This window comes from Streptomyces sp. NPDC087270, assembly GCF_044744625.1.
In the GTDB taxonomy this organism is placed as follows: Bacteria; Actinomycetota; Actinomycetes; order Streptomycetales; family Streptomycetaceae; genus Actinacidiphila.
Map to the genome: position 1 here is coordinate 110,969 of NZ_JBIUYR010000014.1, position 44,144 is coordinate 155,112.

The 44,144-nt window shown below is 74.2% G+C and carries 45 protein-coding genes and 1 pseudogene (1 of these 46 cut by a window edge); 26 read left to right on the top strand and 20 right to left on the bottom strand.

The genetic code is table 11. The features are described 5' to 3' along the window. Window positions 1-75: the final stretch of a DUF2797 domain-containing protein gene (locus ACIPAE_RS26435; protein ID WP_402448377.1), read on the top strand. The gene continues 837 nt to the left of window position 1, outside the view; only the last 75 of its 912 coding nucleotides appear in the window; its start codon lies beyond the left edge, outside the window; its stop codon occupies window positions 73-75. A gap of 78 nt (window positions 76-153) precedes the next feature. Here ACIPAE_RS26435 and ACIPAE_RS26440 read toward each other — a convergent pair whose 3' ends face one another. Next, window positions 154-1,638: an MFS transporter gene (locus ACIPAE_RS26440; RefSeq protein WP_402448380.1), complete on the bottom strand. Its 1,485-nt coding sequence runs from the start codon at window positions 1,636-1,638 to the stop codon at window positions 154-156. A gap of 126 nt (window positions 1,639-1,764) precedes the next feature. On the opposite strand from ACIPAE_RS26440, the gene ACIPAE_RS26445 reads away from it, so the two are divergent. Then, complete coding sequence (locus tag ACIPAE_RS26445; protein WP_366410682.1) at window positions 1,765-2,298, top strand: helix-turn-helix domain-containing protein; 534 nt, start codon at window positions 1,765-1,767, stop codon at window positions 2,296-2,298. A gap of 65 nt (window positions 2,299-2,363) precedes the next feature. After that, on the top strand, window positions 2,364-3,398 hold the full coding sequence (locus ACIPAE_RS26450) for an NUDIX hydrolase (RefSeq protein ID WP_329362385.1): 1,035 nt from the start codon (window positions 2,364-2,366) through the stop codon (window positions 3,396-3,398). A 224-nt stretch (window positions 3,399-3,622) separates the two neighbouring features. On the opposite strand, the gene ACIPAE_RS26455 is transcribed toward ACIPAE_RS26450, so the two are convergent. After that, window positions 3,623-4,996, bottom strand: a complete 1,374-nt coding sequence (locus ACIPAE_RS26455; protein ID WP_329362387.1) for a dipeptidase — start codon at window positions 4,994-4,996, stop codon at window positions 3,623-3,625. A gap of 214 nt (window positions 4,997-5,210) precedes the next feature. Between ACIPAE_RS26455 and ACIPAE_RS26460 the strand changes: the two genes are divergently transcribed. From ACIPAE_RS26460 to ACIPAE_RS26470, 3 genes are all read left to right on the top strand, one after another. Further along, on the top strand, window positions 5,211-6,461 hold the full coding sequence (locus ACIPAE_RS26460) for a geranylgeranyl reductase family protein (RefSeq protein ID WP_328472285.1): 1,251 nt from the start codon (window positions 5,211-5,213) through the stop codon (window positions 6,459-6,461). A 126-nt stretch (window positions 6,462-6,587) separates the two neighbouring features. Beyond that, window positions 6,588-8,006: a sensor histidine kinase gene (locus tag ACIPAE_RS26465; protein WP_402448385.1), complete on the top strand. Its 1,419-nt coding sequence runs from the start codon at window positions 6,588-6,590 to the stop codon at window positions 8,004-8,006. Then, complete coding sequence (locus tag ACIPAE_RS26470) at window positions 8,003-8,668, top strand: response regulator transcription factor (RefSeq protein ID WP_329362392.1); 666 nt, start codon at window positions 8,003-8,005, stop codon at window positions 8,666-8,668. The genes ACIPAE_RS26465 and ACIPAE_RS26470 overlap by 4 nt, the downstream gene beginning before the upstream one ends. An 89-nt stretch (window positions 8,669-8,757) precedes the next feature. Here ACIPAE_RS26470 and ACIPAE_RS26475 read toward each other — a convergent pair whose 3' ends face one another. Further along, entirely contained in the window at window positions 8,758-9,282 is a 525-nt protein-coding gene (locus ACIPAE_RS26475; RefSeq protein WP_402448387.1) for a DUF6332 family protein, read from the bottom strand. 235 nt (window positions 9,283-9,517) lie between these two features. Next, window positions 9,518-11,074 (bottom strand): MFS transporter, encoded by a 1,557-nt coding sequence (locus tag ACIPAE_RS26480; protein ID WP_402448389.1) that lies wholly within the window; start codon window positions 11,072-11,074, stop codon window positions 9,518-9,520. Window positions 11,075-11,159: 85 nt separating this feature from the next. Between ACIPAE_RS26480 and ACIPAE_RS26485 the strand changes: the two genes are divergently transcribed. Together ACIPAE_RS26485 and ACIPAE_RS26490 are read left to right on the top strand one after the other, a co-directional pair. Then, the gene (locus tag ACIPAE_RS26485; RefSeq protein WP_329362398.1) at window positions 11,160-11,552 is read left to right on the top strand and encodes a MarR family transcriptional regulator; all 393 of its coding nucleotides are present in this window, start codon (window positions 11,160-11,162) and stop codon (window positions 11,550-11,552) included. A gap of 383 nt (window positions 11,553-11,935) precedes the next feature. Then, complete coding sequence (locus ACIPAE_RS26490; protein ID WP_402448392.1) at window positions 11,936-12,391, top strand: DUF5946 family protein; 456 nt, start codon at window positions 11,936-11,938, stop codon at window positions 12,389-12,391. Window positions 12,392-12,754: 363 nt separating this feature from the next. On the opposite strand, the gene ACIPAE_RS26495 is transcribed toward ACIPAE_RS26490, so the two are convergent. The 3 genes from ACIPAE_RS26495 to ACIPAE_RS26505 all read right to left on the bottom strand — a co-directional run bounded on the left by ACIPAE_RS26495 (window position 12,755) and on the right by ACIPAE_RS26505 (window position 15,514). Then, window positions 12,755-13,528: a maleylpyruvate isomerase family mycothiol-dependent enzyme gene (locus ACIPAE_RS26495; protein ID WP_402448394.1), complete on the bottom strand. Its 774-nt coding sequence runs from the start codon at window positions 13,526-13,528 to the stop codon at window positions 12,755-12,757. Window positions 13,529-13,558: 30 nt separating this feature from the next. Beyond that, a complete protein-coding gene (locus ACIPAE_RS26500) occupies window positions 13,559-13,969 on the bottom strand; it encodes an SCO4225 family membrane protein (protein ID WP_402448396.1) in 411 nt (136 codons plus the stop codon). A 153-nt stretch (window positions 13,970-14,122) separates the two neighbouring features. Next, window positions 14,123-15,514, bottom strand: coding sequence for an MFS transporter (locus ACIPAE_RS26505; RefSeq protein WP_402448398.1), 1,392 nt, complete (start codon window positions 15,512-15,514; stop codon window positions 14,123-14,125). Between the two features lie 17 nt (window positions 15,515-15,531). Here ACIPAE_RS26505 and ACIPAE_RS26510 point away from each other — a divergent pair, with 17 nt between their 5' ends. The 3 genes from ACIPAE_RS26510 (at window position 15,532) to ACIPAE_RS26520 (ending at window position 17,951) form a co-directional block, all read left to right on the top strand. After that, window positions 15,532-16,755 (top strand): ROK family protein, encoded by a 1,224-nt coding sequence (locus ACIPAE_RS26510; protein WP_402448399.1) that lies wholly within the window; start codon window positions 15,532-15,534, stop codon window positions 16,753-16,755. A 163-nt stretch (window positions 16,756-16,918) separates the two neighbouring features. Further along, window positions 16,919-17,572: a Type 1 glutamine amidotransferase-like domain-containing protein gene (locus ACIPAE_RS26515; protein ID WP_402448401.1), complete on the top strand. Its 654-nt coding sequence runs from the start codon at window positions 16,919-16,921 to the stop codon at window positions 17,570-17,572. A 238-nt stretch (window positions 17,573-17,810) separates the two neighbouring features. Next, window positions 17,811-17,951, top strand: a complete 141-nt coding sequence (locus tag ACIPAE_RS26520; protein ID WP_402448403.1) for a hypothetical protein — start codon at window positions 17,811-17,813, stop codon at window positions 17,949-17,951. 66 nt (window positions 17,952-18,017) lie between these two features. Here the strand turns inward: ACIPAE_RS26520 and ACIPAE_RS26525 are convergent, their stop codons facing one another. From ACIPAE_RS26525 to ACIPAE_RS26535, 3 genes are all read right to left on the bottom strand, one after another. After that, on the bottom strand, window positions 18,018-18,251 hold the full coding sequence (locus ACIPAE_RS26525; RefSeq protein WP_402448405.1) for a LuxR C-terminal-related transcriptional regulator: 234 nt from the start codon (window positions 18,249-18,251) through the stop codon (window positions 18,018-18,020). A gap of 986 nt (window positions 18,252-19,237) precedes the next feature. Further along, a complete protein-coding gene (locus ACIPAE_RS26530) occupies window positions 19,238-19,639 on the bottom strand; it encodes an NUDIX domain-containing protein (RefSeq protein WP_329362419.1) in 402 nt (133 codons plus the stop codon). A 96-nt stretch (window positions 19,640-19,735) separates the two neighbouring features. Beyond that, window positions 19,736-20,701, bottom strand: a complete 966-nt coding sequence (locus ACIPAE_RS26535) for an ROK family protein (protein ID WP_366410673.1) — start codon at window positions 20,699-20,701, stop codon at window positions 19,736-19,738. A 395-nt stretch (window positions 20,702-21,096) separates the two neighbouring features. Here ACIPAE_RS26535 and ACIPAE_RS26540 point away from each other — a divergent pair, with 395 nt between their 5' ends. Both ACIPAE_RS26540 and ACIPAE_RS26545 read left to right on the top strand, forming a co-directional pair. Beyond that, window positions 21,097-22,086 (top strand): LacI family DNA-binding transcriptional regulator, encoded by a 990-nt coding sequence (locus tag ACIPAE_RS26540; RefSeq protein WP_329362423.1) that lies wholly within the window; start codon window positions 21,097-21,099, stop codon window positions 22,084-22,086. Window positions 22,087-22,167: 81 nt separating this feature from the next. Further along, a pseudogene (locus ACIPAE_RS26545) lies at window positions 22,168-22,362 on the top strand (helix-turn-helix domain-containing protein); the annotation flags it as partial. A gap of 144 nt (window positions 22,363-22,506) precedes the next feature. Here ACIPAE_RS26545 and ACIPAE_RS26550 read toward each other — a convergent pair. From ACIPAE_RS26550 to ACIPAE_RS26570, 5 genes are all read right to left on the bottom strand, one after another. Next, complete coding sequence (locus ACIPAE_RS26550) at window positions 22,507-23,778, bottom strand: DUF6986 family protein (protein WP_402448409.1); 1,272 nt, start codon at window positions 23,776-23,778, stop codon at window positions 22,507-22,509. Window positions 23,779-24,000: 222 nt separating this feature from the next. Beyond that, a complete protein-coding gene (locus tag ACIPAE_RS26555; RefSeq protein ID WP_329362427.1) occupies window positions 24,001-24,963 on the bottom strand; it encodes an electron transfer flavoprotein subunit alpha/FixB family protein in 963 nt (320 codons plus the stop codon). A gap of 67 nt (window positions 24,964-25,030) precedes the next feature. Beyond that, window positions 25,031-25,816 (bottom strand): electron transfer flavoprotein subunit beta/FixA family protein, encoded by a 786-nt coding sequence (locus ACIPAE_RS26560; RefSeq protein WP_329362429.1) that lies wholly within the window; start codon window positions 25,814-25,816, stop codon window positions 25,031-25,033. 189 nt (window positions 25,817-26,005) lie between these two features. Further along, on the bottom strand, window positions 26,006-26,527 hold the full coding sequence (locus ACIPAE_RS26565; RefSeq protein ID WP_329362431.1) for a flavin reductase family protein: 522 nt from the start codon (window positions 26,525-26,527) through the stop codon (window positions 26,006-26,008). Between the two features lie 445 nt (window positions 26,528-26,972). Next, window positions 26,973-27,386: a thioredoxin family protein gene (locus ACIPAE_RS26570; RefSeq protein WP_328472240.1), complete on the bottom strand. Its 414-nt coding sequence runs from the start codon at window positions 27,384-27,386 to the stop codon at window positions 26,973-26,975. Between the two features lie 182 nt (window positions 27,387-27,568). Between ACIPAE_RS26570 and ACIPAE_RS26575 the strand changes: the two genes are divergently transcribed. After that, window positions 27,569-27,979: a DUF4395 domain-containing protein gene (locus ACIPAE_RS26575; RefSeq protein ID WP_329362435.1), complete on the top strand. Its 411-nt coding sequence runs from the start codon at window positions 27,569-27,571 to the stop codon at window positions 27,977-27,979. Window positions 27,980-28,012: 33 nt separating this feature from the next. On the opposite strand, the gene ACIPAE_RS26580 is transcribed toward ACIPAE_RS26575, so the two are convergent. The 4 genes from ACIPAE_RS26580 to ACIPAE_RS26595 all read right to left on the bottom strand — a co-directional run bounded on the left by ACIPAE_RS26580 (window position 28,013) and on the right by ACIPAE_RS26595 (window position 31,954). Then, window positions 28,013-28,612 carry a transglutaminase family protein gene (locus ACIPAE_RS26580; protein ID WP_402448415.1) on the bottom strand — a complete coding sequence of 200 codons (600 nt, stop codon included), beginning with the start codon at window positions 28,610-28,612 and terminating at the stop codon, window positions 28,013-28,015. 68 nt (window positions 28,613-28,680) lie between these two features. Continuing rightward, window positions 28,681-29,799 carry a low specificity L-threonine aldolase gene (locus tag ACIPAE_RS26585; protein ID WP_366410669.1) on the bottom strand — a complete coding sequence of 373 codons (1,119 nt, stop codon included), beginning with the start codon at window positions 29,797-29,799 and terminating at the stop codon, window positions 28,681-28,683. After that, complete coding sequence (locus ACIPAE_RS26590) at window positions 29,778-30,533, bottom strand: SDR family oxidoreductase (protein WP_328472232.1); 756 nt, start codon at window positions 30,531-30,533, stop codon at window positions 29,778-29,780. The genes ACIPAE_RS26585 and ACIPAE_RS26590 overlap by 22 nt, the downstream gene beginning before the upstream one ends. 23 nt (window positions 30,534-30,556) lie before the next feature. Further along, on the bottom strand, window positions 30,557-31,954 hold the full coding sequence (locus ACIPAE_RS26595) for a DUF6421 family protein (protein WP_402448418.1): 1,398 nt from the start codon (window positions 31,952-31,954) through the stop codon (window positions 30,557-30,559). Between the two features lie 339 nt (window positions 31,955-32,293). Between ACIPAE_RS26595 and ACIPAE_RS26600 the strand changes: the two genes are divergently transcribed. The 4 genes from ACIPAE_RS26600 to ACIPAE_RS26615 all read left to right on the top strand — a co-directional run bounded on the left by ACIPAE_RS26600 (window position 32,294) and on the right by ACIPAE_RS26615 (window position 35,988). Continuing rightward, window positions 32,294-32,995: a glycerophosphodiester phosphodiesterase gene (locus tag ACIPAE_RS26600; protein ID WP_402448422.1), complete on the top strand. Its 702-nt coding sequence runs from the start codon at window positions 32,294-32,296 to the stop codon at window positions 32,993-32,995. A 181-nt stretch (window positions 32,996-33,176) separates the two neighbouring features. Further along, window positions 33,177-34,082, top strand: a complete 906-nt coding sequence (locus ACIPAE_RS26605) for an ABC transporter substrate-binding protein (RefSeq protein ID WP_366410666.1) — start codon at window positions 33,177-33,179, stop codon at window positions 34,080-34,082. 125 nt (window positions 34,083-34,207) lie between these two features. After that, a complete protein-coding gene (locus ACIPAE_RS26610; RefSeq protein ID WP_402448507.1) occupies window positions 34,208-35,029 on the top strand; it encodes an amino acid ABC transporter permease in 822 nt (273 codons plus the stop codon). A gap of 206 nt (window positions 35,030-35,235) precedes the next feature. Then, window positions 35,236-35,988, top strand: coding sequence for an amino acid ABC transporter ATP-binding protein (locus ACIPAE_RS26615; protein ID WP_329373688.1), 753 nt, complete (start codon window positions 35,236-35,238; stop codon window positions 35,986-35,988). Between the two features lie 40 nt (window positions 35,989-36,028). Here the strand turns inward: ACIPAE_RS26615 and ACIPAE_RS26620 are convergent, their stop codons facing one another. Beyond that, window positions 36,029-36,562: a GNAT family N-acetyltransferase gene (locus ACIPAE_RS26620; protein ID WP_329362452.1), complete on the bottom strand. Its 534-nt coding sequence runs from the start codon at window positions 36,560-36,562 to the stop codon at window positions 36,029-36,031. A gap of 287 nt (window positions 36,563-36,849) precedes the next feature. Between ACIPAE_RS26620 and ACIPAE_RS26625 the strand changes: the two genes are divergently transcribed. From ACIPAE_RS26625 to ACIPAE_RS26660, 8 genes are all read left to right on the top strand, one after another. Continuing rightward, window positions 36,850-37,494 carry a DUF5134 domain-containing protein gene (locus ACIPAE_RS26625; protein ID WP_402448425.1) on the top strand — a complete coding sequence of 215 codons (645 nt, stop codon included), beginning with the start codon at window positions 36,850-36,852 and terminating at the stop codon, window positions 37,492-37,494. 108 nt (window positions 37,495-37,602) lie between these two features. Beyond that, window positions 37,603-38,541 carry a M56 family metallopeptidase gene (locus ACIPAE_RS26630; RefSeq protein ID WP_329362456.1) on the top strand — a complete coding sequence of 313 codons (939 nt, stop codon included), beginning with the start codon at window positions 37,603-37,605 and terminating at the stop codon, window positions 38,539-38,541. A gap of 84 nt (window positions 38,542-38,625) precedes the next feature. Then, complete coding sequence (locus ACIPAE_RS26635; protein ID WP_402448428.1) at window positions 38,626-39,459, top strand: HAD family hydrolase; 834 nt, start codon at window positions 38,626-38,628, stop codon at window positions 39,457-39,459. Between the two features lie 139 nt (window positions 39,460-39,598). Next, a complete protein-coding gene (locus ACIPAE_RS26640; protein WP_366410663.1) occupies window positions 39,599-40,252 on the top strand; it encodes a helix-turn-helix domain-containing protein in 654 nt (217 codons plus the stop codon). Window positions 40,253-40,348: 96 nt separating this feature from the next. Beyond that, a complete protein-coding gene (locus ACIPAE_RS26645; protein ID WP_328472212.1) occupies window positions 40,349-41,026 on the top strand; it encodes a uracil-DNA glycosylase in 678 nt (225 codons plus the stop codon). Between the two features lie 26 nt (window positions 41,027-41,052). Then, window positions 41,053-41,904 carry a phospholipid scramblase-related protein gene (locus ACIPAE_RS26650; RefSeq protein WP_329362463.1) on the top strand — a complete coding sequence of 284 codons (852 nt, stop codon included), beginning with the start codon at window positions 41,053-41,055 and terminating at the stop codon, window positions 41,902-41,904. Between the two features lie 3 nt (window positions 41,905-41,907). Further along, window positions 41,908-42,966, top strand: a complete 1,059-nt coding sequence (locus tag ACIPAE_RS26655) for an N-acetylglucosamine kinase (protein WP_402448433.1) — start codon at window positions 41,908-41,910, stop codon at window positions 42,964-42,966. Window positions 42,967-43,102: 136 nt separating this feature from the next. After that, window positions 43,103-43,996, top strand: a complete 894-nt coding sequence (locus ACIPAE_RS26660; protein WP_328472206.1) for a hypothetical protein — start codon at window positions 43,103-43,105, stop codon at window positions 43,994-43,996. The last annotated feature ends 148 nt before the right edge of the window (window positions 43,997-44,144 follow it).

A 44,144-nucleotide genomic window follows, 5' to 3' on the forward strand; every position in this document is an offset into this window, starting at 1 on the left:
GACCTCTCCGCCGCCCGCCCCGCCCCGACCGCGCCCCTGCGCCCTCGACAACCGGAGCCGGAGCCGCTGTTCTGAGCGCCCGGCGGCGAGCGGCGGTCCCCTGGTCGGCCGGTCGCCGGCAGGGCCCGTCGCGCGGCCGACCCGCCTCCGGCGTCACCGCCCGGGCCGCTCCCGCCCGGCCAGCAGGACCACCGCGGCCCCGGCGGCGCAGATCGCCGCGCTGACCAGGAACCCGCGGTTCGCGCCGGCGGCCAGTGCGGCCGCCGGGGTGCGCCCGTGCGCGGCGCTCGCCACCGACACCGTCAGGGCCAGCCCCAGCGCGGAACCGACGTACCGCGCGGTGTTGTTCGCACCGGAGCCCATGGCGCTGCGGTCGGCCGGAACGCTGGAGACGGCGAGCCGGGCCAGTGCCGCGTTGAGGACGCCGCCGCCGATTCCGGCGACCGCGAGGCCCGGCACGAGGTGGCCGTAGGAGCCGCCGGCCCGCAGGCCGTACAGCGCGGCCTGGCCGGCCCCGGACAGCAGCAGGCCGAGCGCGACCTGGGCGGCGGCGCCGATCCGGCCGGCCAGGTGGCGGGCGAAGAGCGCGGTGACCGCGGACACCCCGGCCCAGACGATGAACAGCAGGCTCGCGGCGAGCGGGCTCATGCCGAGGACGAGTTCGAGTTCGGTCGGCAGGTAGCTGAACAGTCCCACGACGGCCAGCCCGGTGCTGAACGCGCCGGCGCCCGCGGCCAGGAAGGCGCGGCTGCGCCACAGCGCGGGATCGAGCATCGGCTCGCCCACCCGCCGCTCGACGGCGCCGAAGAGCGCGAGAAGCGCCGACCCGGCGGCGAGCGGCACCAGGACCGCGGCCCGCGTCCAGCCGCCGCGGCCCTCGCCGAACGCCGCGACCAGGCAGGCGATCCCGGCGCCGAGCACGAGCGCGCCGCTCAGGTCGAGGCCGCGGGCCCGCTCGGCCCGCGACTCCGGCACGGAGCGGGTCGCCACGGCGGTGACCGCGGCGAGCACGGCCAGGCCCCAGTACAGCGAGCGCCAACCCCAGACCTGCGTGAGCAGCGCGGCGTAGGCCGGGCCGAGCGCGATGCCGGCGCCGAGGGTGGCGCCGAAGAAGCCGAGCGCGCGCACCCGGTGCGGCCCGGCGGGGTGGGTCTGGGCGATCAGGCCGAGACCGGACGCGAGCACGGCGGCACTGGCGGCGCCCTGGAGTATCCGGCCGGTCAGGAACAGCGCCGTGTCGGGAGCGGCGGCCGACAGCACGCTGGCCAGGACCAGCAGGACGGCGCCCGCGCCGAACACCCGCCGCCGGCCGCGGGCGTCGGCGGCCGACCCGGCGGTGAGCAGCAGCGCGGCGAGCCCGACCGGGGTCCCGGTGAACATCCAGGTCTGGGCGACCGGCCCGGCGTGCAGGCCGCCGGCGGTGGCGGCGAGCGTGCTGGCCGGCGCGGTGAAGGCCATCAGCGTCACCAGGGTGCCGAGCCCGACGGTCAGCAGCGTGGCGACGGCCCCTGGCGCGCGCTCCGCCCCGGCCGCGTCCGTACCGGCCCTTTCCGCGCCGCTCGCCGCGGTGTCCTCCACCCCCGCTCCCGCACCCGGCACGGGTGGCACCTCGGCGCTGTGTGCGGCCTGAACGTCCATACGGGGCTCCTCCGTCGAGGGCTGCCGACCCACCCGAACAGGTAGGTCTGGTGAATGAACTCACGAGCGGGACGGCAGCCTAGCAGCCTGAGTCTGTTCACCGAACCGAGCAGTACCCTGTCCCCCATGGCCCTCGGCACCGACTACGCCCAGCAGGACTGCTCCCTCGCCCGCGCCCTGGAGGTCGTCGGCGAGCGCTGGAGCCTGCTGATCCTCCGGGACGCCTTCTACGGCGTGCGCCGGTTCAACGACTTCCTGGTCCACCTCGACATCCCGCGCGCCGTGCTCACCACCCGGCTCGCCGCCCTCACCGAGGCGGGCGTCCTGAGCCGGGTCGCCTACCAGCAGTCCCCGCGGCGCCACGACTACGTGCTGACCGACGCCGGCCTCGAACTGTGGCCCGTCGTGCACGGCCTGGCGCTGTGGGGCGGACGGCACGCCACCCCGGGCGGCCCGTCGCGCACCTTCCACCACGCGCGGTGCGGCACCCGGCTCGACGCCGGCGGCGGCTGCCCGCCGTGCGCGGTGCAGCCGGTGCCGCCGCAGGACGTGGAGATGCGCTCGCACTTCGGTCCGGAGGGCCCCGGCCGGGACGACCCGGTCTCCGCGGTGCTCGCCGGCCGGTGGCGGCTGCTGCGGCCGGTACGTGCCACCACGTGACCGGGTGCGTTTGCCGGTGCCGATGATCCGGGCAATTCGTAGGGGTCAACGGAGAAGGGGGCACCGTGATCATCTGGGTGAACGGGGCGTTCGGCGCCGGCAAGTCCAGCGCGGCACGCGAGATGCTGGACCTGGTACCGGAGAGCACCCTGTACGACCCCGAGGCGCTCGGCGGCTGCCTGCGCCAGCTACTGCCGGAGAAGCGGCTCCAGGAGGTCACCGACTACCAGGAACTGGCGATCTGGCGGCGGCTGGTGGTGGAGACCGCCGCCGCCCTGCTCGCCGAGGTCGGCGGTGTGCTCGTCACACCGATGACGCTGCTGCGCCAGGAGCACCGGGACGAGATATTCGGCGGGCTGGCGGCCCGGGGCATCGAGGTGAAACATGTGCTGCTCGACCCGGGAGAAACGATCCTGCGCGCGCGGATCGCCGCCCGGGCCGACGCTCCCGACGACCCCGGGGCCGACGACGCCGCCCGGCGCTGGGCACTGGACCGTATCGCCGACTACACCGCGGCCCTGCCGTGGCTCACCGGCGACGCGCACGTGGTCGGCACCGGCGGGCTCGACCCGCGGCAGACGGCGGTGGCGGTCACCGAGGCGGTCGGCCGCGGCCAGGGCGTCTGCGGGATCATCCAGACGCCCGAGCCGCGCGCGGAGACGGTGGCCGCCGGGGTGCTGCTCTTCGACGACGCCGACCGGGTGCTGCTGGTCGACCCGACCTACAAGCCGGGTTGGGAGTTCCCCGGCGGCATCGTGGAGCGCGGCGAGTCGCCGGCCCGGGCCGGCTACCGCGAGGTCGCCGAGGAGTTGGGCATCGAACTGACCGGCGGGCTCGAACTGCTCGTCGTGGACTGGGAACCGCCGCACCCGCCGGGTCACGGCGGTCTGCGGCTGCTCTTCGACGGCGGCCGGATGCCCTCCGCGGACATCGGCCGGCTGCTGCTGCCCGACGCCGAACTGCGCGGCTGGCGCTTCGTCACCGAGGACGAGGCAGCCGGGCTGCTGCCCCCGGTCCGGCTGGACCGGCTGCGCTGGGCGCTGCGGGCGCGGGAGCAGGGCCGCGCCCTCAACCTGGAGGCCGGGCACCCCGCGCCGTGACCCGTCCGCGGACCCGTCCAGCGGGGCGTCGGACGCGCGCCGGCCGACGCCCCCGCCCGTTCCCCCGGCCTCGGCCCGGACCACTCCTCCGGCCGGGCCGCTCCCAGTCCGGGCCGCTCCCAGTCCGGGCCGCTCCCAGTCCGGGGCCGACATCCCGGCCCCGGACGGTTCCCCGACCCCGGACGGCTTCCCGGCCCCGGATTACTCCCCGGACTGCTCCCCGGTCAGACTCCCTGGCCGGCCGAGTGCGCCGCCGCGTACCGGCGCAGGAACAGCGCCTCGGTCAGCGCCATCCGCTCCAACTCCTCCGGCGAGACGCTCTCGTTGACCGCGTGGATCTGCGCCTCGGGCTCGCTCAGCCCGATCAGCAGGATCTCGGCGCTCGGGTACAGGGTGGCGAGGGTGTTGCACAGCGGGATCGAGCCGCCCTGCCCCACCACCGCCATCTCCTGGCCGTACGCCTCCCGCATCGCCTCGGCCATCGAGGCGTACGCCGGGCTGCCGGTGTCCGCGGCGAACGGCTGGCCGCTGCCGCGCCGGGTCACCTCGACCTTCGCGCCCCACGGCGCGGCCGCCCGCAGGTGGGCCTCCAGCACCTCGGCGGCCTTGGCCGCGTCGACGCCCGGCGGCACCCGGACGCTCACCAGGGCGCCCGCCTCGGCCTGCACCGACGGGGTGGCGCCGACCACGGGCGGCGCGTCGATGCCCAGCACGGTCACCGCCGGCCGGGCCCACAGCCGGTCCGCGACGGCGCCGCCGCCGACCAGTTCCACCCCGTCGAGCACCTTGGCGTCGCGGCGGAAGTCGGCCTCCTCGTACGCCAGTCCCGACCACTCGCCGGAGCTGTCCAGGCCGTCGACGGTGGTGGCGCCGGACGCGTCGCGCAGCGTGGCGAGCATCTGGATCAGCGCGGCCAGCGCGTCGGGGGCGGCGCCGCCGAACTGCCCGGAGTGCAGGTTCCCCGCGAGGGTCGCCACCCGGACCTCGGTCAGCACCATGCCGCGCAGCGAGGAGGTGACCGTCGGCAGGCCGACCCGGAAGTTGCCGGTGTCGCCGATCACGATGGCGTCGGCGGTCAGCAGGTCGGGGTGGGCTTCGGCGTACCGCTCCAGGCCGCCGGTGCCCTGCTCCTCGGAACCCTCCACGATCACCTTGACGTTCAGCGGCACGCCGCCGTGCTCGCGCAGCGCCCGCAGCGCGGTCAGGTGCATCACCAGGCCGCCCTTGCAGTCGGCCGCGCCGCGCCCGTACCACCGGCCGTCCCGTTCGGTCAGCTCGAACGGCGGGGAGAGCCAGGCCGATTCGTCCAGCGGCGGCTGGACGTCGTAGTGCGCGTAGAGCAGCACCGTCGGCGCGGCGGCCGGGCCGGGCAGCACTCCGTAGACCGACTGGGTGCCGTCGGGCGTGTCGAGCAGCGCCACTTCCTCGAAGCCCTCCTCCCGCAGCGCCGCCACGATCCAGGCCGCCGCTTTCTGCGACTCGCCGCGGGGGAACTGCCGCTCGTCGGCCACCGACGCGAACGACACCAGCTCGGCCAGTTCGGTCCTGGCGCGGGGGATCAGCGACGCGACGGTCTCGGACAGCGGGACTGACGACATGAATGCTCCTGGTAGGGACGGACGAGGCCGACACGACGGCGACGAAAGCCGACAAAGGATGACAGGCACCGGCAGACCGGCGCCCCCGCCGGGGGCCGGCGGGCCGTTGCCGATGGTGCCACAGCGAGCCCTTGGCCACGGGCGCAATAGGATGCTTGTGAACAGCGCTGAACAGCGAGGACAGCCGAGCGTGGCGAGCGGGAGCGAAAACGACGTGAGCGGTGAGCAGGCGGCCCAGGGCAGCGGTGCGGAGAACGACGGGACCGAGCCGGTCTGGGACGTCGTGGTGATCGGCGCGGGTCCGGCAGGCGCGTCTGCCGCCCACGCGGCAGCCGTGACCGGTCGGCGGGTCCTGCTGCTGGAGAAGTCCGAACTGCCGCGCTACAAGACCTGCGGCGGCGGCATCATCGGGCCGTCCCGGGATTCGCTGCCCCCAGGCTACGAGCTCCCGCTGCGCGACCGCGTGCACGCGGTCACCTTCAGTCTCAACGGCCGGCTGACCCGCACCAAGCGATCCCGGCAGATGCTCTTCGGCCTCATCAACCGGCCCGAGTTCGACAACGGGCTGGTCGAAGCCGCCCGCGAGGCCGGCGCCGAAGTGCGTACCGGGGTGACGGTCTGCCGGGTCGAGCAGCACGGACCGGGCGTGCCCGACCGCAGGACCGTCGCGGTCGTGGTGACCGGCGGCGCCGGGGGCAAGCGCGGCGAGGAGGAGACCCTCTACGCCCGCGCGGTGGTGGGCGCCGACGGCAGCGCCAGCCGGATAGGAGCACACGTCGGGGTCAAGCTCGACCAGGTCGACCTCGGCCTGGAGTCCGAGATCCCGGTGCCCGCCTCGGTCGCCGAGGACTGGGCCGGCCGGGTGCACATCGACTGGGGCCCGCTGCCCGGCAGTTACGGCTGGGTCTTCCCCAAGGGCGACTCCCTCACCGTCGGCGTGATCTCCGCGCGCGGCGACGGCGGCGCCACCAAGCGCTACCTGGACGACTTCATCGCCCGGCTCGGGCTGGCCGGTTTCGAGCCGAGCGTCTCCTCCGGGCACCTGACCCGCTGCCGCGCCGACGACTCCCCGCTCTCCCGCGGCCGCGTCCTGGTCTGCGGCGACGCGGCCGGACTGCTGGAGCCCTGGACCCGCGAGGGCATCTCCTACGCGCTGCGCTCCGGCCGGCTGGCCGGCGAGTGGGCGGTGCGCATCGCCGAGGCGCACGACGCGGTGGACGCCCGCCGGCAGGCCCTCAACTACGCGTTCGCGGTCAAGGCCGGGCTCGGCGTCGAGATGGGCGTCGGACGGCGGATGCTGGCGCTGTTCGAGCGGCGCCCCGGTCTGCTGCACGCGGCGCTGACCACCTTCCCGCCGGCCTGGCGCGCGTTCGCCGGTATCACCCGGGGGAAGCGCTCGCTCGCCGAGCTGGTCCGCACCCACTCGATCGCCCGCCGCGCGCTGGACGCGTACGACCGCACCTGACCGAGGACGGCCCGGCACCCCCGGTATCCGGTGCCGGCGCCGACCCGGGGTACTTCGTACGGAGTACCCGCGCCGCCGACCGCCGGTGGACGCCGGGCCGTCGGGTGGCGGTCTAGCGTGGGACGCATGACGTACGAGGACCGGCCGGAACCGCGGCGGCGCGGGCTGCTCGGCACCCGGCGCGTCTGGGTGCCGGTGATCGTGCTGGCGTTCGTCCAGCTGGTCGGGTCCAGCGTCGCCGGGCGGCACCAGCCGAGCCGCACCGAGCTCGACGCGCTGGGGTACACCCTGCTGCTGGCCGGGCCGGTCATGCTCCTGTTCCGGCGGCAGCGGCCGGTCGCCGTGGCCGCCGGCACCGCCGCGGTCACGCTGCTCTACGTCATGCTCGGCTACCCGTTCGGGCCGGTGTTCGCCTCGATGGTGGTGGCGTTCTTCAGCGCGGTGGCCGCGGGCCACCGCAGAGCCGTGCTGGTCATCGCGGCGGCGGCCTACGCCGCGCACATCCTGGTCGGCGCCTGGCTCTACCAGTGGCTGCCGTCGTCCGGCAGCCAGCGGCTGACGTGGGCGGAGGCGTCGGGGGTCGGCGCGTGGCTGCTGGCGGTGCTCGCCGGCGCCGAGCTGTACCGGGTCAGACGGGAGCAGGTCACCCGGGACCGGCGGGAGCGCGCGGAGGCGGAGCGCCGCCGGGCGGACGAGGAGCGGCTGCGGATCGCCCGCGAGCTGCACGACGTGCTCGCCCACAGCATCTCGGTGATCAACGTACAGGCGGGCGTCGCCCTCGCCCTGATGGACGAGCGGCCCGAGCAGGCGCGGACCGCGCTGACCACGATCAAGGCGGCGAGCAAGGAGGCGCTGGGCGAGGTGCGCCAGGTGCTCGGCACGCTGCGCGCGCCCGGCGAGGCGCCGCGCTCCCCCGCGCCCGGCCTGGACCGGCTGCCCGAGCTCGTGGAGCAGGCGACCGCCGCGGGCCTGGCCGCCGAGGTCGCGGTCGAGGGCACCCGTGTGCGGCTGCCGCCGGGCGCGGACCTGGCCGCCTTCCGGATCGTCCAGGAGTCGCTGACGAACATCGTGCGGCACTCCGGTTCCCGCACCGCCCGGGTCCGCCTGACCTACCGGCCGGGCGCCGTCGAGGTGCTGGTCGACGACGACGGCCCAGCGGTCACGGGCGGCGAGACCGGCGGCGGCAACGGCCTGGTCGGCATGCGGGAACGGGTGGGCGCGCTGGGCGGTGAGCTACGGGCCGGGACGCGGGAGGACGGCGGCTTCCGGGTTCGCGCGGTGCTGCCGCTGGGTGGGGAGAAGCGGGACGGCGCGGACCCTCCGCCCGGCGCGGACTCTCCGTGTGACCCGGACTCTCTGCCCGGCCCGGACTCTCCGTGCGACCGGGGGCGTCCGTCCGACGAGAGGCGTCCGTCCGACCCGGGCCACTTGTCCGACCAGGGGCACCCCTCCCCCTCAGGGCGCCCCTCTGCCGCTGACCGTCCCTCCGGCTCGTCCGATCCCTCCGGCCCCAGCGGCCTGACCTCCGCCGAGGAGCGCACATGATCCGCGTACTGCTCGCCGACGACCAGCTTCTGGTCCGGGCCGGCTTCCGGGCGCTGCTGGACGCGCAGCACGACATCGAGGTGGTCGGCGAGGCGGCCGACGGCGGGCAGGCGGTGCGCATGGTGCGCGAACTGGCCCCGGACGCCGTGCTGATGGACATCCGGATGCCGGTGATGGACGGACTGGTCGCCACCCGCACGATCACCGCGGACCCGGCGCTCGCACAGGTGCGGGTGGTGGTGCTGACCACCTTCGAACTCGACGAGTACGTCTTCGAGGCGATCCGGGCGGGCGCCTCCGGGTTCCTGGTGAAGGACACCGAGCCGGCCGAACTCCTGCGCGCGGTCCGGGCGGTGGTCGGCGGCGACGCGCTGCTGTCTCCCGGCGTGACCCGCCGGCTGATCGCCGAGTTCGCCGCCCGTTCCAAGGAGCCGGCCACCGCCGCCGACCTCGAACAGCTCACCGACCGGGAGCGCGAGGTGATGGCGCTGGTCGGGATCGGCCTGTCCAACGACGAGATTGCCCGCCGGCTGGTGGTCAGCCCGCTCACGGCGAAGACACACGTCAGCCGGGCGATGGTGAAGCTCGGCGCCCGCGACCGGGCCCAACTGGTGGTGCTCGCCTACGAGTCGGGGCTGGTCCGGCCCGGTTGGCTCGGCTGATCCAACACTGATCGCGGCGCTGATCCAACACTGATCGCGGCGCTGATCCGGCGCTGATCCTGCGGCGCCCCCGCCACCCGCGCCCGCGCTCAGCCGATCCGGTCGGCGCCACCCCGCGCGCCGCCCCTGCCGGCACCACTGCTCGCGGCCTGCCGCACCACCCGCCGGGGCCGGTACGGCGTCACCACCGGCGCCAAGGGCGCGGCGCCCGGGTCCGTACCGCCGTCGCCGCCACCCTCGGCGCGCCCGTGGCCGTAGCCGTACCCGGAACCGTGGTCGTCCCCGTGGCCGGCCGGGATGCGGGGCGGGTCCCACGGGTACGGCGGCGGGGCCTGCCGCCGCTGCCGGGCGCGGCGTTCGAAGCGGTGCAAGGTCAGCACGATCCGGCCGAAGAAGAGCCCGGCCGCCACGATCACCGCGGCGCTGACCCACCCGTCGCGGGCCGAGCCGTGCGCCGCGCCCGCCATCACCGGGGTGGTCACGACGAGGAAGCCGGCCGCGCCGAGCACCGCGGCGGTCACCACCGCGTACATCGCCTCGACGGACGCGGCGTCGCGTTCCGCCTGTGTACGGCGCCCCGTCACGCCCCGGCTGCCCGTGCCCGCCCCGCTCATCTCCACCGCCTCCCGCACCCGCGTCCGCCGCTTCCCGGCCAGCGCGCTAGACGCCGTACGGTACAGCCGCGTTCCCCCGAGCCCGCCCGGAATCCGCGGCGCGTGGGCGGCAGTCGGCGGGAGGGTGCCCGGCGGCACGGGGGCACGGCGGGGCGCGCGGACGTGGACCGGCCCCGCGCGTTCCCTCCTCGCGCGGGGCCGGTCGGTCGTTCGGGAGCGGCGGGGACGGGCCGGCTCAGTCGCGTGCGGTCACGCGGCCGTCGCGGACGTCCCGCTCCGTGCCGTCGGTGGCGTCGGCGCCCTGGGCGGCGGTGGCCTTGCCGGGCGCCTCCGTGTCCGAGGAGGCGACGAGGATGCCGTAGGAGGGACGGCGGCGGCGCAGCCCCGAGAGGGTGAGCAGCAGCCCGGCGAAGCCGACGCCGGTGACGACCCACAGCCCGGGCCGGTAGCTGTCGAGGGTGGCCTGCGGGCTCGCGGGGTGACCGCCGGCGCTGGAGGTGACCACCGCCGTGACGACGGCGAGGAAGATCGCGCCGCCGACCTGGAAGGACGTGTTCAGCAGCCCGGAGACCATGCCCTGCTCCTCGTCGCGCACCCCGTTGGTGGCCTGGATGTTCAGCGACGGGAAGGCGGTGGCGAAGGCGGCGCCGAGCAGCAGCATCGAGGGCAGGATGACGGTCGCGTAGTTCGGGTGCAGGCCGATCCGCAGGAACAGGACGTACCCGACGACCAGCGAGGTGAAGCCGGCCGCGATCACCCGCGGGGTGCCGAAGCGGTCGACGACCGGCCCCATCCGGGTGGAGAGGATCGCGACGAGCGAGCCCGCGGGCAGGAAGGCGAGCGCGGTGTGCATGGCGCTGTAGCCGAGGACGTTCTGGAGGTACTGCGTGACCAGGAACTGGAAGGCGACGTAGGACCCGAAGAAGGTGGCGGCGCCGAGGTTGGCGCGGACCTGGCTGGAGTCGCGCAGCACCCCGAGCCGGACCAGCGGGTGGGACGAGCGCTGCTCGATGACGGTGAAGGCGGCCAGCAGGGCCGCGACGGCGGCGAAGGAGCCGAGCGTGCGGGCCGAGGCCCATCCGACCGACGACGCCGAGACCACGGTGAACACCAGCAGCAGCATCGCGCCGGCGCCGGTGATCGCGCCCGGCAGGTCGAAGCCCCGGCCGTCGGCCTTCTCGCGCGGCGTCTTCGGGATCAGCTTCAGCCCGGCGATCAGGGCGATCACGGCGACGGGGGCGGGCAGCAGCATCGTCCAGCGCCAGCCGGCCTCGGTCAGGAACCCGGAGAGCACCAGGCCCATGGAGAAGCCGGTGGCGCCGCAGCTGGAGTAGATGGTCAGCGCCTTGTTGCGGACCGGGCCCTCGGCGAAGCTGGTGGTGATGATGGACAGGCCCGCGGGCGCGGTGAACGCGGCGCTGAGGCCCTTGACGAACCGGGTGGCGATCAGCAGTTCACCGGAGTCGACCAGGCCGCCGAGGAGCGAGGCCACCGCGAAGACCGCGAGGGCGATCAGGAAGACCCGGCGCCGGCCGAGCAGGTCGGCCGCGCGGCCGCCGAGGAGCAGCAGGCCGCCGTAACCGAGGATGTAGCCGCTGACGACCCATTGCAACGAGGAAGTGGACAGGTGCAGGTCGCTGCCGATCGAGGGCAGCGCCACGCCGACCATCGAGACGTCGAGGGCGTCGAGGAAGAGCGCGGCGCACAGCACGAGGAGGGCGCCCCATTGCAGGGCGCTCCATCGCTGGTCGGAGCGGGGGACGGTAGGGGACGGGACTGACGGAGAGGTCATGCGGAACAGACTACATGCACGCGCATCCAATGCAAGCGCATTTAATGCCCGTGCATAGGGGTCGGTTTTCTGCTAACGTTGTGTCATGACCGGCGACAAGGGTGAGCGCGCGCTCGTGCAGGAATGGCGGGACATCCTGGCCGTTCACGCCCGTACGGCTTGCGAGATCGACCGCGAGCTGCACCGGTACGGACTCGGCGCCAGCGACTTCGAGGTGCTGGACGTCCTGATCGGCGACGACGCGGAGGACGGCTGCACCTTCCGCGTCCAGGAGCTCGCCGACCGCGTCCACCTCAGCCAGAGCGCGCTGTCCCGGCTGGTGGCCCGCCTGGAGAAGGAGGGCCTGGTCGACCGCGGCATCTGCAGCGAGGACCGGCGCGGGGTGCGGGTCGCCATCACGGAGGCCGGCCGCAGCCGCTACGAGCAGGCCCGCCCGTGCCACCGCGCGGTGCTGGAGCGGATGCTCGTCAAGTCCTGAGCCGACGGGTCGGCTGGGCGCCGGCCCACGCCGCGGCCCCTCGCGCTTCGGCGAGCGCCGCTCCCCTCCGGTGGACGGACCCTTGAGCTGCGCTTACGCGGGCCGGTTGGTGTGCTGGCGGGCCCAGTCGCCGCGCGCTTCGATGAGTGCGTGTCGTACGTGGGTGTCCAGCACCTCGGCGTGAGCGGAAGAGCTCGCCGCGGAAGTGAGGGCCGCGGGGCTCCGGGAGGTCGAGGTGTTCGGCATCGAGGGCTCCACCTGGTGCCGGCAACGAGCACGTACTCACGACGTGGATTGTTTCCGGCCGCGAAGCCTCGATGGTTTGGCGTGATCGCCAGAACATTGAACGGTGCCCAGCCTCGCTTGCGAACGAAGGAGAAGGCATGGAGCCCTGCACGGAGTGCGGTGCGCCGATGAACCCGCTGTCCTGTGAGGAGCTATTCCACGCCTTGCTCGCATTGGACCATTCGCGGCGGGCACCGTGGGGGCCGCTGCACGGCGTCTCCGTCGCTTGCTTCCTGCTCCAACACCCCAGCCGGCTACCCACCGACGACGGTGCGATGGCTTGGGCGCTCCTGCGCGCATACATCGACGGCGGCCTGGACGAAGTGAACCAGCTCGTTGGCCAAGCTCGTCGTGGCAACTCCCATTGTGTGAAGGGCCGGCCTTCCCGAGTCGCGCTGGACGGGGCGCTGCCGCACCGGGACACGCCGCCATCTCGTTTCGCCGTCACGATCGAAGACGTCGCCGTCGACGGAACTTTCCCCTCCGCAAAGTTCACGGAACGCGTCGGGTCTTGGGCCGCTGCAACGGTCGACGCGTGGAGCAGCGGCAGGTGATCGAAAGACCTCGGGCCTGCCGAAGGAGTGCGCCCTCCTACCCGTTCGGCCTGTCCACGGCGCGCGCGTAGACGACGCTGGTCCGCCTGGCGCCCAGGGCGCTGGAAACGAGGGCTTCCAGGGCGAGCACGGCCGGGTACCGGAACCCGCGCTATGTCACGCGTACTCCCCTACCCGAATCAGCCGTAGCTTGCGTCCGCTGGACAGCCGTTCAGCGCGATGCCGATACCTTCCTCGCGCACCCGGCCATCGCCCGAGTTCCGGCGGTTGCGGTGCCCTGAGGCACCCACGTTGTGAGGGCGCCACAGGCCGCTTCGGTGCGACCGAATCCCTGAGCGGACGGAGGATCGGGTCACGCGCTCGTCAGGACGCGGCGCCGGAGGACAGCCAGAGGTCCATGACGTCGCGGTCGCCGCGCAGCGACAAGTGGTCGTGGGGCAGCCGGTTCCACAGCGCCAGGTACAACTCAGCGGCCGGCGCGCTCACTTCGCAGTCGGCGCCGCCGTCCGCACCACCTCGCTCCCAGCGCGGCGGGTCCGGTGTGAAGTGCAGGGTCCAGCCGCTGTCCCCCGCCACGTCCTCGGTACGGACCCGCAGCGTGCGCGGCTGTGGGCTGCGCGCCCGGTTACGGCCCTTGCCCTCGAACCGGAGCATGAGTTCGTCCACGCCGTCCGCGGCGAAGGCGGGGTCCACCGCTGACGGGGCCAGGCCGGCGGCGGCCTGGGCGTCGACGCGGTGGACGGTGGTCTCGTGTGCCTGGCGGCGGACCCAGAACTCCAGCGGCGAGGGCGCGGGCATGAAGGTCCAGCAGACCAGGTCCGCCGGGGCGTCCTCCAGCACCTCCACCAGCCGGGCGTGCGAGAGCCGGTACCAGTCGACGAGTTCGCCGCCGTCGGAGCCGGTGCCGTCGCTCCCCGTGCCGCTCGGCGCCGTGTCGTCGAGTTGGGCGGGCTCGGTACGCCCCTCGGCGACGAACCCGGCCGCCCAGCGGTGCACCGCCCCGGTGTGCCGCAGCAGATCGCGGACCTGCCACTTCGGGCAGGTGGGCACGGACGCGTCCAGCCCCGCGCGCTGTGCGGCGTCGGCCAGCAGGGGTCCCTCGCGGCGCAGCGTCTCGATGAACTCGGCAGTCTCCATAGGGGAATTGTGCCGGGTCGGCGGCGCCGGTCAACGTGCGGCGACACGGCGCCGGGCGGCGCGCACCCCGTAACCGATCAGCACGGCGTCCAGGGCCGCCGCGACGATCGCGGCGACCACGGTCAACGTCCAGCCGGTCCATCCGCTCGCGGCCGACGACACGTCCAGCCCGCCGACGGCCGCGAACAGCCGCCACAGCGCCGGTGTCCAGGGCAGCGTCGCCAGTTCGAGCAGCACCCCGCTGAACGACAGCGCCGGGCCGCCCGCGATCGCGGTCTGCAGCAGCGTCAGCAGCAGGCACACCGCGACCACGCCCAGATAGATCCGCGCGGCCCGCTCACCGGCCACGACACGAGCGACACGAACCGTACGGACGGCACGGGCGGTACGGCCGGCACGAACCGTACGGGCGGTACGGCCGGCCCAGGGCGGCATGCGCATCGGCTCCTCCTGCGGTGCGTACGGGGCCCCCGCGCGGGGGCACCTGCGGGCTCGTACCGGCGGCGACAGGCCGCAACGGCCGTACGCCACCGCGACGTTCCGCGGGGCCACCAGCATGCCGCCTCGACGCCGTTCGCACGCCTGTGATGTACGTCAAGCCGACCGGGGCGGCGAGGTGTGCCGTACCGACCAGGCGATCACCGCGGCGACGGCGGCGAGCGCGGAGACCGTGGTCAGCGCGGTGGGCAGGCCGACCGCGTCGGTGAGGAAGCCGATCGCGGGCGGGCCGAGCAGCATCCCGCCGTAGCCGAGCGTGGAGGCGGCGGCCACTCCGCTCGGACCGGTCAGCGCGCCGGCGCGCGCGATGGCGGTCGGGAAGAGGTTCGCCAGGCCGAGGCCGGTCAACGCGAAGCCGACCATCACCAGCGCGGTGAACGGCGCGAGCGCGCCCAGCAGCATCCCGCCGCACGCGGTCAGTCCGCCGAACACCAGCGCGCGGCTCTGCCCGAGCCGGGTGATCAGCGCGGCGCCGGTCAGCCGCCCGATGGTCATCGCCGAGGTGACGCAGGCGTAGCCGGCCGCCGCGATCCCGGGCCCGTTGTGCAGGTCCTGCTGGATGTGCAGCGCGCCCCACTCGGCGAGCGCGCCCTCGCCGTACGCCGAGCAGCCCGCGATCAGGCCGAACACGGCGACCAGCAGGGTCGTACGGTGGCCGGCGGTTCCCCGCTTCCCGGCCGGCGCCTTCCCGGCGAGTGCCTTTCCGGCGGGCGCCGTCCCGCCCGGCGCCGGCGTCGTACGCTCCGGGTCGACCCCGGCCCCAGCACCGGCCTCGGCACCCGTTCCGGCCTCGGCCTCGGCACCCGCACCCGCACCCGCACCCGCACCCGCAGAACCCTCCCGCGCCGCGGCACCCCGTCCGCCCCCGTGACTGAGCGGATGCGCCACCAGCACCCGCCCCGCGAACAGCACCGTCAACAGGCCGACCGGCGTGAGCAGCATCAGATGGGTGGCGGGCGACAGGTGCGACGCCAGCAGCCCGCCGATACCCGCGCCGAGCAGACCGCCCATGCTGTAGGCAGCGTGGAAACTGGACATCACCGGGCGGCGCAGCGCGGCGACCAGGTCGACGGCGACGCTGTTCATCGCGACGTTGAGGCCGCCGTAGGACGCGCCGAAGAACAGCAGCACCAGGCCGAGGGCGAGGGCCGAATGGGTACGCGGCGGCAGGGCCACGCTGACCGCCAGCATGGCCGCGGTCACGACGGTCACCCGCTCGTTGCCGAAGACACGGCACAGCCGGCCGGTGAGCACCATCGTGGCGATCGCCCCGACCGACACGCCCAGCAGCGCGAGCCCCAACTGCCCTGCGGACGCGCCGACCTGGGCCTTGATGGCGGGGATGCGCACCACCCACCCGGCGAACAGGAACCCGTCCACGGCGAAGAAGACCGTCAACGCGACGCGCAGCGCGCGCAGGGCCGGGTCGGGGGCGAATGTGTGGTGGGATCGGGACAGCGCCGTCCCTATTTTGTTCAGCGTCGGCACAAAGTGAGAATAGAGTGGTGACACAGATTCGGACAAGGCTTGAGCGCGGCCGAGGCGCGCTCGGTCCAGCGCTCGGCCTGGTACACACCGGCCGCGCGCCGACCCGCGCCCTGCTCACCGCGGAACTGGGCGTGACCCGCGCGACCGCCGGGGCGGTGGCGGCCGAACTCGAGGCGCTCGGTCTGATCCGGGTCGACACCCGGCCGACCGGGCCCTCCGGCGCGCAGGGCCGCCCCTCCCACCGGCTGGAGGTGGCCCCCGAAGGACCGGTCGCACTCGCCGCGCAGGTGCACGCCGACGGCTTCCGCGCCGCGCTGGTCGGCCTCGGCGGTGAGACGGTGGCGACCGCGCCCGGCTGCATGACGGTTCCGGCCGACCCCGCGCACGTGCTCGGCGAGGTGGTGGCGGCCGGCGCGGAGCTGCTGCGCGCCCACGGGCGGGAGTGCGTCGGCGCCGGGCTCGCGGTGCCGTCCGCGGTCGCCGAGCCCGAGGGCGCCGCGCTCAACCCGCTGCACCTGGCCTGGCCGGCCGGCGCGCCCGTGCTGCGGGTGTTCACCGAGCAGGTGGCCAAGGCCGGTATCACCGGTCCCGGCGGGCGCCCGGTGCCCTGCTTCGTGGGCAACGACGTCAACGTGGCCGCGCTCGCCGAACACCGCCACGGGGCCGGCCGCGACGCCCAGCACCTGCTGGTGGTCGCCTCGGGCCACCGCGGGGTCGGCGGTGCCCTCGTGCTCGACGGCCGCCTGCACACCGGCAGCGCGGGGCTGGCCCTGGAGGTCGGCCACCTGACCGTCCGACCGGACGGGCGGCCCTGCCACTGCGGCTCCCGCGGCTGCCTCGACGTCGAGGCCGACCCGCTCGCCTTCATCGAGGCCGCCGGACGCCCGGCGGGCCCGGAGATCTCGCTGCTGGAGCAGTCCCGCGACCTGCTGCGCACCGAGTACGAAGACCCGTCCGTACGCCGCGCCGCCCATATCCTCATCGACCGGCTCGGCACCGGCCTGGCCGGACTCGTCAACGTGCTCAACCCCGACCGCATCCTGCTCGGCGGCCTGCACGGCCACCTGCTGGACGCCGACCCCGACCGGCTGCGCGCGGTCGTCGCCGACCGCAGCCTGTGGGGGCGCAGCGGAAGCGTGCCGCTGCTGGCGTGCGCGCTGAACCACAACAGCCTCGTCGGCGCCGCCGAACTCGCCTGGCAGCCGGTCCTGGACGACCCCTTGAGCGCGCTCGGCGGCTGAACGACCACGTGCCCCGGACCGCGGGTGGAGGGCCGGTGGGACGCGATCCGGCGACGGCCTCGGACGCGGCCGCCTCGGCTGCCCCGGACCTGGCCCATCGAGGTCCGGCGGGGCGGTACGGTGTCGGCCACTTCCGTTGTGCGGCCAGTTGGGGGCGGACATCGTGCGACTTCTTCTCACTTCCGCCGGCATCACCAACCAGAGCATCCGGGACGCGCTGGTCGACCTCCTGGGCAAACCGGTCGCCGAGGCCCACGCCCTGTGCATCCCCACCGCGGGGTACGGGAGTTCCTTCGGCCCGGTCGGGCCCTGGCGCTTCCTCCGCGGGGCCGATCTGGGGTGGAAGTCCGTGGGGGTGCTGGAGCTCACCGCGCTGCCCAGCATCGACCGGGAGCGCTGGGTGCAGTGGGTCCGAGCGGCCGACGTCCTGCTGGTGAACGGCGGCGACACCCTGTACCTGAGCCACTGGATGCGGGAGTCCGGGCTGGCCGACCTCCTGCCGTCGCTGCCCGAGACGGTCTACGTGGGAATCAGCGCCGGGAGCCTGGTGCTGACCCCCCGCGTCGTGCGGGACTTGGACGACTGGATGCCGCCCACCGGTGACGACCGCACGCTCGGGTTGGTCGACTTCTCGATCTTCCCGCACCTGAACCACCCGGAGCTGCCGGAGAACACCATGGCCGCGGCGGAGAGTTGGGCGGCCGAGATCGGGGGGCCGGCGTACGCGATCGACGACGCCACCGCCGTCAAGGTGGCCGGCGGCGCCGTGGACGTCGTCTCCGAGGGGAACTGGAAGCTCTTCACGCCCGCCCCGTGAACGCCCGCCCCGTCAACTCCCGCCCCTGTGAACTCCCGCCGCATGAACGCCTGTCCCATGAACGTCAGCGACTGAACGTCAGCGGCCTTCCGTACGCACCCGGCGGCTCGTGAAACACGGCCGGGGCCGCCCGGTCGGCGCGAGGCGGCCGGCCCGACACCGGCGAGGACGAGATCGACCCCGGCCGGGAACTGCTCGCCGTCGTCGTGCTCGCGCGGCTGATCCGCAACCGGTTCGGGTGAGCGGATACTTCTCCGGGTCCAGCGCCTCCCACGCCTTCGCGACGCTGTCGTGGAACGTGGCGCGGTCCATGTCGGGCCCGAACGTGCGGGCGCTCGCGGTGTTCGCGGCGTTCCGGCCGGCGGCGCCGAGGATGTAGTGCACCAGCACCGAGGTCGCCGTGGGCCAGCCGCCCTCGGGCACGCCCAGCGCGGGCGGAAACCGCTCAGGAGACGCGCGGAGGCACCGGCCGCGCGGGCCGCGGCGACGGCACGGTGTGGCTCGGCGCCAGCCCCACCAAGTCCCCGTCAGCGCCCATGACGCGGGCCAGTTTCAGACCGGCCTCGAAGCGGCTGGTCGCGTTCAGCCGCTCCATGAGCTTGGCCACCGCGCGCTGCACGGTCCGGCGGTGCACACCGAGCTTGCGGGCGATCTGGTCGTCGCTGAGACCGCTGGCCATGAGCCGTACGACCACCCGCTCCTGGGCACTGAGCGCGGTCCGCTCGGACTGGGCGACCGCCCGAGGGTAAGGGCACCGCACGCAGCCAGTAGTCCTCGTAGAGCGCCAGCTGGGCTATCACCAGGGCAGAGCCGCGCAGGAGAGCCACGCCCTGCGAGTGCGTGCCCGGAGCGGCCGGGATGAAGGCGAGCAGGCGATCGAGCACGACCAGGTCGTAGGCCGCGTGGTCGATCAGCCGGATCTCGACGCCGGCCTGCGCCAGGTCGTGCAGATAGCGCGCGTGCTTGGGGTTCTCGAGCAGCGCCTGCCGGTACATCGCCCGGCACCGCACACCCCGTTCGACGAGGCCCCTGTCCTCTGCCAGCGACCGGTTGAGCACGTCCATCGACGGCAGCGCGCCGGGGTGCAACGCATCGACGCTCGACTTGACCCCCGCGCCCAGCTCCTGCAACCTCCGGTCCTTCAGGCGCGGTTCGGTGATCAGCTCCACCTCGGCCTGGGGTGCGTTCGCCGAGAGGGTCGGCTGATAGAGCGTCAGCAGCACGTGCGCGAGCTGCTCCAGGTCGCTGACGCTCGCCGCGTGCGCCGCGGCAGTCGCCTGGTGGGCCTGCGCCTTCCCGAGCAGCGCCGCGTTGGCTTCGACGGGCTCGATCGACTCCTGCACGTCACGTACCAGGCCCAGCCGGCGCAACTGCCGTATGCCGCGCTCCACCTGATCGAGGTCGAGTCCCGTCTCGGCGGGCAGGTCGGCCACCGCCGCCTTACCCACGGTCCGCAACACCTGATAGGCGGAGAGTGCGTACTTCTCGTCGTCCTCCATCGGCCCCCCTGCTGTCTTGCCGTGTCATCGCCTGCGACCGGTTCTCCGCAGTGGCGGGGAAACAGTATGCCGGGTCCGTATCCTCGCCCCCGCGCCGGCGACGCCCGCGTCCTGGCCGCCGCGCGCGGGTCGGCGCGTACGGGCGGCTCGCGGGTCGCCTCCCCGGTCAGGGAGTGCGGACGGACGGGAGGACGTGGCCGAAGAACTCGCGATCGCCGGGGAAGACCGGGGTGAGGGTGAGGAACTCACGCGGCGTCACCCAGCGGACCTCGGCGACCTCGCGAGGGTCGGGGACGACCTCACCGTCATCGACGCGGGCGGTCCACCAGTGCAGCAGGAACACGCCGTCCGCGGCCCGCGACTCCCAGACCTTCGCGGCCGGGGCGACCGTGAGGCCGACCTCCTCGCGCATCTCGCGGACGAGCGCGTCCTGCTGGCTCTCACCCGGTTCGAGCGTGCCGCTCGGCGGCGCCCAGTAGCCGGGCATACGGGCGCCGGGCCCCCGTCGGATCACCAGCACCCGCCCGGCCCGCGGCAGGACCGCGACGACCGCCTCACGCCCGGCCATGACACCCGTCCACGACGCCCTACCGTGAAGTCCGGAACCGAAGCCCGGGACCGCAATCCGGGACCGAAGCCCGGGACTTGAAGTCCGGGACGGAGCCTACGCGGTGGTGGGGAAGAGCTGAAGCGCCTGCGCGGCGGCCGCGGCGGCCCCGACCAGCCCCGCGTCGGTGCCGAGCTTCGCGGGCACCACGTCGACACCCGCCGCGAAGGACAGCGTGGCGTAGCGGGACAGGTGCACGCGCAGCGGGTCGAAGAGCAGCGGCCCGGCCGCCGAGACACCGCCGCCGATCACGGCGACGTGGATCTCGACGAGCGTGGCGGTCGCCGCGATGGCGGCGGCGAGGGCCTGGGCGGCGCGGTCGAACGACGCCAGGGCGACCGGATCGCCCTGGCGGGCGGACGCGGCGACCGCGGCGGCGGTCGGCTGCGCGCCGGCCGGCGGGCGCCAGCCCTCCTCGACCGCGCGCCGGGCGATGTTGGGACCACTGGCGATCCGCTCCACGCAGCCGCGCGACCCGCACGGGCACGGGTCGCCGTCGAGGTCCACGCTGATGTGCCCGATGTGCCCGGCGTTGCCGGTCGGCCCGGGCAGGAGGGCACCGCCGAGCACCAGACCGCCGCCGACACCGGTGGACACCACCATGCACAGCGCGTTGTCGTAGCCGCGGGCCGCGCCCTGCCAGTGCTCGGCGGCGGTCATCGCGACACCGTCGCCGGTCAGTACGACGGGCAGGCCGCCGGCCGCCGCCGAGACCCGCGGTACGAGCGGGAAGTCGCGCCAGCCGGGCACGTTGACCGGGCTGACGGTGCCCTGCGCCGCGTCCACCGGACCGGCGCTGCCGATGCCGACCGCGACGGCCCCGGGCCAGTGCGGGGCGGCGCGCAGTTCGGCGAGCACCTCGTCGACCGCGGCCATCACCCGCTCGCCGTCCGCGCTGCCGGGCGTCGGGCGCAGCGCGCGCGCCAGCAACCGCCCCTCGGCGTCGATGAGGGCCCCGGCGATCTTGGTGCCGCCGATGTCCAGTGCGGCCACGATCGGACCGGTCGCGCTGTCAGGGTGCATCGCTGCGGCGTCTCCTTGTGCGTTGTGCGTGCGTCGTGCCCGCGGTGGGCGCTTCGTCATGCGTCATGTGAGTGTGGGGGGTCGTGGGGGCGGGTGTGGCGGGGGTGAACAGGGGCGTGGTGCGTGTGGTCGGCGAGCGGCGGACCGCGGTCGGCACTCGGTCCCCACTGCGGTCTGTCCCTTCGTGCGTTCTGTGTACGTTCTGTGGCGGTCGGATGTGCGCGGAGCGTAGATATTCGGTCGCTGGGCGTTCGTACTACGTGGGTTGTAGGGGCCGTATCGACAAGGGTGCGGACGAGGGTAGTCTCGCCTGATCGTGACAACGTTGTCCATCTCTTGTCGCAGGGAATACTACGACCGTGACCCAAACACCAGGACGTACCCCCCGGCCCACGATGAAGGATGTCGCCGCGCGGGCGGGCGTCGGCCTCAAGACGGTGTCGCGGGTGGTGAACGAGGAACCCGGCGTGACACCTGATACCGCCGCCCGCGTTCAGGCCGCCATCGACGCGCTGGGGTTCCGGCGCAACGACAGCGCGCGACTGCTGCGGACCCGGCGTACGGCGAGCGTCGGCCTGGTGCTGGAGGACCTCGCGGACCCCTTCTACGCGGCGCTCAGCCGGGCCGTGGAGGACGTGGCGCGCTCGCACGGCGCGCTGCTGTTCACCGGGTCCAGCGCGGAGGACCCGCGCAGGGAGCAGGAGCTCGTGCTGGCGTTCTGCGCGCGGCGGGTGGACGGGCTGGTCGTGGTGCCGGCCGGGGACGACCACCGCTACCTCCTGCCGGAGATCGCGGCCGGGGTCGCGACGGTCTTCGTGGACCGGCCGGCCGGGCGGCTGGACGCGGACGTGGTGCTCACGGACAACGCGGGCGGCACCCGGGAGGGCGTCGCGCACCTGATCGCGCACGGCCACCGGCGGATCGGGTTCATCGGCGACCAGCCCGGCATCCACACCGCGGGTGAGCGGCTGCGGGGGTACCGCGAGGCGATGGCGGCGGCCGGGCTGACCGTACGGCCCGAGTGGTACGCCATGGGGCCGACCACGCCGGAGCGGGTCGAGGCGGCGCTCGACGCGATGCTGAACGGCGTGGAGCCGGTGACGGCCCTCTTCGCCGGGAACAACCGGGTGACGGTCACCGCGGTGCGCGTACTCGCGGGGCGGCCGGAGCGGATCGCGCTCGTCGGGTTCGACGATTTCGAGCTGGCGGATGTGCTGGACCCGGCGATCACGGTGGTGGCGCAGGACGCGCCGGGCATCGGGCGGGTGGCCGCGCAGCAGTTGTTCCGGCGGTTGGACGGGATCGCGACGGACGGGGCGAGCCGGACCGAGCTCCCGGTCCGGTTGATCGAGCGCGGCTCGGGCGAGTTCCCGCCCGAGCGGTGAGCGATCCGCCCGGGTTTCCCGGAGCGGCGGTCGAACGCGGACAACACGTGGGCCCGGGGCCCGTCGGCGTACCGTCAGGGTGTGGCGAGCGAGGACCTGGGACGGACGCTGCGGCGCTTGCGGCGGCTGGCCGACCTCACGCAGGAGCAACTGGCGGAGCGTTCCGCCGTGTCGTTGGACGCCATCCGGCAGTCGGAGCAGCGGCGCAAGCACTCGGCGCGACTGCCCACGTTGCACGCGCTCGCCAACGGCCTGGGCGTGGAGCTGACGCCGATCGATGCGTGGTGACCATGTTCCGCCTGATTCGACCGCATCTCAGGAACTCGACCGCGCGTGATCTCTACGAGCGGGCACGGTTCGCGGCGCCGTCGCTGGCAGCCTGAGCGGCGCTTCGGGCCCCCGGGCGGGCGACCGTCCGCGTTACCGGCCGGCGAGGGCTGCGAGGGTGGTGGGGGCGGGGAGTTCGTCGGGGGTGAGGGCGCCGCAGTCGAGGCCGCGCAGGAGGTAGGCGGCGAGGGCCCGGGCGGTGGCGGGCTCGTCGAGGACCGCGGAGGTCGCGGCACCCGCTGAATCCGCGGCGCCGGCGGAGTCGGCCGTGTACGCGGCGAGGCGGGCGGTGGCGGCGGCCAGGCCCTCGCGGTAGAAGGCGTAGGTGGCCGCGTAGCGGGTGGGGAGGTGGGCCGGGTGCATGTCCCAGCCCTGGTAGTACGCACGGGCGAGGGAGCGGCGCACCAGGCCGTGGTGGAGCCGCCAGGCGGAGTGCACGTCGGCGGTGGAGCCGACCGGGAGCACGTTGGTGGAGCCGTCGGAGAGGCGTACGCCGGTGCCGGCCGCGGCGACCTGCATGACCGCCTTGGCGTGGTCGGCGGCCGGGTGGTCCAGGGACTGGTGGGCGGCGCTGACCCCGCAGGCGGCGCTGTAGTCGAAGGTGCCGTAGTGCAGCGAGGTGGCGCGGCCGCGGGCGGCGTCGATGAGGCGGGGCACGGTGGCGGTGCCGTCGGGGCCGAGGATGGCCTGGGTGGTCTCGATCTGGATCTCGAAGCCGAGCCGCCGCTCGGGCAGCCCCGCGGCCCGCTCGAACTCCTCGCACAGGTCGGCCATCGCGGCGACCTGCTCGGGGAAGGTGACCTTGGGCAGGGTGAGGAGGAGCCCGTCCGGCAGCGCGCCGCCGTCGAGCAGGGTCGTCAGGAACAGGTCGAGCGTGCGGATGCCGCGGTCGCGTACGGCGGCCTCCATGCACTTCATGCGGATGCCGAGGTACGGCGGTGCGGTGCCGTCGGCGACGGTGGCGGTCACCGTGCGGGCGGCGGCGACGGCCGCGGCGTCCTCCTCCGCGTCCGGGCGCACCCCGTAGCCGTCCTCGAAGTCGATCCGCAGGTCCTCGACGGGCTCGCGGCGCAGCTTGGCGCGGACCAGGTCGTAGACGTCGGCGGCGAGTTCGCCGTTCAGGCCGAGTACGGCGCCGAACACGGCCGGGTCGGGTGCGTGGGTGTCGAGCGCGGCGAGCGCCTGGTCGCCCCAGGTGCGCACGGTGCCGGCGTCGAAGGCGTCGGCGGGCACGTACACGGTGTGCACGGGCTGGCGGGTGGCGCGGTCGCCGGGGTAGCGGCGGGCCAACTCGGCGTCGGTGCCGGCCAGCGCGGCGCCGATCCGCGTGCGTACGGCGTCTGCGAGTGTCGTCACGGCCGGCATCTGCACCCTCCCGGAATTCAACAAATCGTTGAAGTGCAAGCTAGCGGGGGTGTACGCGCCGGTCAACAGGGCGGCGGCTCGCGTCGGTCCGGGCCGCGCGGGGGCGTATCGGCCCCGCGGACACGCGTATCGACGCCGCGGACGCGCGCATCGGCCTCCCCGGGCGCGCGTCGGCCCCCGCGCACCGCAGCCGCGCGGGGGCCGACAATGCGTTCAAGCGGCTCAGCCCTTGCGGGCCTTGACCTCTTCGGTGAGCTGCGGGACGACGTTGAACAGGTCGCCGACCACGCCGTAGTCGACGAGGTCGAAGATCGGCGCCTCGGCGTCCTTGTTGACCGCGACGATGGTCTTCGAGGTCTGCATGCCGGCCCGGTGCTGGATCGCGCCGGAGATGCCGTTGGCGATGTAGAGCTGCGGGGAGACCGACTTGCCGGTCTGGCCGACCTGGTTGCTGTGCGGGTACCAGCCGGCGTCGACCGCCGCGCGCGAGGCGCCGACCGCGGCGCCCAGCGAGTCGGCGAGCGCCTCGATCACGGAGAAGTTCTCCGCGCCGTTGACCCCGCGGCCGCCGGAGACCACGATCGCGGCCTCGGTCAGCTCGGGCCGCCCGGAGGACTTGCGCGCGGTGCGCGAGACGACCTTGGTGCCGGTGGCCAGCTCGCCGAAGGCGACCGTCAGCGGCTCGACGGTGCCGGCGGCCGGCGCGGACTCGACCGGCGCGGCGTTCGGCTTGACGGTGATCACCGGAGTGCCCTTGCGCACCGTGGACTTGGTGGTGAAGGCGGCGGCGAACACCGACTGGGTGGCGACCGGGCCGTCCGCGCCGGCCTCCACGTCGACGGCGTCGGTGATGATGCCCGAGCCGAGCCGCAGCGCCAGGCGCGCGGCGATCTCCTTGCCCTCCGCGGAGGACGGCACCAGCACCGCGGCCGGGTTCACGGCCTTCGCGGCGGCTTCGAGCGCGTCGACCTTGGGGACGACGAGGTAGTCCGCGAACTCCGGTGCGTCGGCGGCCAGTACGCGGGTCGCGCCGTGCTCGCCGAGCACGGCCGCGGCGGCCTCGGCGCCCGGGCCGAGGTGGACCGCGACGGGCTCGCCGATCCGGCGGGCGAGGGTGAGCAGTTCGAGGGTCGGCTTGCGGACGGCACCGTCCACGTGGTCGACGTAGACGAGGACTTCAGCCATGGGAATCGTTCTCCTGCGAATTCGGGAAGGGGCGGCGGGCCATCAGGTGGGGCGGCGCGGCCGAGGCTCAGATGAACTTCTGCGCGGCCAGGAACTCGGCGAGCTGCTTGCCGCCCTCGCCCTCGTCCTTGACGATCGTGCCCGCACTGCGCGCGGGGCGCGCCGTGGCGTCCTGCACCGCGGTCCAGGCGCCGCCCAGACCCACCTCGGCCGCGTCCACACCGAGGTCGGACAGGTCGAGCGTCTCCAGCGGCTTCTTCTTCGCGCCCATGATGCCCTTGAAGGACGGGTAACGGGCCTCGCCGGACTGGTCGGTGACCGACACCAGCGCCGGCAGCGCCGCCTCCAGTTCCTCGCTCGCCACGTCGCCGTCACGGCGCCCGGTGACCTTCCCGTCGGCGACCGCGACCTCCGACAGCAGCGTCACCTGCGGGACGCCCAGCCGCTCGGCCAGCAGCGCCGGCACCACGCCCGCGGTGCCGTCGGTGGACGCCATGCCGGTGACGACCAGGTCGTAGCCGATGTGCTCGATGGCCTTGGCCAGCACCAGCGAGGTGCCGATGATGTCGGTGCCGTGCAGCGCGTCGTCCTCGACGTGCACGCCCTTCGCCGCGCCCATCTGCAGCGCCTTCAGCACCGCGCCGCGCGCGTCCTCGGGGCCGATCGTGACCGCGGTGACCTCCGCGTCGTCGGCGGCCTCCGCGATCTGGAGCGCCTGCTCCACGGCGTACTCGTCAAGCTCCGACAGCAGGCCGTCGACCGCGTCGCGGTCGGTGGTCAGGTCCTCGGCGAAGTGACGGTCACCCGTGGCGTCGGGCACATACTTCACTGCGACTACGATCCTCAAGCTCACGCCTGCTCTCCTACTGCTTCCGTCCTGCACGTCTTCGTGAACTGCCCAGGTTAGGCGCCCGCCGTGGCGGCTCCCTGCCAGGGCACGGCTACTACCCCGCCGAATATATTACTCGTCAGTACACAGAGGTACCTACCCACGCGCAAGGCCCTTGAACTGTGACGTGCCCGACGCGCCCACCTGTCCCGTTCAGTGGAACAACCGGTGGTACCCGCCCTGATGGTGGACAAGCGGCCCGCCCGGCCCGTGCGGGTCGCCGGCGACGGCCCGGGCCACCACGATCCGGTGGTCGCCGGCCGGCACCCGACCCACCACCCGGCCGACCAGCCAGGCGGCCACGCCGTCGAGCAGCGGCACTCCGTGCGGGCCGGGCGACCAGCCGGTCGGCGGCCCGAACCGGTCCGCCCCCGAGCGGGCGAAGACCGCGGCGAGTTCGCGCTGGTGGTCGCCGAGGACGTGCACGCCGACGTGCTCGGCGGTGGACAGCGCCGGCCAGCAGGAGGACCCGACGCTGACGCCGAAGGAGAACAGCGGGGGTTCGACGGCCACCGAGACGAGCGAGGTCGCGGTGAAGCCGACCGGACCGCGCACGCCCTGCGCGGTGACCACGGCGACGCCTGCGGCATGGCGGCGGAAGACCGAGCGGAAGACGTCCGGGTCGAGGTCGGGGACGTCCGGGCCGGCCGAGGCGAGGTCGTGCGTTGCGGTCACGGGTGGGTACGTCCTTCCGCGGCGAGCGGGCGGGGCGGCGGCCCCTCGGGCCGGGCCGACCGTCGGGGCTGGGAGGCGGCGGTGCTCAGCGGACCGGGCGGCACACGCGGGCGTGTCGGCCGGATGCGGCAGCGGCAGGAGGGCTCTGCGGCGAGTCACGGGACATCACGTCAGACTGACGATTCGCGGCGTCAACCGTCAAGAGCACACGGGCAGATGCAAGGACCGTCACACCGTCCCCGCGTCGCGCCGGACGGGTGCCAAAGCGACCCGATGCCGCCCCCGCGACCGGCCCGGCCCCCGCCGCCGCCGACCGCGCTCCGGCTCACCGCCGCCGCCCGCGGAACGGCGTCCGCGGACCGCCGCGCCCAGACCCCCCGCGCTCAGAACCCGCGTTCAGACCGCGGAACGCCGTCCGCGGACCCCCGCGCTCAGACCCCCGCGCTCAGACCGCGGCGCCCAGCGCGGCGATCACGTCGGCCGTACGCGGCTGTCCTGCCGCCCTGCGCACCACCGCGCCCTGCGCGTCGAGCACGAACACGGTCGGGGTCTTCAGCACGTCCAGCCGCCGCACCAGTTCGAGATGCGCCTCGGCGTCGATCTCCACGTGCCGCACGCCGTCCACCATGCCCGCCACCTCACCCAGCACCCGCCGGGTGGCGCGGCAGGGCGCGCAGAAGGCGCTGGAGAACTGCACCAGCGTGGCCCGCTCCCCCAGCGGCTCCCCGAGGTCGTCGGCCGTCAGCCGCTGCCCGCCGTCCTTGGCCCGCACCCTGATCCTCCCGTCCCGGCGCCGGTGCACGATCCCGTAGCCACTCGCGGCCACGAGCACGGCCAGGCAGACGATCAGTCCGGTCACGGCGGTCGCGCCTCCCTCGTCGTTCGTTCGTGCCCCGTCGCGTCCCTCGCGCCGCGGGCGTCCTCGCACCACGTGCCTACGGGCCCGCCGGCCACGCCGGCAAGCCCACCGTGGGCAGCGTTCACGCGACCGCAATGATTCCCGTGGGTGCGGCACGCCGTCCTTGGGCGATGATTCCAGCCATGCAGATCGATGTACGAGGGCCCCGCTTCGGTGCCGCGGTGACCACGGTGGTCCTCGCGGTGGTGCTGGTCACCGGCAGCGGCTGGCTGCTGGCGGCGCAGGCGGTCGTCTTCGCCGTCGGCGCGGCGGCCGGCGTGTCCAGGTCGCCCTACGGATGGGCGTTCCGGGTCCTGCTCCGGCCGCGGCTCGGGCCGCCGACCGCGACGGAGGACGCGGCGCCGCCGCGTTTCGCGCAGGCCGTCGGGCTGTTCTTCGCGGTGCTCGGCACCATCGGCTACCTGGTCGGGCCGCAGTGGCTGGGCCTGGCGGCCGCCGCGTGCGCGCTGGCCGCCGCCTTCCTCAACGCGGTGTTCGCCTACTGCCTGGGCTGCGAGATGTACCTGCTGCTGAAGCGGGCCACGGCCGCCTGAGCGGGGACCGGCCGGGGTCCGGGACCGCCGGTCTCACTCCAGCGCGGTCGGCAGCCGTGCCGCCAGTTCCGTACGGTCGGCGGACTCCCGCAGCGCGGCGAGCACCGCTGCGGGCGGGGCCGCGTACACCGTCGGGTAATCGTACTCGCCGCTCTCGGGCCGCACGGGGAAGGCCAGCCGCTCCCGGCCGAGGGAGAAGTGGGCGTCGACACCGGGTTTGTTGCCGCGCGGGTCCTGCCGGGTCCAGCGGTCGCCGCCGGGCAGCAGCAGCGCGACGAGCCCGTGCACGACCGGCCGGCCGTCGTCCTCGGTGAGGCGCTGGTAGCACAGCCCCGCGGGGATGCCCTCGGCGCGCAGCAGGGCGGCCAGGGCGTGGGACTTGGCGTAGCAGATCCCGTTGCGGGTGCGCAGCACCTCGGAGGCGCGCCAGCTGACGCGGTCGTCGCCGCTGTCGAAGGAGTGCGGCACCTCGTCGCGCACGTAGTCGTACGCGGCCTTCGCATACCCATACGGCGTGGGTGCGGCGGAGCGCAGCAGCGCGGCGGTCTGCCGGACCTGCGGGTGGTCGTGGTCGAGCACCTCGTCGGCGCCGAGATACGCGGAGAGGTCGGTGGTTTCCGGGATGGGTTCCATGCTGGAGGAGCCTACGGAGCCACCGACCTCTCGATCAATCACTTTACGAAGCTACGCATATTCATGCGCTATCCGGCTCGCATCTCCTCGGCGATCGCGGCGGCGAAGCCGTCCACGTCCTCCTCGGTGGTGTCGAAGGAGCACATCCAGCGCACCTCGCCGGTCGCCTCGTCCCAGAAGTAGAAGCGGTAGCGCTTCTGCAACCGCTCGCTGACCTCGCGGGGCAGCAGCGCGAACACCGCGTTGGCCTGGACCCGTTGGGTGACCGTCACCCCGTCGATGTCCCGCACCGCGCGCTCCAGGCGGCGGGCCATCGCGTTGGCGTGCGAGGCGCTGCGCAGCCACAGGTCGCCGGCGAACAGCGCCTCGAACTGCACGGACACGAAGCGCATCTTGGACGCGAGCTGCATGGACAGCTTGCGCAGGTGCTTGAGCGCGCGGACCCGCTCGGGGTTGAGCACGACCACGCACTCGCCGAGCAGCAGGCCGTTCTTGGTGCCGCCGACCGACAGGATGTCCGCGCCCGCGTCGGTGGTGAAGCTGGACAGCGGCTGCCCCAGGCTCGCGGCGGCGTTGGCGATCCGGGCGCCGTCGATGTGCACGGCCATGCCCAGCGCGTGGGCGTGGTCGCAGATCGCCTTGATCTCCTCCGGGGTGTAGCAGGTGCCCAGCTCGGTGCTCTGGGTGATCGACACCACCTGCGGCTGCGCGCGGTGCTCGTCGTCGAAGCCGTACGCCTGCCGGTCGATCAGCTCGGGGGTGAGCTTGCCGTCCTCCGTGGGCACCGTGAGCAGCTTCAGGCCGCCGACCCGCTCGGGCGCGCCGCACTCGTCGACGTTGATGTGCGCGGACTCCGCGCAGATCACCGCGCCCCAGCGCTCGGTGACCGCCTGGAGGGAGGTGACGTTGGCGCCGGTGCCGTTGAAGACCGGGAAGACCTCGGCGGTCGGGCCGAAGTGGCCGCGGAAGAGCTCCTGGAGGTGGTCGGTGTACGCGTCGGCGCCGTAGGACACCTGGTGGCCGCCGTTGGCCAGGGCGAGTGCGGCCAGCACTTCGGGGTGCACCCCGGCGTAGTTGTCGCTGGCGAAGCCCCGGGTGCCCGGGTCGTGGCGCCGTATGGCGTCGGTGTCGCCGGTGGGGGTGGAGGTGGGGTCGGTGGACTCGGTCACGGTCGGGGCGTCAGCCACTGTCGGGTCCCGTTCACTTGCTGAGGGCTTGCGTTCCACACGTCCGCGATGGCCTCGGCGAGGTCGCGCACGTCGGTGAAGCCGGCGAATTTGGCGTTGGGGCGCTGGGCCCGCATCTCATCGTGCACCAGGGCCTTGATCACCAGTACGGTGGCCGCCGCGCTGGGGGCGTCACCGCCGAGCTTGCGGAACGAGTCGCCCATGGCCAGCGTCCACGCCTCGGCGGCGGCCTTGGCGGCGGCGTACGCCGCGTTGCCGGCCGTGGGCGCGCTGGCGCCGGCCGCGCTGATCAGGACGTACCGGCCGCCGGGGCTGCGCAGCAGGCCGTCGTGGAAGGCGAGGGTGGTGCGCTGGACGGTGCGCACCAGCAGGTCGTGCAGCACGTCCCAGTCGGCGAGTTCGGTCTCGGGGAAGGACGCGGAGCCGCGCCATCCGCCGACCAGGTGCACCAGGCCGTCGACCCGGCCGTGGTCCTTCTCGATCCGGCCGGCCCAGTCCTGCGCGGCCTCCAGGTCCAGCAGGTCCACCACCTCGCCGGTGATGTCGGCGCCGCCCGCGTCGTAGCGCGCGGCGTCGACCGCCTGCGCCAGCCGCTCGGGGTCCGCGTCGGCCGCGACCACATGGCTGCCGGCCCTGGCCAGCCGCTGGAGCACGGCCCGTCCGGCCGGTCCCGCCGCGCCCGCGACCGCGATCACCGCGCCGTCGAGCCCGCCTGTGTACGTGTCGGTCGTCATCTCCGCCTCCTCGCCTGCACCGGTCACGCGGCACCTCGCAGCGCGCTGTTCCCGGTGATGCCCCGGGTCGAGGCAATCGTCTCGCGGAGCTTCTTCGCAAGGGCCTCGTAGAACATGCTGAGCGGAAACTCGTCCGGCAGCACGTCGTCCACCAGCTTGCGCGGCGGGAGCGAGAGGTCCAGGGCGTCCGCGCCCTTGGCCCAGACCGAGCCGGGGTTCGGCGAGAGGTAGGTCGCGACCAGGTCGTAGGCGGCCAGCCAGTGCACGAGCTTGGGCCGGTCGATGCCGTCGCGGTAGAGCGTCTCGATCTCGCCGCACAGTTGCGTGGTGACCTGGGGCGCGCGCTCCCAGTCGATGTGCAGGGTGTTGTCCGTCCAGCGGACGGCGTCGTGCTTGTGCAGGTAGGCGAAGAGCAGCTGGCCGCCGAGGCCGTCGTAGTTGCGCACGCGCTCGCCGGTGACCGGGAAGCGGAAGAGCCGGTCGAAGAGGATCGCGTACTGCACTCCCAGGCCCATCGGGTGGCCCTCGGCCTGGAGTTTGACCGCCTCCTTGAAGGTGGTCAGGTCGCAGCGCAGCTCCTCCAGGCCGTACATCCAGAACGGGGCGCGCTGCTTGATCATGAACGGGTCGAACGGCAGGTCGCCGTGGCTGTGGGTGCGGTCGTGGATCATGTCCCACAGCACGTAGGTCTGCTGGGCGAGCTCCTGGTCGTCGACCAGGCGGGCGGCGTCCTCGGGCAGGTCGAGGCCGAGGGTGTCCACGGCGGCGGAGGTGACCGCGCGGAAGCGGGCGGCCTCGCGGTCGCAGAAGATCGCGCCCCAGGTCCAGCGGTCGGGCGCCTTGCGCACGGCGACGGTCTCGGGGAAGAGCACCGCGGAGTTGGTGTCGTAGCCCGGGGTGAAGTCCTCGAAGGTGATCGGCACGAACTGCGGGTTGTCGTAGCGGGTGCGCTCCAGCTCGGCGAGCCACTCCGGCCACACCACCCGGAAGACGACCGCTTCGAGGTTGCGGTCCGGGTTGCCGTTCTGGGTGTACATCGGGAAGACGACCAGGTGCTGGAGGCCGTCGCGCCGGTCGGCGGCGGGCTGGAAGGCCAGCAGCGAGTCGAGGAAGTCGGGTACGGCGAAGCCGCCGTCGGCCCAGTGGCGCAGGTCGGTGGTCAGGGCGCGGTGGTACGCCTCGTCGTGCGGCAGCAGCGGGGCGAGCTGTTCGAGGGCGTCGACGACGCGGCCGAGCGTGCGGGCGGCGTCGTCACGGGTGGGCGCGTCCTCGGCGTCGAAGTCGATCGAACCGTCCTTGCGCTGCCAGGGCCTGATCGCCTCGACCGCCTGCTTCAGCACGGGCCACTGGGGGTGTCCGAGCACGCCTTCGCCGGATATCCCGCCTCCGGTCGCCACCTTCGACGAAAGAACTTCGCCCATGACCCCTCCTCCACAAAAGAAACTGTCGTGCGAACAGCGTAGCCATGGCCGGGCCCCGTCTTCAAGGCCACTTCCTTGAGATTGTGCGGTCAAGGCCGCCGAAGGCCGTAGTTTTTACGGCTCGACTCCAGGATGGGGCGCTAAAAGTTGCGGTGAGCGCCGAGGTGTGCCCGGGGCGCGGCAAGGCCGGGCCGAGACCCGTGGCGGCACCCGGGAGGGCCGTCCGGGACGAGCCCGGGGCGGGCGTCGTGGCGGCGCCGGGGGCGGCGTCCGCCAGGCCGCTCAGGGGGCGCCGGGGCGGTCGGCCGGCAGGCCGGACGGTGGCACTAGGGTGCCCTCATGAGCTTCCTCACCGTGGGCCACCGCGGGGTCATGGGCGTCGAGCCGGAGAACACCCTGCGGTCCTTCCGCCGCGCGGAGCGCGAGGGCGTGGACCAGGTCGAACTGGACCTGCACCTGAGCAAGGACGGCGCCCTGGTCGTCATGCACGACGCCTCGGTCGACCGCACCACCGACGGCGCCGGCCCGATCCGCGACCTCACCCTCGCCGAGATCCGCCGCCTGGACGCGGGGCAGGGCGAGGGCGTACCGGTCTTCGAGGAGGTCCTGGACCGCGTGACGTGCCCGATCCAGGCCGAGATCAAGGACACCGCGGCCGCAAGGGTGCTCGCCTCGGTGCTGCGCGAGCGCGACGAGACCGGCCGGGTCAGCGTGCTGTCCTTTCACGACGACGCCCTCGCCGAGATCCACACCCTGCTGCCCGAGGTCGCCACCGTGCTCGTCGCGAGCGACCTCGGCCCGGACATCGTGCCGCGCGCCCAGGCCGTCGGCGCCCGCCTGGTCAGCCTCGACCTCACCCAGCTCACCCTCGACGTCGTAAGCCGCTGCCACGCGGCCGGGATCGCCGTCATGGCCTGGAGCGTCAACACCCCGCAGGACTGGGCGCTGACCCGCGCGCTGGGCCTGGACGGCGCCGCCACCGACCTGCCGCCCGCGCTGGGCCGCGACCGCGCACCGGCGGACGGAGTCTCGGCGCCGTAAGGCGTCAGCCATACGGCGTAAGGCATGATCCCTAAGCCGTCAGCCGTCAGCGGTCACCTGACGCGATGACATCGCGACCGACCGCGTACGGCCGGAAACACCGCGGACACAAAGGTCCGGCATCCGGACGGAGTGCCGAATGGCGTGGACAGATCGGCCCACCGGGTGCCAAGGTCCCGCCATGCGTCCCGCGATCCTCCCGTCCCGTCATCGCGCGGCCCTCGCCGCGGCCGCCCTGCTCACCCTGGCCCTGGCCGCCTGCTCCCCGCAGGACGACGGCGACTCCTCGGCGGCGTCCTCGCCGTCCGGCAGCGCCTCCGGCACGACCGCCGGCGCGTGCAGCCCCGGCGGGCTCGCCACCCGCACCGCGGGCAAGTTCACCGTCGGCACCGACAACCCGGCGTACGACCCCTGGTTCGTCGACGACAAGCCGTCCAACGGCAAGGGCTACGAGTCGGCCGTCGCCTATGCGGTGGCGAAGCAACTCGGCTACACCGGCGACCAGGTGGTCTGGCAGAAGGTGCCGTTCAACAGCGCCTTCTCCCCGGGTGCCAAGAACTTCGACGTGGACATCAACCAGGTCTCGATCACCCCCGAGCGCCGCAAGACGGTGGACTTCTCCCCCGGCTACTACGACGTGCGGCAGGCGGTCGTCGCGCCCAAGGGCTCGAAGATCGCCGGGGCGCACTCGCTGGCCGACCTGAAGAACGCGAAGCTCGGCGCCCAGGTCGGCACCACCAGCCTCGATGTCATCGACGACCTGGTGAAGCCCACCAAGCAGCCCGCGGTCTTCCAGCGCAACGACCTCGCGGTGGCCGCCCTCAAGAACGGCCAGGTGGACGGCATCGTGGTCGACCTGCCCACCGCCTTCTACGTCACCGGCGCCCAGGTCACCGACGCCAAGGTGATCGGGCAGTTCTCCACCACGGGCACCGCACCGGAGCAGTTCGGGCTGGTGCTGGACAAGGGCAGCAAGCTCACGCCGTGCGTCTCGCAGGCGGTCACGGCGCTGCGCAAGGACGGCACGCTCGCCGCGCTGGAGAAGAAGTGGCTGTCGGACGCGGTGAACGCCCCGGTGCTCAAGTGACCGTCCAGGACGGGCCGGAGCGCGGCGGCGGGGACGTCGCCGCGCCCGCGCCACCGGCCGCGGCGCGGGACCTCGACGGCGGTACGACGAGTGCCCCTGACGAGTACCGCCCCTCGGCGCGGCGGATCGCCCGGGAGCGCTACCGGCGCACCCGCACCCGCCGCGCGTTCGCCGTCGCCACGGCCAGCACCCTGGCGACGGCCGCCGTGCTGTACGCACTGATCGTCAACTCGCCCGGCTGGGACCGCACCCGGCAGACGTTCTTCGACGCCCACTACGCGCGGATCTCCCTCCACCCGATCCTGCACGGCCTGTGGCTGAACCTGCGGCTGCTGGCGGTGTGCGGCGCGGTCGTCCTGGTCGCCGGGCTGCTGATGGCGCTGCTGCGCACCCTGCGCGGCCCGGTGTTCTTCCCCGTCCGCGCCCTGGCGACGGCCTACGTGGACTTCTTCCGCGGGCTGCCGCTGATCATCTGCATCCTGCTGTGCGTCTTCGGCATCCCCGCGCTGCGGCTGACCGGGGTGACCAACAACCCCGTGCTGCTCGGCGCGTTCGCGCTCTGCCTGACCTACACCGCCTACGTGGCCGAGGTGTTCCGCGCGGGCATCGAGAGCGTGCACCCCAGCCAGCGCGCCGCCGCCCGCTCGCTCGGCCTCAGCAACGCCCAGGCGATGCGCTACGTCGTGCTGCCGCAGGCCGTCCGCCGGGTGGTGCCCCCGCTCCTCAACGACCTGGTCTCCCTGCAGAAGGACACCGGCCTGGTCTCGATCGGCGGCGCGGTGGACGCGGTCTACGCCGCGCAGATCATCGCCAGCCGCGACTTCAACTACACGCCCTACGTCATCGCGGGCCTGATCTTCGTGGCGATCACCATCCCCATGACGCGCTTCACCGACTGGGTGGCCGCGCGGATGAACCGGCGGCAGTCGCAAGGAGGCGCGGTATGAGCGCGGAAGGCCGCCCGGCGGACGGGCCGAAGACCGGCGGGGCCGAGACCGGCAAGGCGAAGACCGGCGGGGCGAAGGAAGCCGGGGTGCACCCCGGTGGGGCGAAGGACATCGGGGCGACGGGCCTGGGGGACGGGCCCGGCGACGCGGGTGGACGGCCGGCCGCCGCACCCGTACCCGTACCCGTACCCGGGGCTGAACCCGCGTTGGGCGCCGAACCCGTGCTGCGGCTGGAGGCCGTCCGCAAGACCTACGGCGACACCGTGGTGCTGCGCGACATCGCGCTCGACGTGCCCGCGCACACCGTCACCGCGCTGATCGGCGCGTCCGGCTCGGGCAAGTCCACGCTGCTGCGCTGCGCGAACCTGCTGGAGGACGTCGACGACGGCGCGATCTTCCTGGACGGCGAGGACATCACCGACCCGCGCACCGACGTCGACGACGTACGGCGCCGGATCGGCGTCGTCTTCCAGGCGTACAACCTCTTCCCGCACATGACGGTGCTGGACAACATCACCCTCGCGCCCCGCCGCGTGCACAAGGAGCCGCGCCCGCAGGCCGAGGCCCGGGCCCGGGAACTGCTGGAGCGGCTCGGCCTGGCCGACCGCGCCCGCGAGTACCCGGACCGGCTCAGCGGCGGCCAGCAGCAGCGGGTCGCGCTGCTGCGGGCGGTCGCGACCCGGCCGCGCCTGCTGCTCCTCGACGAGATCACCGCCGCGCTCGACCCGGAACTGGTCGGCGAGGTGCTCGCGGTGGTCCGTGACCTCAAGGAGGAGGGCATGACGATGGTGATCGCCACCCACGAGATGGCCTTCGCCCGCGAGGTCGCCGACCAGGTGTGCTTCCTCGACGGCGGGGTGATCCTGGAGCGCGGCACCCCCGCCGAGGTCTTCGGCGCCCCCCGCGAGCGGCGTACCCAGGACTTCCTGCGGCGCATCACGGCGGCCGGGCGGCTGTGAGCGCGGCGCCGGACCGAGGCCGTACGGCAGGCGGCCGCGGTCAGCCGAGCCGCTTCGTCAGCAGCTCGAACTCCAGGTCGTCGCGGGTGGGGCGGCCGAACCGCTCCTGGCCGTAGGGGAAGGGCGACATCTCGCCGGTGCGGGAGTAGCCGCGGCGCTCGTACCAGGCGATCAGCTCCTCGCGGGCGCTGATCACCGTCATGTGCATCTCGGACACGCCCCACTCCTTCGCGGCGACGTGCTCGGCCTCGGCGATGATCACCTTGCCGAGGCCGGCGCCCTGGAGCGAGGGGCGGACCGCGAACATGCCGAAGTAGGCGTGCAGGCCGCGGTGTTCGAGCTGGCAGCAGGCCACCAGTTCACCGTCGCGCTCGACCACCAGCATCATGCCGTCCGGCTTCTCCACCACGTCCAGCACGCCCTGCGGGTCGGTCCGCTGCCCCTCGATGAGGTCCGCCTCGGTGGTCCACCCGGTTCGGCTGGTGTCGCCGCGGTAGGCGGACTCGACCAGGGCCACGAGCTCGGTCACGTCGGCGGGGGTCGCGGGGCGGAAGCTGAGGGATGCGGTGTCCATGCCGGTCAGGCTACCGAAGGCGGCCACCGTCGCCGAGGCCCGTGCGCCGGCCGGCGGGCGGCACCCCCGCGCGTGGCGCCGCCCCCGCCGAGGGGGCGCGCGCCGGTCCGGCGCACTCCCCCGGGCGATCCCGTGCGCTCGGCTGCGCGCCCGCCTGGCCGGGTAGGACCCGAACGGACAGGCGGACCGGACGGGACCGGGCCGCGGCTGTGCCGGGGTGGAGTGGGCGTGCCGGTCGGGGCGGCTCGGCACGGCTCGGAGCAGGGCGGACGGGAGGGGGATCACCGATGCGCGAACCGCTGCTGGTCGCATGGCTCCTCGTGGCGCTGAGCGCGGCCGCCGCCGTGTCGTGCCTGGTGCGCGCCGAGGACAAAGACGAGGCGGTGATGGGCGCCGGCATGGCGGTGATGGCCGTGCCGGTCTCCGTGCTCGACCCGCACCGCTGGGCCGCCCCCGTCTTCGCCGTCGTCTACGCGATGGCCGCGCTGCGCGCCGTGCTCCCCGGCCGGCACCCCTCGGGCCACCGGGTGCACCACGTGGTCTGCTCGGCCGCCATGGTCTACATGGCGTTCGCCATGGCGCGGGCCGCGCCGTCCGGGGCGGGGCACACCATGGTGATGGGCGGCGCGGGCAGCTCCGCGCTGACCGGCCTGTTCCTCCTCTACTTCGCGGTCTACGTGCTGCGTACGGGCGTACGGCTCGCGTACGCGCCCGTGCCCGTTGCGGCGCCCGGCGGGTTGATACCCGGCGCCGCGACGGTCGCTGCCACGGTCGCCGGACCGGCCGCCGCGCCATCGGGCGGAGCCTCACCCGGACCGTCGCCACACGCGCCGTCGCGCGGGCGGGTACAGCTGCGGCACGCCCCCGAGGTGGCCGTCGCCTGCCGGGTCTCGATGGCGCTGGGCATGGTCGTCATGCTGCTCGTCATGTGAGCCGCGCGGCCCGGCCGGTCCCGACGGCCGCGCGGACCCGGTGAGTCGTGCGTCACATCGGCGCGCTGCCACGTCCCTGTGAGCAAGGCGACTCCTAGGGTGATCAGCATGACGGTCCCGTTCGTGCTGCTGGTTCTCGGCGCACTGGCGGCGGCGACGGCGCCGCGTCTGCTCGCACGTGCCGACTGGCCCGAGCGCGAGCCGGTACTCGCCCTGTGGGTGTGGCAGTGCGTGGTCGCCGCGGTGCTGCTGTGCTGCGTGTCGGCGATGGCGCTCACCGCCTCGGCCGCCTGGGTGGCGGTCCGCGGCCACGTCTTCGCGTTCGCGCCGCGCGGCGTCGAGGACGCCTACGGGCTGCCCGGATACGGCCGGTGGGCCGGCGCGCTCGCGGTCCTGCTCGCGCTCGGCGGCGTGTGGACCGCGGCGATGCTCACCCGCGAGGTGCGCACCGCCCGGGGCCGGCGGCGCTCCCGCCGGGCCGAACTCCAGGTGCGCGCGCCCCGGCTGCCCGGCGAGTCCGTGCCGCCCGGCGAGCGGCTGGTGGTGCTGGAGGACCCCCGTTCCGACGCGTGGTGGCTGTCCGGCGCGGAGCCGCGACTGGTGATCACCACGGCCGCGCTCGGCCGGCTCAAGGGACGCCAACTCGACGCCGTCATCGCCCACGAGCAGGGCCACGCCCGCGCCCGGCACGACCTCCTGCTGCACTGCGCGGGCGCGCTCGCCGGCGGGTTCCCCCAGGTCCCCGTCTTCGCCGCCTTCCGCGACCAGGTCCACCACCTGATCGAACTCGCCGCCGACGACACCGCGTCGCGCCGGTTCGGCCGCCTCACCACCGCCCTCGCGCTGGTCGAACTCAACGAGCCGCGCGGGGTCTTCGGTCCCTCCCCCGGGCCGCTCGCCGAACTCCCCGGCCGCGTCAACCGCCTGCTGGCACCGGTCCCGCGGCTCCCCGTCGCGCAACGGCTGCGGCTGACCGTCCTGTCGCTGCTGGTCCCGGCCGTCCCCCTGATCATCACCTTCGGCCCCGGCCTGCACGCCCTGACCTGACCTGCCGGGTGCGGCGACCCGCCCCGCCGGCCCGGCCGTCCGAAAACACACCGTGCACCCGAACCGCCCCGGAACGCGTCTGGAATGCTGGAGCCGAGCGACCACTACCGGGGAGGCACCATCAAGGCGGTCATGTTCGATTTCTCGGGCACCCTGTTCCGGATCGAGCCCTGCGAGCGATGGCTCAGGGGCGCGCTCGCGGCCGAGGGCATCGAGGTCGCGGACGACGAAGTCATCAAGTACGCACAGGAGTTGGAGCGGGTCGGCGCGCAGCCCGGCGGGCAGTCGCCCACCGCGGTGCCGGCGGACCTGGTCGAGGTGTGGCAGGCGCGGGACCTGACCGCGGAGCTGCACCGGGAGGCGTACACGGCCCTGTCCCGCGCGGCGGGGCTGCCGTGGGACGTGCACGACGCGCTGTACGAACGGCACCGCACCCCCGCGGCGTGGCAGCCGTATCCGGACACCGCCCAGGTGCTGGCCGGGCTGCGCGAGCGCGGGGTGCCGGTGGCGGTGGTGAGCAACATCGGCTGGGACCTGCGCCCGATCTTCCGGGTGCACGGCGTGGCGGACGACATCGACGCCTTCGTGCTCAGCTACGAGCACGAAGTGCAGAAGCCGGACCCACGGCTGTTCCAGGTGGCGCTGGAGGCGCTCGGCGTCACCGGCGACGCGGTGCGGGAAGCGGTGATGGTCGGGGACAACGCGGCGGCCGACGGCGGCGCGGCGGCCCTGGGCTGCCGGTTCCTGCTGGTGGACCCGCTGCCGGTCGCGGACCGGCCCGACGCGCTGCTCGCCGTGCTGGACCCGCCCGTCGGTACGGAGCCGGACCCTGCGGAGCCTGTCGGTACGGAGCCCGTCGGTACGGAGCCGGACCGTGCGGAAAGCGCTCACCGGGAGCCGGAGCGGCACGAGCCGTAGGGAGTACATCGGGCGCCCGCTCCGGCGATCCCCCGTGTCGCCGGAGCCGGCGCCCGATCCCCGTACACCCGCCATCCATCTGGCCCGGCGAGCCGCGTTGAGTATATTGGCTCGCAGCCAGTCAACGCAGGAGTTCATCATGTCCCCTCGTAGCGCATCGGTCAATGAAGCGATGCGTCAGCGTTCGATCGATCGCCTCCTGCAGGCGACCGTCGAACTGGTCGAGGAGCGCGGCTACGAGGCCACGACGCTGGCCGACATCACGCGACGGGCCGGTTCCGCCCGCGGCCTGGTGTCGTACTACTACTCGGGCAAGCGCGCGCTGGTGCAGTCCGCGGTGCACCGGTTGATGAACCAGGAGCTGACCGCGGCGCTGGACGCGGAGCCGGCCCCGGCCGACGGCGACGAGGTGCTGGCGCGGGCGATCGACGCCATCCTCGGGCTGACCGTCACGCACACCAAGCTGATGCGCATCCACATGGCCCAGATACTCGCGGACGAGGGCTTCATCCAGTGCCCGGAGCAGCAGCGGCTGGCGGCGCTGCTGGAGCTGGCGGTGACGCGGTGGGGCGCGCAGGCGCCGCAGGAGGAGTACCGGCTGCTGCGGGCACTGCTGATGGGCGCGACCGTGGCCCTGCTGCTGCCGGGGGCGCCGATGCCGGTGGCCCGGCTGCGGGCGGAGCTGTTCCAGCGGTACGGCCTGAACTGGCAGGCGGGCTCGCCGCCTTGCCCGCAGGACCCGCGCGACCAGCAGGACCGGTCCGGGACCGCCCGCGCCGTCGAGGGCTCCTGACCGGGGCCCGGCACCTGGGAACGGGCCCGGCACCTGGCACCTTGATCGCGGACTCCGGTACACGGCACGGCTGTTGAGCCAGTAGAGTGACGGACCGTGACTGCGCGACCGTTGCACGAAATCGTCGAGGCGGGCTGGGCGAAGGCGCTCGAACCCGTGGCGGACCGGATCGCGGCGATGGGGGACTTCCTCCGGGCCGAGATCGCCGCCGGCCGCACCTACCTGCCGTCGGGGGCGAACGTGCTGCGCGCGTTCCAGCAGCCCTTCGACGAGGTGAAGGTGCTGATCGTCGGCCAGGACCCGTATCCGACACCGGGACACGCGGTCGGCCTGAGCTTCTCGGTGGCGCCGGACGTGCGGCCGCTGCCGGGCAGCCTGGAGAACATCTTCCGCGAGATGCACGGCGACATCGGCGCCCCCCGGCCGTCCAACGGCGACCTGACGCCCTGGACGCAGCAGGGCGTGCTGCTGCTCAACAGGGCGCTGACCACGGCGCCGCGCCGCCCGGCCGCGCACCGCGACAAGGGGTGGGAGCAGGTGACCGAGCAGGCGATCAGGGCGCTGGCCGGCCGCGGCCGCCCGCTGGTGTCGATCCTGTGGGGCCGCGACGCGCGCAACGCGCGGCCGCTGCTGGGCGAGCTGCCCGCGATCGAGTCCGCGCACCCGTCGCCGATGTCGGCGGACCGGGGCTTCTTCGGGTCGCGCCCCTTCAGCCGCGCCAACGATCTGCTGGCGCAGCAGGGCGCCCAACCGGTGAACTGGCAACTGCCCTGAGCCGCGCCCCACGGTAGTCTGCCCGGGTGACGACGCACTCCAACACCCCGGCCGGCTGGTACGCCGACCCGCAGGGCACTCCGAATCTGCTCCGGTACTGGGACGGCGCCCAGTGGACCGAGCACACCAACCCCGGCCAGGTCCCGGGCCAGCAGGGCGCGCCCAAGCAGGAGGGCGGCAACGCCTGGGAGCTGGACGTCAGCCGCACGCCCGACCCGTCGAAGATCCAGCACCAGGTCCAGGGCCAGGCCGGTGTGATGTCGCCCGGCTACGGCGGCGGCACCCTGTTCACCGAGCCGGTGCTCGTGGTGAACCAGAAGGCCAAGCTGATCGAGCTGGTCAACGAGTACACCGTCTTCGACCAGAACGGCCGCACCCTGGGCTCGGTGGTGGAGGTCGGCCAGAGCACCGCCAAGAAGGTGCTGCGGTTCGTCTCCAGCGTGGACCAGTTCCTCACCCACAAGCTGGAGGTGCGGGACGCCCAGGGCCAGCCGCACCTGGTGCTCACCCGCCCGGCGAAGTTCATCAAGTCCAAGGTGCTGGTGCACCGGGCGAACGGCGAGCCGCTGGGCGAGATCGTCCAGCAGAACGCCTTCGGCAAGATCAAGTTCGGCTTCATGTACAACGGCCAGCAGATAGGTGCGATCAAGGCCGAGAACTGGCGGGCCTGGAACTTCGCCATCGTGGACCACACCGACACCGAGATCGGCCGGATCACCAAGACCTGGGAAGGTCTGGCCAAGACGATGTTCACCACGGCCGACAACTACGTGCTGCAGATCCACCGGCAGCTCGCCGACCCGCTGCTGAGCATGGTCGTGGCGTCCGCGCTCACCGTGGACACCGCGCTCAAGCAGGACTCGCGCGGGCTCGGCTGAGGCGTGCGGCACTCCTCCTCCGACACCGGCCCCTCCTGGGTGCTGGGCGTCGACTCCGGCGGCTCCGGCGTGCGGGTGTCCCTCGCGCCCGCCGACGCGGTCACCGGCCCCACGCGGTCGGCGGACCGGACCGGGGCGCCCGCCACCGTGGACACCTCCGTGGCGACCGTTGCCGCCGCCGACCGCCCCGCCGTCACCGGGCCGCGCGGCATCGACGCGGCGAGCCTGCTGGAGCGCGTCCTGCCGCTCGTCGAGGGGCTGATGGCCGCCGCCGGGGCGCGGCGGATCGCGGCCGCCTGCGTCGGCGCGGCCGGGATGGCCACCCTCGGCGACGACCTGCGCGACCGCCTGCCGGACGCCCTCGCCGACGCCTTCGGGGTACGGCGCCTGGCGCTGGCCGGCGACGCCGTGACGGCGTACGCGGGCGCGCTCGGGCTGCGCCCCGGCGTGGTCGTGGCCGCGGGCACCGGCATGATCGCGCTCGGCACCTCGGCGGACGACGGCGGTTGGCGCCGCGCGGACGGCTGGGGCCATCTGCTGGGCGACGCCGGCGGCGGCGCCTGGATCGGCCGGGCCGGCCTGGACGCGGCGATGCGCGCCCACGACGGGCGCGCCGGCGGCTCGCCGGCGCTGCTGGCCGCGGCCGAGAAGCAGTTCGGGCCGCTGGACGCGATGCCGGGCCGGCTCTACCCGCGGCCGGACCGGGCGGCGGTGCTCGCCTCGTTCGCCCCGCAGGTGGCGCGCCACGCGGGCGACGACCCGGTGGCCGCCGGAATCCTGCGGCAGGCGGCGCGGCACATCCTGGAGTCGGCCGCCGCCGTACGGCCCGGCACCGGCCCGGTGGACGTGGCGCTGGCCGGCGGGCTGTTCAGGACGGGCGAGCCGCTGCTGGGGCCGCTGCGGGAACTGGCGGCCGAACTGCTGCCCGGTGCCACCCTCGTGCCGGCGGCGGGCGACCCGCTGGACGGCGCGGTGCTGATCGCCGGCGCCGCCCACCACGGCCACCTCACCCTGCCGCTCGACCCGGGGCTGCTCACGGTGACGGACCGCCCGGGCGCGTGAGGCCGGCGCCGCCCGTACCGGTCGGGCTCGCCCACTGACCGAACGTGACCGGTGAAACGGACACTTCTGGACAGGTCTGACCTCCTTCGCACCCGGGCGAACAAGCAGGTGGCGCAAGGCGTTAGCATGCGTCGCCATGAGCAATGCCACAGGGCCCGCCTCCGGCCTCCCCGTTCGAATGCCGCGTCCGCGCCAGCCGGGACGACACCGCCGCCCGGAGGCGCTCAGCGCGCCCGAGGGCTCGCCGGTGCTGGTCCTCGCCGTGCCGGGCACCCCGACCGCAGCGGCGCTCAGCCTGGCCGAGGAGGTCGTGAGCATCGCGCGCTCCGAGCTGTCCGGGCTCGACCCCCGGATCGCCTTCGTGGACGGCGAGGACGGCGACCTGGACGAGTTCCCGTCGCTGCGGGGCGTGCTGGACCAGGTGGCGGTGGAACGACCCGGAGAGGACACCTCGGCGGTCGTGGTGCCGCTGCTGGCCGGCCCCGAGGCGGCCGTGCTGCGCCGGATCAAGCAGGCGATGGTGGACAGCAAGGCGCAGGTGGAGCTGACCGACGTGCTCGGCCCGCACCCGCTGCTCGCCGAGGCGCTGCACGTCCGGCTGTCGGAGGCGGGCCTGGCCCGCGCCGACCGCGCCCGGCTGTTCACGGTCGCCACGGCGGCCGACGGCATCATCCTGGCCACGGTCGGCGGCGAGGAGGCGGCGCAGGCCGCCGGCGTGACCGGGCTGCTGCTGGCCGCGCGGCTCGCGGTGCCGGTGCTGGCCGCCGCGTTGGACGTGGACGGCGCGATCGCGGGCACCGCCGAGCAGTTGCGGTCCTCGGGCTCCTCCACGCTGGCGCTCGCGCCGTGCCTGATCGGCCCGGAGATCGCCCCGCAGCTCCTGCACACCGCGGCCGCGGAGGCGGGCTGCTCGGGCGCAGACGCGCTCGGGCCATACCCGGCGGTCGGCAAGCTCGTGGTGACGCAGTACGCGACGGCGCTGGGCATCGCGCTCCAGCCGGTGCAGCAGGGCGGCGCTCAGCAGCAGTGACAGGGGCTCCCCTGCCGCCCGTCACGGGGCCGCTGGGAGGCGAGCGGCGGGGGGGGGGGGGGGGGGGGGGGCGCGGGGGGGGGGCCCCCCCCGCCCCCGGGGGGGGGGGCGCGCCGGCGCGCGGCCCGGCGGGGGCGCGCGACGCCCG

Bases quoted from the DNA above. Each gene is read 5' to 3' on its own strand.
- ACIPAE_RS26470 (WP_329362392.1), top strand. From the start codon at position 8,003: ATGATCCGCGTACTGCTCGCCGACGACCAGCTTCTGGTCCGGGCCGGC.
- ACIPAE_RS26465 (WP_402448385.1), top strand. From the start codon at position 6,588: ATGACGTACGAGGACCGGCCGGAACCGCGGCGGCGCGGGCTGCTCGGC.
- ACIPAE_RS26620 (WP_329362452.1), bottom strand. From the start codon at position 36,562: ATGGACACCGCATCCCTCAGCTTCCGCCCCGCGACCCCCGCCGACGTG.
- ACIPAE_RS26525 (WP_402448405.1), bottom strand. From the start codon at position 18,251: ATGGCCAGCGGTCTCAGCGACGACCAGATCGCCCGCAAGCTCGGTGTG.
- ACIPAE_RS26455 (WP_329362387.1), bottom strand. From the start codon at position 4,996: ATGTCGTCAGTCCCGCTGTCCGAGACCGTCGCGTCGCTGATCCCCCGC.
- ACIPAE_RS26555 (WP_329362427.1), bottom strand. From the start codon at position 24,963: ATGGCTGAAGTCCTCGTCTACGTCGACCACGTGGACGGTGCCGTCCGC.
- ACIPAE_RS26530 (WP_329362419.1), bottom strand. From the start codon at position 19,639: ATGGCCGGGCGTGAGGCGGTCGTCGCGGTCCTGCCGCGGGCCGGGCGG.
- ACIPAE_RS26550 (WP_402448409.1), bottom strand. From the start codon at position 23,778: ATGCCGGCCGTGACGACACTCGCAGACGCCGTACGCACGCGGATCGGC.
- ACIPAE_RS26495 (WP_402448394.1), bottom strand. From the start codon at position 13,528: ATGGAGACTGCCGAGTTCATCGAGACGCTGCGCCGCGAGGGACCCCTG.
- ACIPAE_RS26605 (WP_366410666.1), top strand. From the start codon at position 33,177: ATGCGTCCCGCGATCCTCCCGTCCCGTCATCGCGCGGCCCTCGCCGCG.
- ACIPAE_RS26630 (WP_329362456.1), top strand. From the start codon at position 37,603: ATGACGGTCCCGTTCGTGCTGCTGGTTCTCGGCGCACTGGCGGCGGCG.
- ACIPAE_RS26600 (WP_402448422.1), top strand. From the start codon at position 32,294: ATGAGCTTCCTCACCGTGGGCCACCGCGGGGTCATGGGCGTCGAGCCG.
- ACIPAE_RS26490 (WP_402448392.1), top strand. From the start codon at position 11,936: ATGGAGCCCTGCACGGAGTGCGGTGCGCCGATGAACCCGCTGTCCTGT.
- ACIPAE_RS26540 (WP_329362423.1), top strand. From the start codon at position 21,097: ATGAAGGATGTCGCCGCGCGGGCGGGCGTCGGCCTCAAGACGGTGTCG.
- ACIPAE_RS26485 (WP_329362398.1), top strand. From the start codon at position 11,160: ATGACCGGCGACAAGGGTGAGCGCGCGCTCGTGCAGGAATGGCGGGAC.
- ACIPAE_RS26440 (WP_402448380.1), bottom strand. From the start codon at position 1,638: ATGGACGTTCAGGCCGCACACAGCGCCGAGGTGCCACCCGTGCCGGGT.
- ACIPAE_RS26635 (WP_402448428.1), top strand. From the start codon at position 38,626: ATGCTGGAGCCGAGCGACCACTACCGGGGAGGCACCATCAAGGCGGTC.
- ACIPAE_RS26640 (WP_366410663.1), top strand. From the start codon at position 39,599: ATGTCCCCTCGTAGCGCATCGGTCAATGAAGCGATGCGTCAGCGTTCG.
- ACIPAE_RS26580 (WP_402448415.1), bottom strand. From the start codon at position 28,612: ATGGAACCCATCCCGGAAACCACCGACCTCTCCGCGTATCTCGGCGCC.
- ACIPAE_RS26535 (WP_366410673.1), bottom strand. From the start codon at position 20,701: ATGCACCCTGACAGCGCGACCGGTCCGATCGTGGCCGCACTGGACATC.
- ACIPAE_RS26480 (WP_402448389.1), bottom strand. From the start codon at position 11,074: ATGACCTCTCCGTCAGTCCCGTCCCCTACCGTCCCCCGCTCCGACCAG.
- ACIPAE_RS26590 (WP_328472232.1), bottom strand. From the start codon at position 30,533: ATGACGACCGACACGTACACAGGCGGGCTCGACGGCGCGGTGATCGCG.
- ACIPAE_RS26475 (WP_402448387.1), bottom strand. From the start codon at position 9,282: ATGAGCGGGGCGGGCACGGGCAGCCGGGGCGTGACGGGGCGCCGTACA.
- ACIPAE_RS26445 (WP_366410682.1), top strand. From the start codon at position 1,765: ATGGCCCTCGGCACCGACTACGCCCAGCAGGACTGCTCCCTCGCCCGC.
- ACIPAE_RS26625 (WP_402448425.1), top strand. From the start codon at position 36,850: ATGCGCGAACCGCTGCTGGTCGCATGGCTCCTCGTGGCGCTGAGCGCG.
- ACIPAE_RS26660 (WP_328472206.1), top strand. From the start codon at position 43,103: ATGAGCAATGCCACAGGGCCCGCCTCCGGCCTCCCCGTTCGAATGCCG.
- ACIPAE_RS26595 (WP_402448418.1), bottom strand. From the start codon at position 31,954: ATGGGCGAAGTTCTTTCGTCGAAGGTGGCGACCGGAGGCGGGATATCC.
- ACIPAE_RS26500 (WP_402448396.1), bottom strand. From the start codon at position 13,969: ATGCGCATGCCGCCCTGGGCCGGCCGTACCGCCCGTACGGTTCGTGCC.
- ACIPAE_RS26575 (WP_329362435.1), top strand. From the start codon at position 27,569: ATGCAGATCGATGTACGAGGGCCCCGCTTCGGTGCCGCGGTGACCACG.